At 38.8% G+C, this 57,671-nt stretch carries 40 protein-coding genes (1 of these 40 cut by a window edge); 19 read left to right on the top strand and 21 right to left on the bottom strand.

The annotated features are described in order from the left end of the window. Nucleotides 1-138: 138 nt before the first annotated feature. Both ABFU83_RS16215 and ABFU83_RS16210 read left to right on the top strand, forming a co-directional pair. Nucleotides 139-1,212, top strand: a complete 1,074-nt coding sequence (locus tag ABFU83_RS16215) for an RHS repeat-associated core domain-containing protein (protein WP_347067446.1) — start codon at nucleotides 139-141, stop codon at nucleotides 1,210-1,212. A gap of 9 nt (nucleotides 1,213-1,221) precedes the next feature. Further along, nucleotides 1,222-1,509 (top strand): hypothetical protein, encoded by a 288-nt coding sequence (locus tag ABFU83_RS16210; protein WP_347067435.1) that lies wholly within the window; start codon nucleotides 1,222-1,224, stop codon nucleotides 1,507-1,509. Nucleotides 1,510-1,614: 105 nt separating this feature from the next. On the opposite strand, the gene ABFU83_RS16205 is transcribed toward ABFU83_RS16210, so the two are convergent. Next, nucleotides 1,615-2,094, bottom strand: coding sequence for a hypothetical protein (locus tag ABFU83_RS16205; protein ID WP_347067434.1), 480 nt, complete (start codon nucleotides 2,092-2,094; stop codon nucleotides 1,615-1,617). Nucleotides 2,095-2,152: 58 nt separating this feature from the next. Next, a complete protein-coding gene (locus ABFU83_RS16200; RefSeq protein ID WP_347067445.1) occupies nucleotides 2,153-3,148 on the bottom strand; it encodes an RHS repeat-associated core domain-containing protein in 996 nt (331 codons plus the stop codon). Between the two features lie 123 nt (nucleotides 3,149-3,271). Between ABFU83_RS16200 and ABFU83_RS16195 the strand changes: the two genes are divergently transcribed. Next, the gene (locus ABFU83_RS16195; RefSeq protein WP_347067444.1) at nucleotides 3,272-4,318 is read left to right on the top strand and encodes a tyrosine-type recombinase/integrase; all 1,047 of its coding nucleotides are present in this window, start codon (nucleotides 3,272-3,274) and stop codon (nucleotides 4,316-4,318) included. A 69-nt stretch (nucleotides 4,319-4,387) separates the two neighbouring features. Here the strand turns inward: ABFU83_RS16195 and ABFU83_RS16190 are convergent, their stop codons facing one another. After that, entirely contained in the window at nucleotides 4,388-5,008 is a 621-nt protein-coding gene (locus ABFU83_RS16190) for an OmpH family outer membrane protein (RefSeq protein ID WP_347067442.1), read from the bottom strand. A gap of 123 nt (nucleotides 5,009-5,131) precedes the next feature. On the opposite strand from ABFU83_RS16190, the gene ABFU83_RS16185 reads away from it, so the two are divergent. The 4 genes from ABFU83_RS16185 (at nucleotide 5,132) to ABFU83_RS16170 (ending at nucleotide 8,094) form a co-directional block, all read left to right on the top strand. Further along, nucleotides 5,132-6,079, top strand: a complete 948-nt coding sequence (locus ABFU83_RS16185) for an RHS repeat-associated core domain-containing protein (RefSeq protein WP_347067441.1) — start codon at nucleotides 5,132-5,134, stop codon at nucleotides 6,077-6,079. Beyond that, entirely contained in the window at nucleotides 6,066-6,506 is a 441-nt protein-coding gene (locus tag ABFU83_RS16180; protein WP_347067439.1) for a hypothetical protein, read from the top strand. Before ABFU83_RS16185 ends, ABFU83_RS16180 begins: the two co-directional genes overlap by 14 nt. A gap of 217 nt (nucleotides 6,507-6,723) precedes the next feature. After that, a complete protein-coding gene (locus tag ABFU83_RS16175) occupies nucleotides 6,724-7,797 on the top strand; it encodes an RHS repeat-associated core domain-containing protein (RefSeq protein WP_347067437.1) in 1,074 nt (357 codons plus the stop codon). A 9-nt stretch (nucleotides 7,798-7,806) separates the two neighbouring features. Next, on the top strand, nucleotides 7,807-8,094 hold the full coding sequence (locus tag ABFU83_RS16170) for a hypothetical protein (protein ID WP_347067435.1): 288 nt from the start codon (nucleotides 7,807-7,809) through the stop codon (nucleotides 8,092-8,094). Between the two features lie 105 nt (nucleotides 8,095-8,199). Here ABFU83_RS16170 and ABFU83_RS16165 read toward each other — a convergent pair whose 3' ends face one another. Genes ABFU83_RS16165 through ABFU83_RS16140 form a run of 6 tightly spaced genes read right to left on the bottom strand, consistent with a single transcriptional unit; the run spans nucleotide 8,200 to nucleotide 29,962 of the window. Continuing rightward, nucleotides 8,200-8,679 carry a hypothetical protein gene (locus ABFU83_RS16165; protein ID WP_347067434.1) on the bottom strand — a complete coding sequence of 160 codons (480 nt, stop codon included), beginning with the start codon at nucleotides 8,677-8,679 and terminating at the stop codon, nucleotides 8,200-8,202. A 58-nt stretch (nucleotides 8,680-8,737) separates the two neighbouring features. Beyond that, a complete protein-coding gene (locus tag ABFU83_RS16160; RefSeq protein ID WP_347070236.1) occupies nucleotides 8,738-19,561 on the bottom strand; it encodes a thrombospondin type 3 repeat-containing protein in 10,824 nt (3,607 codons plus the stop codon). A gap of 11 nt (nucleotides 19,562-19,572) precedes the next feature. Beyond that, on the bottom strand, nucleotides 19,573-20,295 hold the full coding sequence (locus ABFU83_RS16155) for a hypothetical protein (protein WP_347067432.1): 723 nt from the start codon (nucleotides 20,293-20,295) through the stop codon (nucleotides 19,573-19,575). Between the two features lie 9 nt (nucleotides 20,296-20,304). Continuing rightward, nucleotides 20,305-23,745 (bottom strand): VWA domain-containing protein, encoded by a 3,441-nt coding sequence (locus ABFU83_RS16150; protein WP_347067431.1) that lies wholly within the window; start codon nucleotides 23,743-23,745, stop codon nucleotides 20,305-20,307. A 23-nt stretch (nucleotides 23,746-23,768) separates the two neighbouring features. Then, nucleotides 23,769-29,360 carry a hypothetical protein gene (locus ABFU83_RS16145; protein ID WP_347067430.1) on the bottom strand — a complete coding sequence of 1,864 codons (5,592 nt, stop codon included), beginning with the start codon at nucleotides 29,358-29,360 and terminating at the stop codon, nucleotides 23,769-23,771. Further along, nucleotides 29,357-29,962, bottom strand: a complete 606-nt coding sequence (locus tag ABFU83_RS16140) for a hypothetical protein (RefSeq protein WP_347067429.1) — start codon at nucleotides 29,960-29,962, stop codon at nucleotides 29,357-29,359. The genes ABFU83_RS16145 and ABFU83_RS16140 overlap by 4 nt, the downstream gene beginning before the upstream one ends. 568 nt (nucleotides 29,963-30,530) lie before the next feature. Here ABFU83_RS16140 and bioB point away from each other — a divergent pair. The 3 genes from bioB (at nucleotide 30,531) to ABFU83_RS16125 (ending at nucleotide 33,119) form a co-directional block, all read left to right on the top strand. After that, complete coding sequence (gene bioB, locus ABFU83_RS16135; RefSeq protein WP_347067427.1) at nucleotides 30,531-31,637, top strand: biotin synthase BioB; 1,107 nt, start codon at nucleotides 30,531-30,533, stop codon at nucleotides 31,635-31,637. A 110-nt stretch (nucleotides 31,638-31,747) separates the two neighbouring features. Then, the gene (locus tag ABFU83_RS16130; protein ID WP_347067425.1) at nucleotides 31,748-32,620 is read left to right on the top strand and encodes a cupin-like domain-containing protein; all 873 of its coding nucleotides are present in this window, start codon (nucleotides 31,748-31,750) and stop codon (nucleotides 32,618-32,620) included. A gap of 19 nt (nucleotides 32,621-32,639) precedes the next feature. Continuing rightward, a complete protein-coding gene (locus tag ABFU83_RS16125; protein WP_347067424.1) occupies nucleotides 32,640-33,119 on the top strand; it encodes a regulatory protein RecX in 480 nt (159 codons plus the stop codon). 1 nt (nucleotide 33,120) lies between these two features. On the opposite strand, the gene ABFU83_RS16120 is transcribed toward ABFU83_RS16125, so the two are convergent. Beyond that, nucleotides 33,121-34,275, bottom strand: coding sequence for a beta-ketoacyl synthase N-terminal-like domain-containing protein (locus ABFU83_RS16120; protein ID WP_347067422.1), 1,155 nt, complete (start codon nucleotides 34,273-34,275; stop codon nucleotides 33,121-33,123). A 25-nt stretch (nucleotides 34,276-34,300) separates the two neighbouring features. Then, nucleotides 34,301-35,581 (bottom strand): adenosylmethionine--8-amino-7-oxononanoate transaminase, encoded by a 1,281-nt coding sequence (gene bioA / locus ABFU83_RS16115; protein ID WP_347067420.1) that lies wholly within the window; start codon nucleotides 35,579-35,581, stop codon nucleotides 34,301-34,303. 141 nt (nucleotides 35,582-35,722) lie between these two features. Here bioA and ABFU83_RS16110 point away from each other — a divergent pair, with 141 nt between their 5' ends. Continuing rightward, on the top strand, nucleotides 35,723-36,544 hold the full coding sequence (locus tag ABFU83_RS16110) for a hypothetical protein (protein WP_347067418.1): 822 nt from the start codon (nucleotides 35,723-35,725) through the stop codon (nucleotides 36,542-36,544). Between the two features lie 73 nt (nucleotides 36,545-36,617). Here the strand turns inward: ABFU83_RS16110 and bioD are convergent, their stop codons facing one another. Genes bioD through ABFU83_RS16095 form a run of 3 tightly spaced genes read right to left on the bottom strand, consistent with a single transcriptional unit; the run spans nucleotide 36,618 to nucleotide 38,795 of the window. Beyond that, nucleotides 36,618-37,235 carry a dethiobiotin synthase gene (gene bioD / locus ABFU83_RS16105; protein WP_347067416.1) on the bottom strand — a complete coding sequence of 206 codons (618 nt, stop codon included), beginning with the start codon at nucleotides 37,233-37,235 and terminating at the stop codon, nucleotides 36,618-36,620. After that, nucleotides 37,232-37,651 (bottom strand): DUF2007 domain-containing protein, encoded by a 420-nt coding sequence (locus ABFU83_RS16100; protein ID WP_347067415.1) that lies wholly within the window; start codon nucleotides 37,649-37,651, stop codon nucleotides 37,232-37,234. Before ABFU83_RS16100 ends, bioD begins: the two co-directional genes overlap by 4 nt. A 1-nt stretch (nucleotide 37,652) precedes the next feature. Beyond that, nucleotides 37,653-38,795, bottom strand: coding sequence for an 8-amino-7-oxononanoate synthase (locus ABFU83_RS16095; RefSeq protein WP_347067413.1), 1,143 nt, complete (start codon nucleotides 38,793-38,795; stop codon nucleotides 37,653-37,655). Between the two features lie 151 nt (nucleotides 38,796-38,946). Between ABFU83_RS16095 and ABFU83_RS16090 the strand changes: the two genes are divergently transcribed. Beyond that, entirely contained in the window at nucleotides 38,947-42,255 is a 3,309-nt protein-coding gene (locus ABFU83_RS16090; RefSeq protein ID WP_347067411.1) for a reprolysin-like metallopeptidase, read from the top strand. A 97-nt stretch (nucleotides 42,256-42,352) separates the two neighbouring features. On the opposite strand, the gene ABFU83_RS16085 is transcribed toward ABFU83_RS16090, so the two are convergent. The 5 genes from ABFU83_RS16085 to ABFU83_RS16065 all read right to left on the bottom strand — a co-directional run bounded on the left by ABFU83_RS16085 (nucleotide 42,353) and on the right by ABFU83_RS16065 (nucleotide 48,657). Further along, entirely contained in the window at nucleotides 42,353-42,634 is a 282-nt protein-coding gene (locus ABFU83_RS16085; protein WP_347067409.1) for a F0F1 ATP synthase subunit epsilon, read from the bottom strand. Nucleotides 42,635-42,682: 48 nt separating this feature from the next. Continuing rightward, nucleotides 42,683-44,194, bottom strand: coding sequence for a F0F1 ATP synthase subunit beta (gene atpD, locus ABFU83_RS16080; protein WP_136404130.1), 1,512 nt, complete (start codon nucleotides 44,192-44,194; stop codon nucleotides 42,683-42,685). Nucleotides 44,195-44,345: 151 nt separating this feature from the next. Continuing rightward, on the bottom strand, nucleotides 44,346-46,193 hold the full coding sequence (gene glmS, locus ABFU83_RS16075) for a glutamine--fructose-6-phosphate transaminase (isomerizing) (RefSeq protein ID WP_347067406.1): 1,848 nt from the start codon (nucleotides 46,191-46,193) through the stop codon (nucleotides 44,346-44,348). Nucleotides 46,194-46,196: 3 nt separating this feature from the next. Continuing rightward, a complete protein-coding gene (locus ABFU83_RS16070) occupies nucleotides 46,197-47,825 on the bottom strand; it encodes a DUF4270 domain-containing protein (protein WP_347067405.1) in 1,629 nt (542 codons plus the stop codon). A gap of 25 nt (nucleotides 47,826-47,850) precedes the next feature. Beyond that, entirely contained in the window at nucleotides 47,851-48,657 is an 807-nt protein-coding gene (locus ABFU83_RS16065; protein WP_347067403.1) for a glycogen/starch synthase, read from the bottom strand. Between the two features lie 106 nt (nucleotides 48,658-48,763). Between ABFU83_RS16065 and panC the strand changes: the two genes are divergently transcribed. The 7 genes from panC to ABFU83_RS16030 all read left to right on the top strand — a co-directional run bounded on the left by panC (nucleotide 48,764) and on the right by ABFU83_RS16030 (nucleotide 56,173). Then, complete coding sequence (gene panC / locus ABFU83_RS16060; protein WP_347067401.1) at nucleotides 48,764-49,612, top strand: pantoate--beta-alanine ligase; 849 nt, start codon at nucleotides 48,764-48,766, stop codon at nucleotides 49,610-49,612. Between the two features lie 13 nt (nucleotides 49,613-49,625). Next, complete coding sequence (gene panD / locus ABFU83_RS16055) at nucleotides 49,626-49,976, top strand: aspartate 1-decarboxylase (RefSeq protein WP_136404125.1); 351 nt, start codon at nucleotides 49,626-49,628, stop codon at nucleotides 49,974-49,976. An 8-nt stretch (nucleotides 49,977-49,984) separates the two neighbouring features. Beyond that, the gene (locus ABFU83_RS16050) at nucleotides 49,985-50,947 is read left to right on the top strand and encodes a lysylphosphatidylglycerol synthase transmembrane domain-containing protein (protein ID WP_347067399.1); all 963 of its coding nucleotides are present in this window, start codon (nucleotides 49,985-49,987) and stop codon (nucleotides 50,945-50,947) included. Between the two features lie 52 nt (nucleotides 50,948-50,999). After that, nucleotides 51,000-52,142 (top strand): alpha/beta hydrolase-fold protein, encoded by a 1,143-nt coding sequence (locus ABFU83_RS16045; RefSeq protein ID WP_347067397.1) that lies wholly within the window; start codon nucleotides 51,000-51,002, stop codon nucleotides 52,140-52,142. A 27-nt stretch (nucleotides 52,143-52,169) separates the two neighbouring features. Continuing rightward, entirely contained in the window at nucleotides 52,170-53,534 is a 1,365-nt protein-coding gene (gene radA / locus ABFU83_RS16040; RefSeq protein WP_347067395.1) for a DNA repair protein RadA, read from the top strand. Continuing rightward, on the top strand, nucleotides 53,509-54,051 hold the full coding sequence (locus ABFU83_RS16035) for a hypothetical protein (RefSeq protein ID WP_347067394.1): 543 nt from the start codon (nucleotides 53,509-53,511) through the stop codon (nucleotides 54,049-54,051). The genes radA and ABFU83_RS16035 overlap by 26 nt, the downstream gene beginning before the upstream one ends. Before the next feature lie 160 nt (nucleotides 54,052-54,211). Beyond that, the gene (locus ABFU83_RS16030; RefSeq protein ID WP_347067393.1) at nucleotides 54,212-56,173 is read left to right on the top strand and encodes a transglycosylase domain-containing protein; all 1,962 of its coding nucleotides are present in this window, start codon (nucleotides 54,212-54,214) and stop codon (nucleotides 56,171-56,173) included. 1 nt (nucleotide 56,174) lies between these two features. Here ABFU83_RS16030 and ABFU83_RS16025 read toward each other — a convergent pair whose 3' ends face one another. Both ABFU83_RS16025 and ABFU83_RS16020 read right to left on the bottom strand, forming a co-directional pair. Further along, a complete protein-coding gene (locus tag ABFU83_RS16025; protein WP_347067391.1) occupies nucleotides 56,175-56,921 on the bottom strand; it encodes a LytTR family DNA-binding domain-containing protein in 747 nt (248 codons plus the stop codon). Between the two features lie 6 nt (nucleotides 56,922-56,927). Continuing rightward, nucleotides 56,928-57,671 carry the 3' end of a histidine kinase gene (locus ABFU83_RS16020; protein WP_347067389.1) on the bottom strand. The gene runs 1,074 nt beyond the window's last position, so the window shows 744 of its 1,818 coding nt (coding positions 1,075-1,818); the start codon falls outside the window, past its right edge; it ends in the stop codon at nucleotides 56,928-56,930.

The following is a 57,671-nucleotide window of genomic DNA, read 5'->3' as shown; positions in this document are numbered from 1 at the left end:
TTGAGTTGTTAAATCCTACTTTTTTAGTTAAAAAAAGAGGCTTTTTTTGCGGGAATTCGTATTTTTATCGAGTTACAATCACAACTCAAATCATTATAAATATGATAGTTACATAAATATAATTACTATCCGTTTGGGATGCTAGTGCCTAACCGCCATGAGTCCTCAGAATCATATCGTTATGGGTTTAATGGAAAGGAAAAAGATGATGAGATAAAAGGTGAAGGTGATAGTTACGATTTTGGCGCAAGGATGTATGATCCGAGAACAGGAAGATGGTTTGCGGTTGATAAAATGAGAATGAAAGCTCCTGATTGGTCTCCATACAGATTTGGTTTTGACAACCCTATGAGATATAAAGATAGCGATGGTAATTGGGAAGAAGATGGGCACTTTTGGACTGTATACGCAATGGGGATTGCAATGGGACTGAATAAGGCTACAGCAAGGTCTTTGGCTATCCATGCGGAGTATTATGATCATCATGTGGCAGGAGCAAATAATACGATGCCATTACATCTTTCACATGATAATGGTGAAGGTTTTAGTCGCCTATTTGGAATCGGAACATGGGCTGACAAATCATTGCAAAAATCGTGGCATGGTTTAACAGGAGGCAAACAAAGTGATGTATTGAAGAAAGCTCAAGAAAATGTCTTAAGTGGGGATTTGAATCAATTGCATACAGTAGGTGATTCTTGGGCACACAGTTATGTAGATGATAATAAGAATAGAACAATGTGGGGGAAAACGAATATTTGGCTACCTGTTCTTGGACGTATAACCCTCGAACACGCTTTCTGGGGAGGTAATGGTAATTTTCATGCTGACGATATTGCAGATAGACCTTATGAATACAAAATGTATCAATACACTTTAATACAGTTATTTAATAATAAAAAATTCAAGTACAATAATCAAATTACGAACTCAAAGCCAGATTTAGCAATTTTTGACTTAGTACAAAAAAATGGAGGAAATAAGAATTCGAACATATTCTTGCTTGAATCTTATATAGGGTTAAAGACCGGGGTTAAAAGTTTTAGCTCAACATCAAAACACAATATCGATAATTTAAAAATATACTTAAATCAAAAAGGAATAAAATACACCGAGAGTTCATCAGCAGAACAAGTTTCAGGAGGGAGTTCAACTGTAGGAACGCCAATATATACTACGATAACTACATATAAAATAAAAATTAAAAAATAATCCGTTAAAATGAAAAACATTGGGTTTCTTTATTTCTTGTCGGAATTACTAATTCTGTTGATTGGCATAATTGATCACAATTTCATCCATAAAGGAAATTCTTTTATGATTCCATATTTAGGAATATTGATTACTTCTTTTTCTTGTATAGGTGTATTTATTGCTATAGCTTTGGTTCTTCTGCTTTTAAAAAAAAGAATGCTAAAAAAAGAATTTTCAAAACAAATTGGATTTGCTTTGTTTGGAATTATACTTCCCTTCTTAATCATGTTTATGATATTGTCGCAATTACATTAATCATATCATAAGGGAGTTTTTATCATCCTAAAAACAAAACCTAGCTTTTAAGAGCTAGGTTTTGTTTTTTAGATATAAAGTTTATTTAATTGCGAAAAAGCTTTTTTAGTTTGGTTCTATTTTGCAATTTGTAGGAAGAGTTGATAAACAATGCTTATGAATTATTAATTCTTCGTTAGTTAATGAATATGTACTCATTTCTTTAACAATATCATCAATGCAAACGTTATCTTTATAAATGTTTAAATAATCTTGAAAACTCACATTATCATCAAATTTTATATTAGAAATAACATTAACAGCAAAATGAATATACTTTTCATCTCCTCCCCAATTTGAAACATTATAAATATAAAACAGATTCTTGGATGTATTGTGGTCAACAAGAAATGAATATTTTTTTTCCAATAAAACTATTAAGGCTTTTCTAAAAATGGTATCATTAATTATTTCATTTTTATTTAAAGTTGAGAACAAACTGTCTAATTTGTCACCTATAGGATAGGTAACATTTCGTTTCATCGCTATTTCCTGTAAATAAGGATCATATAAACGAACCAGCTCATTACATTTTGATCTTTTCAAATTAGTTTTACTCTTAATACAAGCGACCTGTATTAAGAGTAAAACTACTAACAAAATTTTAGCGAATTTTTGTATCCTGATCATTATGTTCTTTCATTAGTTCAGTTGGGTTGATTTTTTTTCCTAAGTCTGTAGTCTTAGTTTGAATTATAGTTGTTTTGTCAATATATTTCCTTGTTTTAAAAGGCCACCAACCTGATTCCTGCACTGTCCGTTCAATTTTATACACTTTCTCTGTTTTAAAGAATCTTCCATCTGTTTTAACAGTTCCATCTTTTAATAAATTAGATAAATCCGTAGCGCCAATAGTTGTTATCTTATAAAATCCTGTATAGTCTCTGGCAGGTAGACTATAATTCTTATTAACATAGTCACCAATGGTTGCAGAAAAAGAAGCATTATCATATGCTGCTTTGCCGCCTCCTACATTATGACCGCCCCAGCCATTTCCTGCTGTCCCGCAACTAGCAAAAATAAACAATGTATGTTTTGAGAATGTAATGTTTCCTGTTTTAGTTTCTCTTAAAAGGCCTTTGAAATTATCTGCTCCTGCTCCAGGAGCAGTATTGTTAGCTCTATAGAATCCATTATCATTTGTTAAGAATAATCCTCTATTCCAGCTATGACCGTAATTTACCCATGCAGAAATAGTTTCATTACTTCCAGAAGATTCATCCTTTAAAACTCTTAAAAGATTTTTACCCGTACTTACCCCTTTTGGCTCAAGACCTAATTTACTAGCACAAGCATCACTACAATCTTTAACATAATTGTCATCATAAGTGTTTTTGACTCCATAAGTCACCACTTTTGCTTCCATTCCATCTAAATCAATAGCCATAATAGGGGTGTTTGATGCAAATTGATATGGTGTAAGTGCAGGGTAGGATTTAGTCAAAGGATCAACACTAAAAAATCTTCCTGATCTTGGATCATTATTTCTCATTCCATAATCATAATGATTTCCTTCACCCTTAATTTCGTCATCTTTTTCCTTTCCATTAAAGCTGTATCGGTACTCATTACTGGCTTCGTGGCGGTTAGGCACTAGCATCCCAAACGGATAGTGATAAAACATAAAACAAATTGAATGCTATCACTTACAAAAATCTGTAATTTTTAACATCATAGCTTTTCATCTTTCATTCTGAACTGATATTTTTGGAGAAATATTACAATGAAAAAGACTACCCCTATACCCTCACTGTTTAAGCAATTCATAAAAGATACCGAAACCGGAAAACGTCTGAAAAAGAATGGCGAACGTATCAAACCGGATTCTATACAAAATTATCATTATGTTTTACAAAACCTGATTCAGTTTTCAAGTGATACCAGTTTTGAATTACGGATTTGTGATGCTTCAAAACTGAATAAAAGAGAATTACAATCGGAAAAAAACTATTGGAAAAAATTCTACCAAAAATTCACGGATTATTTATACAAAAAAGGCTGTCATGACAATTATGTTGGCTCCAACATTAAAGTAATCCGGGTGTTTTTTAACTATCTGAAAAACGACAAAGATTTCTTTACCGGAGATTTTCAACGGTTGTTTTATGTTCGCAAGGAAGAAATCGAAATCCTGGTTTTATCACCGGAACAATTAAAATTTCTGATCCATGATAAAGAATTTGAAAATAGTTTATCCGTGAGTAATCGTCGGATTAAAGATATTTTTGTTTTTGGCTGTACAACAGGATTACGTTACTCCGATATTTTTCTACTGACGAATAAGAATTTTGAACAAGTAGAAAACGACTGGTATTTAAAATTAAAATCCAAAAAGACCAAAACCTTCAGTCATATAAAACTTCCGGCTTATGCAGTGGCAATTTATCAAAAGTACAAGACTAAAAATGTCAAAAATCCGGTATTTGGAAGTACAAGCCTGTTTAACTTTAACAAAAGCCTCAAACAAATAGGTGAATTAGCCAATTTTACGGCTTCTGTTGAAGTTTCACGGGAAAAACAAGGGAAACGTTTACTAAAACAAAACAACAAGGCTCCGAATCGTTTTTGCGATAAAATGAGTTCGCATATGATGCGACGAACCGCAATTACGACATTACTTATTTTGGGTATGCCGGAACATCTGGTTCGAAAAATAAGCGGCCATAGTCATGCGAGTGGTTCGTTTAATCGCTATGTACACTATGCTCAGGTATATATTGACAAGGAAATTGAAAAAGTACATCTGAAATTGGAAAATAGTATGCAGTAGAGTTATACTATGTTTCCAGAATGCTTTAGTAAACAATAAAGAAATCCTAAAAGGGTAATCTAAATAAGCCTATTGATTACCCTCGTATTTTTTATTAATATAGATGATCAATTCGTTAGTGATGTCTACAGTTTCTTTAGCAAAGAGAACAGATCGTTTGTTTTCGGATCCTAAGATAAAGTCGTAGTTTTTTTCTTTTGAAAAATCCGAAGTATAACCATTTATTCTAGACCATATTTTAGCGGATTCTTCAGTCGCAAATTGCTGATTAAATGCTTCGAACTCCTGCTTTTTGGCTATCAATTCTCTGGTGATGGCTTCTTTTTGTATTTCGGAAGCACCTTCCTGTTGTAAGACAGCATACAAACTATCTAAAACTTTTTTTCGGGAATTAAATTCCTGTTCGCCTCTCTTTTTTAGTTCTTTAGTCATATTAAAGCCATCAAAAAGCTTAACATTATCTACAAAAACAATTTTAGGGCTATTATTAGCTATAAAGAAAGTGGCAGCTCCAACGGCGATCAACAAAAACAAAGCAATGTTTGTTATGATTAAAATACGGAATTTATTTTCGAACACGGTTTTACTTGTTATTTTTTTCAAAAGTAAAACTATTTCCGCAATAAAAAATCTTATATTCAAATTAAATTTTAACCAATAATAACGTTCAATTTCAATCTGTAATTTCATTCAAAAACACGGCGATTTTTAAGGCTTTTTTGACTTCTGGATGTCATTTTTTGAGCATATGATTAAGTTCAAACCCTTTATAATTACTACCTATTTCAGCAATTATAGTACTATCCGTTTGGGATGCTGGTGCCAAACCGTCACGAGTCCTCAGAATCATATCGTTATGGGTTTAATGGAAAAGAAAAAGACGATGAGTTAAAAGGTGAAGGAAATAGCTTTGACTTTGGTGATAGAATGTATGATCCGAGAACAGGAAGATGGTTTACTAGGGATCCTTTAGAAGGAAAATATCCACAATGGTCATCTTATTCATCCATGGGAAATAATCCAATGTTTTTTATTGATGCTGATGGTAAAGAACCTGTCCCGTCATATTTAGGATTCGTGATGTCATATCGTCTGCTTAAACTAAGACCAACACAATGGTATCAGACAGGTGGGATCTACCATAAAAAATCGTTTAATGATGCAGCACTTTATAGTACGGAACATTTAAGATACGATGCTTATAGAACGGTTCGTCAAAGAAATGCCTATTATGCATGGGTTCAAAAAGAAGCTGATAAAAAAGGAATTAATTCTCAATGGTTCGGAGCAGCAGAAATTGTTACTGGATATAGAGCAGTGGGAGGTACAGAGATACCAGATAGAGGATATTTTTCAAGTGATGAAGTAGACCGATTCCTTCAAGAAGGAAATCAATTTTTGTTCGAGCGTAATATGAGAAATGCAAAGGACCTATTGGATGACGGAAAACTTACCAAAAGTTTTACTGACGCAAATGGAGTAAGACAATCATTCGAAGGATTAGTTGGAATTGATCTGGATTATAAAATGGTAGAATATGAACAGTCAAAAGTTCAAGAGTTTATTAAAAATTATCGTGGTGATTTAAAAAAAATAATTGCAGGTGTTAATAAATTAATGAGCAGTCCTATTGGTGCATCAGAAGTTAAAAAGGTAATGAAAGAACATTTCGAAGGTGGAAAAACGTTTGATTTTAAGCGTTATAGAGATCGAGTAAAACTAGGTAAAGAATTAATAAAAATGGCACATGATGACAAGTAAGATTGCACGTTTTATTTTGTTTTATACTTCTTTGTTTTTAATAGAAATAGTATTGAGCTTTTTAATGCTTGTCTTGATTGACACTTTTGAATTTGGTTTTGATTCCTTTTATGTCAGTAAAGCATATTATGGAGCAGGAGTATGGAGTTTTTGGAGGTTACTATTTCATGGTTTACCTTTAATCATTATTTTCTCCTTGTGCTTTAAGTATATTTCTATTGTTAAAATAAGATATAAACCTTTATTGTTCTCTTTTTTTAACTTAGGAGTTTATGTCATACTATCTTTATTGTCAGAATTTCTATGGGATAACACTCCGTTGCCAGCAGAAGGATCGATGTTTGTAATAACTTGTATATCCATATTTCTAGCCCCGATTTTTTTGGCACAAATACCTTATTTTAAAAAGCAAATGGAAAATTGGTAAAATAAAACAAGAGGTAGGCTCTATATTGAGACTGCCTCTTGTTTATATAGTATTTGAGATAATCATATACAATAATGTGTTCAAGTTTCATAAAATCAAGAAAACATTAGGAGGAGCTTGCTTTTTACATTAGATAGCCATTTTCTAGGAACAATTTTATTTGTAAAATTCTTGTAATTATTGAAGTTTTGAATTAATTTATTTCTATCCGTTTGGGATGCTAGTACCTAACCGTCACGAAGCTTCAGAATCATATCGTTATGGGTTTAATGGAAAGGAAAAAGATGATGAGATAAAAGGTGAAGGTGATAGTTACGATTTTGGCGCAAGGATGTATGATCCGAGAACAGGAAGATGGTTTGCGGTTGATAAAATGAGAATGAAAGCTCCTGATTGGTCTCCATACAGATTTGGTTTTGACAACCCTATGAGATATAAAGATAGCGATGGTAATTGGGAAGAAGATGGGCACTTTTGGACTGTATACGCAATGGGGATTGCAATGGGACTGAATAAGGCTACAGCAAGGTCTTTGGCTATCCATGCGGAGTATTATGATCATCATGTGGCAGGAGCAAATAATACGATGCCATTACATCTTTCACATGATAATGGTGAAGGTTTTAGTCGCCTATTTGGAATCGGAACATGGGCTGACAAATCATTGCAAAAATCGTGGCATGGTTTAACAGGAGGCAAACAAAGTGATGTATTGAAGAAAGCTCAAGAAAATGTCTTAAGTGGGGATTTGAATCAATTGCATACAGTAGGTGATTCTTGGGCACACAGTTATGTAGATGATAATAAGAATAGAACAATGTGGGGGAAAACGAATATTTGGCTACCTGTTCTTGGACGTATAACCCTCGAACACGCTTTCTGGGGAGGTAATGGTAATTTTCATGCTGACGATATTGCAGATAGACCTTATGAATACAAAATGTATCAATACACTTTAATACAGTTATTTAATAATAAAAAATTCAAGTACAATAATCAAATTACGAACTCAAAGCCAGATTTAGCAATTTTTGACTTAGTACAAAAAAATGGAGGAAATAAGAATTCGAACATATTCTTGCTTGAATCTTATATAGGGTTAAAGACCGGGGTTAAAAGTTTTAGCTCAACATCAAAACACAATATCGATAATTTAAAAATATACTTAAATCAAAAAGGAATAAAATACACCGAGAGTTCATCAGCAGAACAAGTTTCAGGAGGGAGTTCAACTGTAGGAACGCCAATATATACTACGATAACTACATATAAAATAAAAATTAAAAAATAATCCGTTAAAATGAAAAACATTGGGTTTCTTTATTTCTTGTCGGAATTACTAATTCTGTTGATTGGCATAATTGATCACAATTTCATCCATAAAGGAAATTCTTTTATGATTCCATATTTAGGAATATTGATTACTTCTTTTTCTTGTATAGGTGTATTTATTGCTATAGCTTTGGTTCTTCTGCTTTTAAAAAAAAGAATGCTAAAAAAAGAATTTTCAAAACAAATTGGATTTGCTTTGTTTGGAATTATACTTCCCTTCTTAATCATGTTTATGATATTGTCGCAATTACATTAATCATATCATAAGGGAGTTTTTATCATCCTAAAAACAAAACCTAGCTTTTAAGAGCTAGGTTTTGTTTTTTAGATATAAAGTTTATTTAATTGCGAAAAAGCTTTTTTAGTTTGGTTCTATTTTGCAATTTGTAGGAAGAGTTGATAAACAATGCTTATGAATTATTAATTCTTCGTTAGTTAATGAATATGTACTCATTTCTTTAACAATATCATCAATGCAAACGTTATCTTTATAAATGTTTAAATAATCTTGAAAACTCACATTATCATCAAATTTTATATTAGAAATAACATTAACAGCAAAATGAATATACTTTTCATCTCCTCCCCAATTTGAAACATTATAAATATAAAACAGATTCTTGGATGTATTGTGGTCAACAAGAAATGAATATTTTTTTTCCAATAAAACTATTAAGGCTTTTCTAAAAATGGTATCATTAATTATTTCATTTTTATTTAAAGTTGAGAACAAACTGTCTAATTTGTCACCTATAGGATAGGTAACATTTCGTTTCATCGCTATTTCCTGTAAATAAGGATCATATAAACGAACCAGCTCATTACATTTTGATCTTTTCAAATTAGTTTTACTCTTAATACAAGCGACCTGTATTAAGAGTAAAACTACTAACAAAATTTTAGCGAATTTTTGTATCCTGATCATTATGTTCTTTCATTAGTTCAGTTGGGTTGATTTTTTTTCCTAAGTCTGTAGTCTTAGTTTGAATTATAGTTGTTTTGTCAATATATTTCCTTGTTTTAAAAGGCCACCAACCTGATTCCTGCACTGTCCGTTCAATTTTATACACTTTCTCTGTTTTAAAGAATCTTCCATCTGTTTTAACAGTTCCATCTTTTAATAAATTAGATAAATCCGTAGCGCCAATAGTTGTTATCTTATAAAATCCTGTATAGTCTCTGGCAGGTAGACTATAATTCTTATTAACATAGTCACCAATGGTTGCAGAAAAAGAAGCATTATCATATGCTGCTTTGCCGCCTCCTACATTATGACCGCCCCAGCCATTTCCTGCTGTCCCGCAACTAGCAAAAATAAACAATGTATGTTTTGAGAATGTAATGTTTCCTGTTTTAGTTTCTCTTAAAAGGCCTTTGAAATTATCTGCTCCTGCTCCAGGAGCAGTATTGTTAGCTCTATAGAATCCATTATCATTTGTTAAGAATAATCCTCTATTCCAGCTATGACCGTAATTTACCCATGCAGAAATAGTTTCATTACTTCCAGAAGATTCATCCTTTAAAACTCTTAAAAGATTTTTACCCGTACTTACCCCTTTTGGCTCAAGACCTAATTTACTAGCACAAGCATCACTACAATCTTTAACATAATTGTCATCATAAGTGTTTTTGACTCCATAAGTCACCACTTTTGCTTCCATTCCATCTAAATCAATAGCCATAATAGGGGTGTTTGATGCAAATTGATATGGTGTAAGTGCAGGGTAGGATTTAGTCAAAGGATCAACACTAAAAAATCTTCCTGATCTTGGATCATTATTTCTCATTCCATAATCATAATGATTTCCTTCACCCTTAATTTCGTCATCTTTTTCCTTTCCATTAAAGCTGTATCGGTACTCATTACTGGCTTCGTGGCGGTTAGGCACTAGCATCCCAAACGGATAGTAATCATTGTATGAAATTACATCTGGTAAAAACAGATAATTCGTACCATAACGTCCTAATAGTTTACGATCGGTAACTACGGAAAGAACGTTCCCTAAATGGTTCGATAATTCATAGTTTTTATCCCCTACAAAACGATAGGCTGTAACCGGCGTTCCAATTGCTGCAGATGTACCCTGTCCTTGATCCAATCCTTCACAAACATCTCCAATACCATCACCGTCAGCATCCTCCTGACCTGGGTTGTAAATCGTTCTACAGTTGTCACAAGCATCACCTCTTCCGTCACCATCCGTGTCAATCTGATTGTAGTTTGGATTGTTGATACAGTTGTCACAAACATCTCCTCTACCATCACCATCAGCATCGGCCTGGTTTGGATTATACGTGTACATACAGTTGTCACAAACATCTCCAACACCATCACCATCCACATCACTCTGATTCGGGTTAAATTTATTCGGACAGTTATCCACTGCATCCGGAATTCCATCACCATCAGAATCTAATGCTGTTGGTCCACAATACGATTGTGAATACGGAACACCATTATTCGTCATTGTTAACAAGTTGTTTGTTGACGATGGATTTCCAAAGCCTTCATCAAACGGGAAGACATATACCGGGGTATTATCCGATCCCTGACCATTATTTACAGTATAGGTGAAATCACACATTTCAACAGGTGCTCCCTGGAACGAATTCCCAAAATAGTTCCCGTCTACATTCCCATATGTTTTTGAGGTTTTACCTAAAGTATTCCAAACAGGATCTGGCTCCGGGAATTCTCTTGTATCACCGGATTCCGGTCCGTTTAACTCTTGATTTACATTCGCTATAAAATCTCTCGATGTATAAACATTTCCGTTAATCGTAAACTGTGGGCTAAAATTATCACCATTCACCGATACCTTCGCATGGAAATTCCATTCTGTTTCCGGTATCGCATTTCTTAATTCATATGTCCAAACGGTTTTATAGTTTCTATAATTCCAACGTCTGTGGAAAACAAAGAACGGTTTATAACGGTGGAACCTTTTGGTATATTTTTCAACTTCTAATGCCGGCACATAGGCGCCATTGGCATTTCTCTTAATCACAATACGCGCAATACTATTATCCCATTGTTTATATTCCGGTCTTCGGGCACCATCCAAAGTTACTAACGCATGATTTTGATTGACAGTCATCGCTGAGCCTCCAACAATTTTGAAATTCGTTCTGATTTCAAATTCCTGCGTTTTCCCTCCCGATTGATCAAAGAAATTGATACTCTTGTCGCCATCGCCCCAAGTAACATTGTTATTTCCGCTAAACGATAATCCCCAGATAGAAGACGGATTTGTTAATAACGCCTGCGAAACATTATCTGCAATTTGTGCCGTAGCTACAAGCGCATCCATTCGTAAAGCGATTCCTCTTCCGGTATCTGCATTAAGCTCTTTTCTACCTTTTTCAACTCCAAGACGGCTATTTCCGTAAATCTCCTGTTCAACCAGGTAGTATTTGGCCGGTTGCCCCCATGTTTTAACCATCTCATAGGTACTCAATGTATTTCCTTGAGCATCGCGTTGGTAGAACGTAGTGGTCACATCGTTTCCATTGGTAACGATTTTAGCAATTCTTTTTCCTAAACCATCGTATTCAAAATCAATTACCGTTCCGTTTGCTTTGGTTACCGTTTTCACTTTACCATCCACTCTCCAGCTAATATTCAAGCCTTCTTTTTCATCACGGGTTAACTGACCAATCTCATCATACTGGTAGTTGTTTTTATCCTGATCATCGATATCCAAGGTGGTATCATTCGGATTCGACGGATCATTAGTAAACGCTCCGTTAGGAACGGCATCATCAATATGCATCAGCTTATTCGTTCCATCCTGATAATGATATCGCAATTCATCCATTATTTCAGTGTATGCGCTATTTTTATCTCTCGGGGCGGTACGATTTAATGTGAGTATGTTACCATTTCTGTCATACGAATACTCCGATTGATAGGAAGTTTCATTAAAGAAATCACTAACTCTTAAGGAATTCATTGCCTTAATTCTATTTAACTGATCATATCTGTAATAATTATACTGTGAGAATAAATTTCCTTGCGATAAATCCATTAAAGAAGTAACCATCGCTTTTATGTTTCCATTATACAAATCGTTATTACCTCCTAAATTTACTGTATTGGTATAATACAGAAGTGAATTATCAACACTATTTACAATATGATGTCTGGAAGCATAATCGCCATTATAATAATGAAGTGCAAATGCAAATGCATCTTTAGCGGTACCACTCTGAGCAATTCCATCTTGGCCAATATCACTGGTTGAATAGAAACTTTTCCTCACGGCGCCTAATTTTTCCGAGTTTACCCCTTTAAGCCATCCCTGAAGCGTATAGAAATAATCCAATCCCTGAACTTGCTTATCTCCAACTACAAGTCGCGCTAAAGGTCCATGTTCATAATAGTCGTATTTCGCTTCTTTTTCCCATACGATTTTATCCTTACTGGTATACACCTGCGTAATTCGGTTATCGGCATCATACTCATAACGATGAATAAACTGATCCGCTTTTTTAGGCTGGTACGTAACACTATTTACGTTTCCGCTAATCAAATCGTAATCGTAGATCACTTTTTTGACATCCTGGTTTAAACTTTTTAAGACCTCTTTATTCGTATGATAAATAAGTTCTTTTACGTTTCCATGGATATCATAATCGTACAAAATCGCATTATCATATAGCTCATTCGCGATAATTTTTTGTTCATCAAAGTTTACGCCATCTTCCAGGATGCTATACGTTAGTATAGCTGTAACTCTTTTGTGGTTATTATTATCGGAATACGATTCAAACCAGCCGGTACTATTTTCAACCGGGGTATCATAAACCGTTCGCGTTACTTCATAACGTCTATAATTATACGTTTCCAGATCGCCTACAGGAGAACCTCCTATGATAACATTTCCTTCCTCGTTAATATAAGCTTGCTGAGGCTCGTATTCTCCAGCTTCCACAACACGTCCAAGACCATCATAAAGTGTATAACTAAATCTTGGTTTCGGCATCGCGGCCTGTTTTGCATTTTGTGAGGCAATAATACGTCCCAACTGATCGTAAGCAAATCGCGTTTCGCCACCATCCGGTGTTTTTTGCCATACCAACTGATTCAGGGAGTTATAACGGTATACCGTTTTCATCGTGTGACTAGGATCTACCACAATACCGTTTACAACTTGTTGCTCTTCTTCTGGCGTCGTGTTTCGAACAGCATTAATAGTACTGTCGGCTCCAGGTGCTAATCGGGATACCCCTTGCGGTGGAACCGTTTGCACTAAGTTTCCTGCCTGATCATAATAGTATAATGTATATTGGTATTCTTTATCATAAGACACTTTCGTCATCGACTCCTGTAATCCGTTGATAGCGGCCTGAATATATTTTTGTTTAAATTCTTCTCGTTTTGTAGCAAAATATTGCTCCATTAATTCCTGTAAATAAGTCTGTTGTACCGAGTGAACAAAAATCTCACAAGGGGTAGGAATATCATCTACTTGCAGATTAATGGTTGGAACCATAGGTGCTGGTGGACAAATTTTATTTTCCGTCACATATTGATTTACGAATTCACTCCACTCAATAAACGGATGCGACATCAAATACGTACCATAGGCATTAATAACCATTTGGGTACCATTATAACCATAATTCAAATTGGTTGCTCCGAATTCACTTATCGATATAAAGGCCGGCATACTAACATCGTAAGCTCCCGTTATATTCAAATAATGTATATAATCTGTAACCAGATAACCTAAGTTGGCTTCACAGAAATATTTCGCATCTTGAGCCAAATGATCCGGCATTTGATACCCTTGTACGATATCCATTATATCGCGGAACTGGAACCATTTATCCACACAAGCCATCGGAGGAACGGTAGACGGTATACAAGATGTACAAGGCACCTGAATTACGGAATTACATTTTCGTGCAGTAATACATTTACTGGTACCGTTGGCAACAATTTGTGCTCCGGTATTCGTTGTAACCGTAGCTGTAAAATTACCCGATTGTGTATTGGTAAATGACAATCCCGAAATATTCGTAACATTTGCAAACGAAACACCTGGTACTGTAAACACTACTTCACATTCCGATTCTTTGGCAAACGTAAATCCAATTTGAGAACTGGCACTATTTTCTACTTTATAGAAGTTATTGATAGTGGCTGACGGAGCCGCTCCAGATAACTGAACGTACGTATTTAAAGCCGGTAATCCGTTAGCAGTAGAACCATCGGCCACTGTTTGTTGTTGTATAAGATCCTTTAACACGGCTGTCAATGCATTTGTCACTCCGAATTCCTCTTCGCAGAACGCTTGCTGAAGGCAGCTTATCGTACCATAAGCTTCCTGAATTCCGGCCGGAAGAGTCGCTCCAAATCGGTCACCATCCGAAAACGGACCATGATGAACAAAAACACTAAAAGCATACGTATTATTGCCTAAATCCTGAAGTATCTTAAAGTTGGAAAAATGCGTAATACTCTGGACATAAGTATTAAAAGCCCCCCCTCTCTTTGGATGAGTATAAAGCGGAAGCTCAAATTGACATGCCGATGAACCAGCAAAGAAATTAAACTTAATTCCACTTTGGGTTGATAATCCGTTAGACCAGCTGGTTGTATACTGGTTCACCGTTGGATTGTTACCAATTATATACGGTGCTACCGCCTGCATTTGTACCGGGTTATATCCATCTGCTATAATACTTGGTAAAAATGGTCCGGAATTACCTCCTACACTCCAAAGATGATTCGTCAGATTTAAGAAGTTAGCTGCAGCAACTTGCATCGGAGAAACTTCTTCCGTACAGATACAACTATAGTTTAATGGTGTGATACGTCCATTTAAGGTAAACACCTGATCTTTTAGATCCAGATAGCTGATTGCAATTTTGTCATCACCACTTGCAACACCATTCACCATATTTTTTTCAATCTTTATTCCCGTTACTCTATAAAAAGAGCCCGGAAGGAAAGATGGGTTTCCGGATTCGTTCACCAGATTATAAATTGTAAACGGAGTTGGACCGTTAACTGTAAAACTGGTACTCGGACTACACGACCAGGTCGAATTTAATGCTAAGTCGCTTAATATCTCCGGCATAACACTGCTGCCATAGGTATATTTATCATTGGGAGCACCATTTAAGGCTACACCAGATGTAAACAATTGTCCCGGAATATTTGGATTTGTTCCTTTTAAAGCATTCATAACGCGTACCAATGCTTTTTCAAAACGCACTCGTTTGTCGCAATTTTCACCTGTTTCTCCAGCTGAATCGCCAAAACTACATTGTCCGATAGCTGCTTTAACAGTTCCTTCAAGTACGATCTCTTCAAGAGCCGGGCAACTTGTTCCCGTAAGTCTTTTTAGAACCGCAACAATCTGGAATTTATAGGTATTATTGGCCGCATTAAATGATCCCGGCACATAATAAATGTTCTTGAAATCAACAATCTTAAAGTTTGTATTATAAGCCGTCCATGTAGGAGCCGGTAACGTTTCGTTACAGCCATTCATATAGGAACCTATAGATAAAGTCTGTGTTAAAATCTTAAGTTCGATTGGTTGTGAAATAACACCGCTCGCGGTATTAAAAGTAAGATTCAAGCTCGCTCCACCATTAACAATATTTCCATTAATGGTAACATTTTGTGGGTTTGCCGCATAAGCAGCCGGGTCTAACAATACCGAATTAAATAAATCCGGAGTTAACATCGGCATGCTATAGGCATTAAAGCCGTAAAGTAATAATCCCTGGCTCTGGAAAGAAGGATTGATCAATCCTTTTAATAAACTTTCCGTATCCACTAATAAGGGACATTTTCCGGTTTGCTGATAGGTATGTGCATCCGCATCGGCAGTCGCATCGGCGATAGCCTGTGAACCCGGAACACCGGAGTTAAAGCCGTAATCAGCTGATATAAATCGTTTTTCTTTATTTTTATAGTAGGCTACTGTAGTTGTAGAACAAGCCAGTATTGTACCGGCAGGCGTTGTTGGAACCGGAGTTGCAAAAGCCTGGTTGATTCGTTGTAATAGGTTACTATAATTACCTGTTGTATTATATTTTTCAAATAGTGTTACAAAAGTATCAACGTTCTGTACGTCGCCAATACAACCGTTATAACCACTATTTCTCAAAGCAAACATATGGGAATATACCGTTCTCGTTTTTTGTTTAAACGCGATATAGTTATTCACAAAGCTCTTCCAAACACGCTCTTTTTCACTTGGATTCAGCGCATTAAGAATTGGAAGCAACTGGTTAAGCGGAGAGGTAACCAAACTCTGATAGGTAGAAGCTGGCGCAATTCCATTACCGAAAACAGTTGTATAATACGCCATCTGAAGCATATTCAATCGGGCATTATTAGCCAATTTAATACCTTCATAATTGGTATTCATCGCTTCCACCAACAAATTCCTTCTCAGGGTAAAATCAGCAGCCGTTTCTACCTCATACGTAATACCCTGCGCAGGCATTGTTGTAATCTGACTGTCATAGAAAGGGTCATTAGCCGTAATATTGACTAAATTTTGTGCCATTCCATTTGTTGTAAAGACATTGGTATAATCCAAGGCTTTAAGTTTCTCATCAAAGCTATCCGAATTATCTCCGGCTGAATTTGTTTTAGCACAAATTGCTTTATTATATTTCAGATACTGGTATTCCGGGTGGTATGGTAATAACGATTCTGCCCAGCTTGTTTTCCAGTTATTGACAAAATCCGTTACATTTCTTAAATATTGCGGACGTACATATTTATTATTTGAAGTAGGGTCCAGTGGATCATCTTCGACACTAGCCGAAGGCATAATTTCCGGAATATAGGTATTGTAATTGATTCTTTCTACTTTAACCTTTGCAAAGTCACCGTTATCGTCCATATATGGCGTTGCCGGTCTTCTCCAGTTATAGTTCGATACATTTTGTGTAACGGTTAATCCGGTATCCAAATCGACATACGTCTGTGTTGAAGAACCTCCATATAACAATTGGTTGTCTTCATTAAACAAACTCAAGGTATCATCTACACTGGTTGCAGGTGTTGTTGTTCCACCCGGTTGTGCCGTTGGGAAATCGATTCCTGAAATTGATCCGTATTGTCCGTGCGGACTAACATCCGATAACAATATACTGGTATTGATATTACAGGTATCTCCCGGTTGTATACACAATTCTCTACAACCATCTAACATTGCTCTAAGTTCCTTTTTGAAACGAGTCACATATATATTGATGGTATACTGTGAAACAAGTCCATTCTGATCTACATATATTGATCCATTATATGCAAATGAACTTCCTGCGAAATTGGTATTCAAATTGTCGATTACATATTTTCGTTCGGCAAGTAAGACATAATATTCTCTTACATTGATGTCACCCAATACACTTTCGTCTGTACCAGCAGGGAACGTTGTTCTATATGCTGCACATTCCTGTGGTGTCAAATAGGTACAGATCAGCGCTTCTTCACAACTTCTACACGTCACGTGACAGTCTTCTTCGCTAATATCGACCGTAAAGGCTCCTAAATCCGGATAACACACATTGGTCTCTTGTTTTAGTAATGTGATATAATCATCCGCATATTGCTCTAAAGCTGCTTGATTCACCCGGATATCTTTATTCAAAGTATACGACCCGATTTTTAGCACACCCGTCCCAGCGGCATAATTTAACGCAATCGGTGGTGCGTAGGGTGTAAACGAATTTAGATTTACCGATCCTAATTGTATATAGTTAACAGATCCGTCGCCTCGTCTAAGTAATAAATCGTTCCCACAATCGTCCTTAAGTCGGATGACCCAATCAAAGACAAAAGGATAGTGTTTTCCGCCCATACAATAGTCGGTATAACTATTCGTAGTATGCGTTAGTCCATAATTAAATGTTAACGATTCATCCTTAACAACACCTATCTGTTTATTTGATCGTACTCCATCCAACAGGATTCCGTTTAGTCCGGTAGCATAGGCATCGTTATTCGACAACACATTAGCCGTTGTCATCTGGTGTAATGCGTTATTGGTTTCATCTTCCAATGACACCATAGGCTCTTTCTGATTGTCTCCGGCCAATGCGGTAGCAACAGTTCTTCCCTGAGGATCCAGATAACTGATACTAATCTGTTTGTTCGGATCGACAACTACATTCTTTTTATAGCGTTTGAAATCCCCTACTTTATATCCGAAAAGTCGGTTTAATTCTTCCTGATCCGGTTGCAAATAAAAATAACTCATTTCATGACCGGTACCCAATTGAAGATCTTGCCCTACACTTCCTTTTCTTCGGATTCTTCCGGTATTATCTGGTGTATATTCAATCTGAGAAAAAGGATATTTATTGGCATTCGGCACATAATCCTGGTAGTTTCCTACTATTGTATTTTGTTCCGAATAATATTTACTGGCACCCGAGTTTTTTGACATTCCCGGTGGCACTATAGGTTCGCAGATTAATCCATTGAGTCGGTCCCAATCGAAATCATGATGGGTAAAAACTTTCCCGGCATCATTTTTATTTAAGTCCCGGTAATAACGAATACCGGAAGCTTCGATAGGCGTTGGCAATACTTCTACAGCTACACGTCCCTGGTTATCATATACTGATTCCCCAACAATGGTTTTATTATTGGTATTGGTTTTTGTAACCGTTTGACGGTTACGCAAAGTACCGTCGAAATAACTTACAACCTCTTTTTTCTTACCGTCTTCAGCAAAAGAGGCCTGATATTGCCAGTTCTTTTTACCTACTTCGTGATCGGCATCAATTTCGAGGAAAGTACCCCAGTTCCCTACATTCTGAAAAGTACCGGCAAGCCCTGAAGACCAGGTTCCGTAATAACTCTTTTTTGTATCGTCCAGGAAGCGTCCAACCGGTCTTACACGATATACCAGATATCCTTTGGAAAACACCAACGGAATTCTGTACTTTAACTCTTTGGTTTGTACTCTTGTACTATTCAGTTTAAAATCCTGCTCTGTTAAGGCAATCTGGTTGGGCAACAATTTCACACCATTTGGTCCAAAGTTATCTACCCAGGTCCATTCCAGTTCGTATTCTGTTGCTGGTGCTTCATTATAGCGTGTCCAGTTGATTTCTAATTCTTCGGCACCATCACTTACATTGTTAACCACCGTTTCCGACATTCCATTGTACTTAATGAGTCTTTTCGTAACCGGATTAACCGTTGTATTTTTAATATTATAATAGCGATCCGTTTTAAACGTTAGCCTTAAATAAGCCGCAGAATTACTAACCAAAGGGATAGCCTGATCCATTTCGTCCATATAACGTATTTCCTCTACTGCAACATTGGCTTTATGAATACCTGGTAATTTATACACCACATAATCATTCATTTTTACCGTTTCGGTTACATTATCACGTTTGATCTTTAGCGTAATAGTATAGGCATTCAAAGAACCATTCGAATTATTAAATGGCATAATTTTTAGTCGTACCTCACAAGAGTATATGGCTAAATTTGCCCCCATATTAATTAAATCGTCCTGAAACCCAAAATGGACATATACCGCGGGATCTACAGATGTAAAAACATTCTGCTGACTTAAAGAAGCATATTTTGGATCGACGACCTGAAGCATGGGTAAACTATGCAACTGGCTACCAGAGCTATACCCTCCCATAGTTGTTTCCTGTTGTCCAAAAACAAATGCTGTAAATAATGTAAATACTAAAATAAATAAACGCTTAGGGATATACATATATCTGATTTTTATTTTATGTTATTAGAAATAATTCGTTGATCAATTATTTCGTACTTTTTAAACCGTTGAGCTAAAACAATACTATTCTTACCAGAGAAGGAAAGGTAGTTTTGCGTATTAAAAACCGAAGGAGGAATTGCTTTTCTGCTATAATCGCTATGAACCACTTCCAATCTCGGATAATTAATATCTGTTCCTTTATACTCTTTGGAAAAATTAATTCCCGTGTTATAGTAAAAGATCTGTTTTTGTATAAAATAGGTTTTCGATACATTTAAAACGATCTTGGAATAGGTCAATCCGGAATAAGTTTTCGGTTCCAGAACAATTTCCCAATGGGTCTTAAAATCTTTAAACGAAATCAGTTTACACAATTCGAATACTTTATTAAAATCGGCTTCACCGAAATAATTGTCGACTGGATTTGAAACCACAATAGCATTTTCGGGATGGCTGACTTTTATATTGGTTTTCTTCGTATTAATAATCTCCGTATCGTTGATTTTAATATACACTTCGTTCGCCGCATTTTTGTAAAAGACTCCTTTATAATTTTCTTCTACCTTAGTCGACTTATGATCTTTAAACAGCTTATAATCGGTTTTATACTGCAGCGGTTGTGCGATACTATATCCGGCTGTAATTTTTTTCAAAACCTCTCCTACGGTTTGTGCCTGAACGAGACACCCCATAAAAAGGATGGAAACGGATGTGATGATTTTATTTACCATGACTATCCTTTAGTTTTTAATTACACTTCCGGAACGGGTTTCCTGAATCGTTTTCACACCTCTTTCCGTTTCTTTTTTAATACGCACCAGTCCGCCTTCATTGTCATACTCATAAAAAGTAGCGTAGTTGTTGTCGTCTAATTCCGACATCAGTTTAAAGGTTTCCGGATCGTATACAAATGATTTCATACTACCTTTTAAAGGATGCACGCGTATATCATCAAAATAAACCGGAATGCTCGGGCTGTTATTCGTTAGCTCAACTCCAATTGAAATGGTATTATTGATAGCACTTGTTGTCGAATACGGAATCTTAAACTTGGTAAAGATGCGTTGCCATCCGTCGATAATTTCACCGGAAGGTATTGCTGTGATTCTTGATATTTCGTGTTGTGGCAATGCTTGTTTATTGTGATAGAAAATCAGTGTAATTGCAGGATTCACAAATGTTTTAAACTGCTCGTTCGTTTCTTCTTTTGCCCAGGCACTTAAGATATATTCTTTTCCGGGTTCCGGTTGGAACGAATAACAATCCTCACAAAAATCTTTTGTAATGGAGATACCACAAGAAATCTGACTGTCTACCAATTTTTCCGAAAGGTAACGATCGTCCGAACCCAGGATATTAAAGTTATCATGACCATAATAATCGGCCGGTTTAAAATAATCGATACTCGCTACCGGGAATTGATCTGCCGGATAACCCAATAAGAATTTTAATGATTTTCTAAGACGTGATTCGGCTTGTGTTTGAATTACATCGGTATGTTCCACCGGAGCAATTCGGGCGAAATCGTTAGTTCCCAAAGCAGGAGCTACCAAAGCTGGATTTAGATTAGGATCCTGGTTTTGCGCCATTCGCTGACTTACTACCGTTTCCGAATCCACATAGAAACCATTTTCGATTCCCAGTACATATAAATGCGGAGCATTTGGGTTTAATGAAGTTGTTGGATTCGCTGGATTTCTATAATTATCAAATAATTTCATCGTGTTAACCAAATTCGTAACATTGGACGTCTGACAACCATCGGTGATCATAATAACCCCTTTAGGTTTCATCGAGGTGCTTAATGCTTTGTCCAAAGCACTTTTCCAGTAATCGGAACCATGACTGATACCTGTTTGACCGTATCGGGCACCAAAACTGTTAATCCAGTTATTAAATTGATTTAAAGTCGAACCGTTTGTAATTTTAACCTGCATGATGGCATCGGCTCTGTTGTAGGTATCACTGTCGGACATACCGATCAGGGAAATATAGATATTGGTTCCTAAATTATCATTCGTATCGGCTTGTTGCTGTACAAATGCTTTTAGTTGTTTTCTGATTTTTCGGATTTCAGTATCATCAAGCGATCCGGATTCGTCCACTACGATTGCCACGTGCGACACACAGTACAGTTCGTCCGGACATAAATTGATATGCTTAACCTTTCCAACCGTATTATTTACGGAACCGTTACTGAAAGTCGTTTTAAATGTCGCCTGCATATCCGGAGCAACGAAATTATTGAACTCCACATTCGTAATACTCAGGTTACTTAAAAGAGGTACTATCACATCAAATTGTGATCCGTGTGGATTGAAGGAGAATGACATCGATCCTCCCGAATTCATAAAGTTGTAAATTTTAGGATTTGCATCCGAAATATAGGGTGCCAAAGCCGTTAACTCGGTACAGGTATATCCATTAGGCACCCCTCCGATAGGTTGTGTTCTTAATTTATTGATCAAATTAAGAAACAAGGTTTTAATTACCGGAGCATTTGGATTTGTTGTCGTACAATATACTGGTGTTGCCGGACAAAAATCAATATGTTTCACCGTATGATTCGGCTCCATCGCATTTGAATTTAAGAGTACCGGAATCGTCGAGACTAAATTGGGTGATGAATATCCGGACAAATCGATACCGATTACAGTGGTATTTGGCGTGAATCGTAGCGAAACATCATAATCGGATCCATGATTTGCAAATGAAAAACGGAAATACTCGCCGTGATTTGCAAAATGTGCGTTGTAAATTTTCGGATTCGGATCGGAGATATACGGTGCTAATGCACTCAATTGCGGTGGAAAATATCCATCCGGGATCATACCGTCGGTCACCATTTTGGTAACCAAATGGTTTATTAAATTAAGATATAAATATTTTACAATTACGGTATTGGGATTATTGGAAGCACAGAAGCTAGCACAATTTTGAACCGTAAAATTTTGTTCCTCCGAAAAGGTACAGCCACTGTCATAATTCATAACATCCATATACAATGTATAAGAACCTGCTTCCAGCGCATTGATATACACATTGTTGGCCCCACTAAACGTACCGGTATATACAGTAGCACCCGTTGCTGAATTTACAACCGTAAAATTATAATCGGCACTAGCCATAGCAGGATAAAAGGTAGCCATAACAAATTGTCCGGCACATATTGTCGGTAGTCCGGAAGGTCCAGACAGTACCATTCGGTTTTTATCGCCACACACAGGCAATCTATCCGGGCAGAAATTGACGTGCATGATATCAAATCGCTTTAAATGGATTTTATACCCCGGATAAATATCCGAATACTCCCCTTGCAAATCCATATAATGATCGTAATCAGTATAGCTACTTAAATCAATATCAAAGTTAACGTTGGCGATATCCGAAAAAATACCGGAAAGCCACACATCGTGTTCCCCGTGATCCCCGGTAAAAGAGAAACGCATTTCCCTCAGAGTATTATTCGAAGGATCAATATCGGTAACAAAGTGCGTAATCTTAGGATTCGGGTCGGTGATAAACGGTTTTAATGCATTAAACTCCGGCGGGTTACTTCCTTCAATCTGATAATCCGGCACACCACTATTCTTGGCGTTAACCAGGTATTTTATAAACTTCAGGAATATATTTTTCACTATCGGTGAATTGGGATTATCTCTGGTACACGATTCCCAACGTTTTCTTTCGGTTGTTACAGCCGTTGCATTATCTGCAACCACTACTTTTTCCACCTTTGCATCAGCAACACGCTTAACCGCTGTTTCTTTTGCCACCTTTGGAGCTTCGTCCATATATTTAGGCAGCTCTCCCAATGGTTCCAATAGATCCTCGGCTAGTTCGCCGGTTACGTTATTCCCATTGATCAAAAAACGAGTCAACGCCTGAAATGCGTCCGGATCGGCTTTTAATTCTCCAACAAGATTATTATCGCTTAAAACAATATCGGTAACATGGCCGTCTTTAACGGTAATACCATACCACCCTGTTTTCTTTGCAGCATCCCAGGAAGTCACAACGGCTTTAGGATTGGTAACATCCCAGCCTTTATTGTTTTTCCATTGCTTACCATTAGTACTGTTATAGATATCAATCAGTGCCTGTTTTTCTTCCGGAGAAACCTGAGCCAAAACAGTCATGCCAGACAATAGTAAAAACACTATTAAAACTAAATTTTTCAATTTTATACGAATCATCTCTACTATTATTTTTTAATGTCTTTAGCTAATACTTTTACTACTGGTTTCACTTTCGTCACTGTATTACTTGGCACCTCAATACAGGAAACGACTTGTTTTTTAAGCAGGGCACTTTTTCCAGCCTCCACTTTTAAACTCTTTCTACCGGTATGCGATTGTTTCGACGAAACGGTTATCTCATTTGGTTTTAGAAGTCCCTGGAAATTAAAGTGCGCTGAAGTCAGACAGGTAGAGAAATCATAATCTTCAAAACCGTCAAACGCCATTTCTTTATATTTTGAATTGGATGCCACTGCGATTGGGAAACGGTTATTATAGCCAAAGAAGGCCGATGAATAACGGTTTAACGCATCTTTGTTTTCCACTTCCTGACCGTATGGGCTAAACTGTGTTATTTCTGATGCAAAAGTCCATTTACCAAAGTTGGAATACTGCGCATTCTTCTCCCATCTCCCGGTAAAAGCATTATAAACATAGAACGACTCAAAATTGTTAAAGAAACCTATTTTTCGTAGTGTAGGGTTCAGATCATTCGTGTTATCCGTAAAATTTCTTCCTGTTAAATACGCATACGATTTGTTGGCTCTCCAGTTTCCTAAAACATTATACACATATGGATTGTACGAGTTTGCGGCGATATCATCCGGGTCACTGGTATTATTGTCTTTTTCATATTCAAAAACCAGATTTCCGTTTTCGTAGGTCATCTTTGGCAAATCACATTCACATTGCGCTGCCCAGATATTATTGTATTCTACTGCCGATGCATTTACGATTCTGTAATCATTAAATGTTGATGAGAAAAACGGATTGTTTCCGATGTTCGACTTCATCGATACCATCTGATTGTTCCAGTTATAATTATAAAGCGGATTTTTAACAGAGGTTACAGCTGCCATAGAGGCTTCCAGCATATTTCGATATCCGGATCGGATTATCTTCATACTACCATTAATGATATTATCTCTGGTGATACGCAAACCATTACGATCAATCATCATAAATTCATTTCCGATTTCTTTATTTTTAACTACCCAGGCGAAAAATGTTTGATCTTGTTCCGATCGATTGATTCCATCAACCCACACTTCATCACCATCCATTAAATATTTGGCTGCATTATAACCACCATCCATTTTATATTTATCGGTGTTATTTATATTGGAAATCGCACATTCCAATCCGATATTTTTCGCTACCTGTCCCATTCCTTTATACGACCAGTATGCCGGGAAATTAAAGCTGTAGTAATTATCGTTATATTCATTGGTTGTTTCCGTTAGCAATACTTGTCCGGTATCGGCATCCCACGCATTATTTTTGGTGGATACTTTAGAGCCGACATCATACGCAATTTTTTCCGACAGGATACCACTACTATGAATCACTTTTGTCGTTACAGCGGTTCGGATCTGATTTTCGTGTTTCGAATAACTCGGTAGCGGAACCGGTATGATTACGAAAACCATAAACAACGGAATACCGGCAGTATTAAAGTGAATACCGGCCGTTTGTGTTACCGATTTACTTTCTCTAAAGTCGTTGATCACATCGTAATCCACTCCTACCAGTTTTGTACTGATATTTCCGGCACCGTCAATGGTTGTGACCTCATTATTTAGTTTTCCCTGACTTTTAGGGGCATTTGGATTTTCCCGGTATTTATAATCCACTCCGGAAATAAATGCCACTTGTCCTTCGGCATAAATACGTTCGCTTTTGGTTTTACCGTCCATATCATTGGTATGGATCGAGTATCCCTGTGACAGTGTTAAATGATCCCTAACATTAATTTTTAACAAACTCGCCAGAATATCCGATTTATCATATTTTGATGACATAGGCGTATAGTTAACCACAGTTGGGAAATCGTAAGTCGTATAGAATTCAGTTACCACATGTCCTGTAGCGTGTCGTTTTACCACACCCGGATCCCGTGGGCCTAATATTTTCCCTCTTTCAAGGTTTTTAACCACTACCCGACTATAGGTAATTTTCGGTGATGGGAAAAACGATTCTCCAAAAGGTTTTTCGATATAGTTTTCCGTTTCAGGCCCTAACAATAAACTTTTGCTGGTTTTATCATAAAACGGTTCTACAAACGGATTTTCTTTAGAACCAATCGGCTCATAGCTAGCTACTCCCGATGTTTTTCCCTGTTCCGTTTTATAGCTATATATCTGTCCGTAATGTTGTTTGTATAGTTCATCACTTGGGTTATCGGTCATGATCTGCCATTCGTCATGCATTTTTACTTCTTTTACACGACTACCGCCACCGATTTTTTCACGGTTCGGCTGCATTAAACGAATCCATGATTTTCCGGAGATAAATTTGCTGGCAATTCCTTTTTCTTTTAATTTTCCGTTTGGACTTTTGAAAATATCCAATAACGTCGGAAGCCAGCCAATAAGTTCCATCACAACCCCTTCAAGATTGTTGGTATCCTCTTCATTATTCATACTATAAACCACACGGTTTAGGTTTTGTCTTCCGAAATACCAACCCGCTTTTGATATCGGGTTCACTTCCGGATTACCACCGTCTCCCTGGTTTACCATTTCAATTTTAATAGACGCATAACTGTCACCGTTGCCGTCCTGAATAAAGTTATACGTTTGATTTTTGACCACGTTTAGATAACCCGTCACATAATCGTATTTGGCATTATCATTTGGCGCCATATTCACTAAAAACCTAAAATAAATCGGGTCATTTTGTATTGGCTTGATATAACGCTCATGGAAGTCTTGAAAATTAGAGTCGTCTAATTTGATGTACAAATAACGCGAAGGGTTAAATGATTCATATAGTTTTGTATTGTTTAACTGACTTAGGGATGTTAATGGCGCCTGACCGGCTCCCACCACTTTAAACATTTCCATCACATCGCGATCCTGAACATGGCCATAATCGTCGGCTTCATAATTCAACTCTATTCTACCGCCCGATGGCAAACTAACGTTGTTTAATAACCAGGCAGAAGCATATTGATCTGCAGCAGCTCTGTCTTTCTGATCCACATATCCGAATTCGGCATTCGATAAAGCATCGCTTGTTCCGCAACCTACATTCGCCGCAACCGGCTTGTAATTCCCCCATATATCATAGGCCTTCATATCGTAAGAAGGATTATACCCATAATTAAAGGTATATGGTGTGTATTTACCCATATTGGATTTCTTATAGGTGAAATACACTTTTTTAAGTGTTAGTTTTCCTTTTTGACCATCGTAAGCGCCTCCTGACATATTTGCGTTTTCGTGGTTTTCAACTCCCTGACACAAACTATAGTCGTATTCAAAATGGGCTACTTTAATAGGTGTTGCTCCTGTTGGATTGGCAAGGTATTCCGGTTTCGAATACAATGAAATCTTATCCAGTTTATACGATTTGGAATCCAGTCCGATTCCTCCGTTTTCACCTTTTACACCATAGGCGTCTTTACGTGGTGAAATCTCAAAAATTGCAACATGTGTTTTTGTTTCAATTTTTTTGATATAAAGCATTTCTTTTTCACCATACTGATAGTTTCCTTTATTATCCTTTTTACTGGAACGCAACCCTTCGTCATAGTTGGCAACATTCTCTTTAAACGGAATACGCCATTTATACGGTTGTGTATTATTATAGGTAAACTTGGTATAGGTTCCTAAATCGTCATCAGTAGGACCATCGTTATTTAAATCCTGATAATCGGATGATAAAACAGAGGTCAACAAATAGGTGTGTGCATAAGCCGGCGTCGTAATACGGTTAAAATACTGATCACCGTCTTTACTGTTATTGGCCGAGTTATCGCTTCCCGGGTTATAATTTACCAATCCTTTGGAACAGTTTACACCCGGATTACTTCCTACGTCAAACGTTGCTTCTTTTTTTATGGAGTTATACGCGGCACGTCCGAAGATATAGCGATCGCCACCTTCTTTTATAATGCGTACCTCAGAGGTATGATGATCGTGTTTTCCCGCTAATGAGTACGGACTGAATTGCGTTTGAAATCCAAATTTCTTCGCTTCTGCACGGGTTAGTTTTTGGATAACCTGATTTCTGCTCAAACGTCCATCTCTTTTCACATAGCTGGCGTTCTGTATATAACTACCGTTTCTGGAATAATTCAGAATAGTATTTCTTGAAAACTTAGTTCCTCCGATTTCCAATTTGATCGGGTCATAAGCTCCCAATTGCGTATTGAATAAGTTCAATTCTTTATCAACATGGTTTCCACCGATATTTTTGAAAAATACTTTTTCATAATCCACTTTATTACCGCTAACCTTCTCTCTAAATCGTGCCAAAGCCGGATTACTATTCACCCACAATCCTGTTACACTATTTCCTTTTGTGATCGTTGCGTCGAAACCAAAGTGAACACCTCCACCGGCTCCGAACTCAAGACCTAAACTTCCTCCGTTGGTATCGTCTTGTACATAATTATCATACACAAATCCTACCTGCGATTTATACGGACGGAACATTCCTGATACGCCTTGCCCTTGAATACTATACAAATCGTACGTATTGTTCGTTACTGGTAGTGATGTTGTATTTTTATTAAATGTTCTGTCTTTTTCTCTGTTAAAATCTAAAATATCAGTACTTCCGGCACTATAGCTATTTTCAAAACCATAGCCTCTTTCTGTTTTATATTTTTCGGAGCTTTTAATTCCCTGACTGGTTCGGTATCCGGAAAATTTCATTCCCGGTTCCACTCCCCAAAACTCCGCTTCCACATTCATCCCAAACATAAAGTTGGACGACACCATTCCAACGCGTTTTGTTGGTGTAAAAGACACATCTCCAAACGACAAAGAGCCTGACAATACATCACGCTTATCTCTTATATTTTTAAGATTGGTATTATTTTTTGTTGACTTATACGACATCATTGCCGACTCCAGTCCTTTTCGGCTGTTTAAACTTACCCCGACACTTCCGGTTAACGTATAATCCTTTTTATCTTTATCCGTTTTCTTTTTATCGAACGACACACTTGGCGATACGGAAACACCTTCGGAAGACGAAGATTCCATATTCATTCCTACAGAAAGGTTATCACTGATCTGATAACTCAAACCACCGTTGACCGAAAATCCGAATCCATCGTAGTTGTTGTACTTCACCCCAAGTCCGATACTTGGAATGGCCATTTCGCCAATACCAAATCCGGCTAAGAAAAGGTTTGCATTCGACCCGATGGTCACATTGTCTTTCATGCTATTTTCATAGAGCATTTCATCCCCTTTGAAATCATCTGGCAAACCGCGCATTTGTCGATTAATCTGTCCCACGTTCAAATCCCAGCCTAAACCAACCCATGAGGCTTCCTGATCCATGGTAACTCCGGAATTGTATGCCAGGTTTAACGGATAACCGCCAACATCCATAATCGGGATATTGTAGTTAAAATCACCGCTGGCCAGATCGACCATATCCGATGTTCCGATAGGAGTAAACGACTCAAACTCCGGTTGCGAAGGTCCAGAGGTTAAAGCATATACTGCCATTGGCTGAACCATTTCTAAAAACAACATCATTGCTAAATAAATAGCAACGACTTTTGTAACCTTACTCGTTCTGATTTTTTGGATCATAATAATATTTCTGTAAATGTGTCTTTAAACTTAAACTTCAATGTTCCTTTGCGGAATAACTGGTCTTTATAAATCAGTTGGATTTTTTCATTCGGATCAATTCCGGAAAAGAACAATACTATTTTCTGGAAAGGTGCTATTTTATAATTGCGTTCGTAGGAAACGCCATTACACGGTATTGTATCGTTTTTGGAAGTAACCACAACAAAATCTTTATCGATGGCAAACGCCATGTACTTAACCGCATCGGCATAAGGCAATCCGGTAAATTGATCAGACAAAAGATCTTTTTCCTCATCCTGACGGAACGTAAATTCAATAACCCGTTCCTGTTTGTTGGCTTCATATAGGGAATCCACTTTAAACAGATCGGTCGTTCCCTGATCTTTTAAAATGTAATATTGAATGGGCACTTCGGTAGCCGTAAAATCGATATCGTCTACTTTTTGGGAATATTCGCGCGACTTCCAGCCGATTTTCTCTAACTGAAAATAACGGGAACGGATTTCTGAGTCATCCCTACCCGTCGCTGTCTTTTCTTTTTTACAGGAGCATAATGAAAAAACAAAAAATATAAAAAGTAGTTTTCTATACACTCGCATATTTTTTGTTTAGATCAACTGGTGTTTTATTCTCAGCTCTTACCATTTCATATTTTAACGAAACAATTTGTGCTTTTAGAATAGCTTTTTTTGGTAAAATTCGGCGCATGCAATTAAAATGTTGTTCTTTTTCTTTTTTAATCTTAATCTGACAGCATCATCATGGATGAAACTTGTATTTTTTAAATAAAATTCTACTTCTTATCTATTAAACTCGATAAAAATGCACCTTTACATCTTCTCTACTAAGACATTAATTACCAAAAATTAACCCAGCAACCACGTAGTATTACGTAAGTTCAATTGTTAAATTTCACACAAATGTAAAATTTTATTTCAAAGAAAAAAGCGAATGCTGTAAAAATTATAGGACTATTTTACGTTTTCTCGTAAAAAAAATTACAAAAATTATCTTAAAACCCTTGTCAATCCTACAAAAGTTAAGGTTCTCAAAAAAAACCATAAAAAATAAAAAAATGCACCAATTGCATCAAAAACCGAAGTCAAACAAAATTTTTCTACTTAAATTCAAATTCCCTATTTTTGAAACATCAAAAAATGCTTAAGGATGAGTGCAACAAGACACAATTGGACAAAAGAAGAAATCATTGCCATATACAATAAACCGTTAATGGACCTGCTTTATGAAGCAGCCACAATACACCGAACCAATCACGACCAGAATACCGTACAAGTATCCACGTTACTGTCGATTAAAACCGGAGGATGTCCGGAAGATTGTGGATACTGCCCGCAGGCAGCGCGCTACCATACCAATATTGAAGGTAACGACCTGATGTCGGTACAACAGGTAAAAGCGCAGGCGTTACGGGCAAAGTCAAGCGGTTCCTCCCGTGTTTGTATGGGAGCGGCGTGGCGAAACGTTAAAGACGGACCAGAATTTGATCAGGTATTGGAAATGGTTCGTACCATCAACAAACTGGATATGGAAGTTTGTTGTACATTAGGAATGCTTACGGAAAATCAGGCGCAACGTTTGGCCGAAGCAGGACTTTATGCCTACAACCACAACCTTGATACTTCGGAAGAATACTACAAAGAGGTGATTTCTACAAGAGGATACGAAGACCGTTTACAAACGATCGAAAACGTACGAAAAACCAATGTAACCGTTTGTAGCGGTGGTATTATCGGAATGGGAGAAAGTATCGAAGACAGAGCCGGAATGCTGGTAGCCTTATCGACTTTAAACCCACAACCGGAATCGGTACCAATTAACGCATTGGTAGCCGTAGAAGGAACACCAATGGAAGAAGAAAAACCGGTTGAAATCTGGGAAATGATTCGTATGGTTGCCACAACCCGTATCGTTATGCCGGAAACTCAAGTGCGTTTGTCTGCCGGAAGAACTCAAATGTCCAGAGAAGGTCAGGCGATGTGTTTCTTTGCCGGAGCGAATTCGATTTTTGCCGGAGACAAGTTATTAACGACACCAAACCCGGATGTAAACGAAGACATGAAAATGTTTCAGGAACTTGGTTTAACACCACAAAAACCATTTATCAAATTAATGCAACCGGAAACAGTAGAAGCGGAAGACTCTAAATTCCAGGGCCTGGGCGAAAAACCAAAATGGACGCGACCAGGACACACTATCGACCGAAATCTGGAAGCTTCCAATAAAAACAAAAACCAGGAAATTGTTAAAAACTAAGTTGATTTTAGTTTAAAATAATTTCACAAAAAGATAAAGCTTTAGTAACTTAGCTTCTGTTTGTTAAAAACAAAACAGAAGCTTTTTTTTAAGTAATCTCACATTGTATTATGCCTTTACATTTAACCGAAATTGAACGCGTAAAAACCATATCAAAAGAAGATTTTTACAAAAACTACGTAAAAAAGCAGAAACCACTAGTCATCGAACAACTGACAACCGACTGGCCCGCCTACGAAAAATGGAAGCTAAATTATATTAAAGATATTGCCGGCGACAAAACAGTACCACTGTACGACGACAGACCCGTATCCCATAAAGACGGATTCAACGAAGCACATGCCAAGATGAAAATGGCCGATTATATCGATCTGCTACAATCCAAACCTACCAACTACCGTATTTTCCTATACAACCTGATGAAGGAAGTGCCATCCCTGCAAAAGGACTTTAGATGGCCGGATATTGGATTACGACTGGTTAAACAACTTCCGATGCTGTTTTTTGGAGGTGAAAATTCGAGAGTATTTATGCACTTTGATATTGATTATTCCAATATTTTACATTTCCATTTCCACGGAAAAAAACAGTGTATTCTTTTCGAACCAAACCAGACGCCTTATTTATACAAAATCCCACATGCTTTGATTTCGAGAGAAGACATCGATTTCGACAATCCGGATTTTGAAAAATGGCCGGCTTTAAAACAGGCAAAAGGACTTATCTGCGACCTGAATCACGGTGAAATGCTTTATATGCCGGAAGGATACTGGCACTATATGAAATATCTCACTCCAGGATTTTCAATGAGTTTACGGGCATTCCCAAGAAGCATTTCCAATCTGACAAAAGCGGCGTATAACGTATTCATCATGCGTCATTTCGACAACTTTATGCGACGCCGAAAAGGACAACAATGGATTGATCATAAAAATGAGCAAGCCATCATTCAGACACACAAAAAATTAGGCATCAATAAATAATTCCAAAGCATAGTAATTGATGCAACAAAAACACCAATACTTTTCAATTGATGACGCGACAAAAAAACTGGAATATTATTGCAGTTATCAGGAGCGTTGTCATGCGGAAGTAGTTCAGAAACTACAGCAAATGCATATGATTCCGCAAGCAATCGACAGCATAGTAGTACATCTTATCGAAAACAACTTTCTAAATGAAGAACGTTTTGCCCGCAGTTTTGCCCGGGGAAAACACCGCATCAAAAAATGGGGAAAGCTCCGGATTGTTAACGAACTTAAATTCCGGGGTATCTCCAAATACAACATCGACAGCGCGCTAAAAGAGATCACTTCCGAGGAGTATTTCGAAACATTTCACACACTGGCCGACACCAACTGGAATTCCATTAAAGAATCCAATCTGCTTAAAAAGAAAAAAAAGTTTTGTGATTTCCTGATTCGGAAAGGCTATGAATCTCGTTTGATTTTCGAAAAATGCAATGATTTAAGTGCCGAATAATTTATTTCGACAACAACACACTCACAGCATTACCACCAAACCCAACAGCATTGATCAATACTTTTCGAATAGTTGCCGGTTTCGAAACCGGATTATCCCGAAATGGGATTCCTATAAATTGCTGATGTTGCAACATCAATACCGCCAACTCCACGCTTAACATTCCGGAGGAACCAAAAGTATGTCCGATTTTCCATTTATTAGTGGTTAGCATTGGCATATGATTACCGAATACTTTTTCGACAGCATTATACTCCGACACATCGCCTTTTATCGTTCCCGGCGCATGGAGCACAATCGTATCAACTTCTGTCGGATCGATCCCATTTAAAGCCATTCGCATGGACTTCTGAAAACATTCCGCATCGGCAGATATCGAAACATTGTGCTGCAGCATTTCCGTAGCATAACCAATTCCCTCAATCCAGGCAAGCGCATTTACATTTTCGCCGGTTTCCAAACAAGCCATAGCCGCACCTTCACCAAGCACCATCGAATTGCTTTTTTTATCGAGATCAAACGCTTTACAAGGATAAGAATCTTCAAAGGTTGAATAGATTTTCATCGCTTTTAGCTGTGCCAGCGTAAAAGGCGTTAACGGCGCTTCACTTCCTCCAACAAGGAATTTATCAGCCATGCCCGATTGGAGCCAGGCGACACCATTTAAAAGCGCATGCAAAGCCGTCGAACAGGTAATCGAATGCGAAATATCCGGCCCGTCGTTATTCAGGTCATTCGCCACCCATGAAGCGATATTTCCCAACGTAGTCGTAGGGGATGCCAATGTAGCCGTTGATCCGGTTTCTAAGAACTCCCGGTGGTATTTTTCAAACAATTGCGTTGCCCCTCTGGACGAACCAATATTGATTCCAAAACGACCATCATTCCAGCCCGCCTGCGCCACCGCTTTCCGTGAAGCGGCAATAGCATATAAAACAGAATCGTCCAGATTTTTATATTTGACATCTGAAAACCGCAGACTTTCTATGCTTTGTTTCACATCGGCTGCAAGCGCAGCTACCGGAAATACGGCATCACCCACCGATAAAAACCGGATATAACTTTCCGGATTCCCGTAGGCTTCCCAAATTGAATTCGGATGATCACCCAAAGGAGAAACGGATCCCAGGCCTGTTATCGCAATCTTGTTTTTCAACGTAAAAAAGTATTTGGGTGCAAAATTAAAACATATCCAGCGCTTCCCCGACAATCTGGTACACTTTTTCAAGTTCGGCTTCCGAAATAATATACGGTGGCAATATATATACAATATTCCCAACCGGACGTAATATAATTCCTTTTTCGATAAAGAAACGATACAGGGTATTTCTAAAATCTCCGTAATAACTATCCGCTGAATCTCTCTTAAATTCCAGTGCGAAAATCACACCCAAAACCCGGGTTGTTTTAACCCGCGGATGATTTTCCACTCTCGTTTGAAAATTCAGATGTTGCTGATGAATTCTCGCAATTCCTTCCTGAATTTTTGTATCAGAAAGCAATTCCAGACTTGCTAATGCGGCCGCACATCCGGTTGGATTGGCCGTAAAAGTATGCCCGTGAAATAACGCTTTATTCACATCATCGTCGTAAAAACCATCGAATAATTCCTGTGTAAACGTAGTCAACGCCATCGGAATTGTACCACCGGTTAGTGCTTTGGAAAGACACATCATGTCCGGTTGTTGTGTCAGATAGTCACAGGCGAAATTTTTCCCGGTTTTTCCAAATCCGGTCATCACTTCGTCGGCAATGGTAAACACACCGTATTCCTTACAACTTTGAATTAATTTATCAAGTTCTTCCGGCTCGTACATCACCATACCGGCCGCACCCTGCACCAAAGGTTCAAAAATAAATCCGGCATATTCATTGGTTTGCAACAAGGTTTGCAACGCTTCGAAACTGGCCGCTTCATTACCGGGTGTTGGTACCGGAATTCGCGTCACCTGAATCATTGCCCCCTGAAAAGCCTCGGTAAAGAAAGAGATTCCACTGGCCGCCATCGCTGCAAACGTATCGCCGTGAAAAGCATTTTCGAAAGCAATGATTTTGGTTCGTTTTTCCCCTTTATTAAAATAATACTGCAATGCCACTTTTAAAGCCACTTCGACCGCAGTGGATCCGTTATCGGAAAAGAAAATCTTTTGCTGATTATCCGGTAAAATCGGAATCAACTTTTCTGCCAAAGCTACCGCCGGCTCATGGGTAAACCCACCAAACAGCACATGTTCCAATGTAGTCAACTGTTTGTAAATCGCATCGGCAATAACAGGATTCGAATGACCATAAGGATTAACCCACCAGGATGCAATGGCATCGATGTATTCCTTTCCGTTTTCATCCCATAATAAAGCTCCTTTTCCTTTCGTTATAGCAATATGCGGATACGCCGTTTTATGTTGCGTATACGGATGCCATAAATGATTGGCATCGGCTTTTTGCAGTCTGTTATATTCCACTTTATATTTCTTTTTGATACATCAATTTCGTAACACAAAGATAAAACCCCTTTCGGATAACTTTTTGGAAACAAAAAAGTTTAACATTAAACCTTTTATCATTTTATTTGTCTAAAAAAAAGAACCTTATCAGAAAAAATTATGAAAACAACTATTAAATTACTAATGTTCACTGCTTTAATGGCTATCTCCTGCAATAGTGACAGCGATAGTTCCAACAGCGGCAACACTCAGGACACCACCGTTGCAGCGGATGCCAAAGCGCAAGCTTTTGAAGAAGATGTAGAAGGAATTAAAGAGGAAGTATTAGCCGGCGACGGTTATTATGCTTCTAAAAATGCCGACACACAATTACCGCCTTCGAGTTGTCGTGTGATCACTCAGGAAACCCTAACCAACGGAGACAAAAAATTTAAAGTCGATTTTGGAACGGGTTGCGTTGACGCCAACGGGAACAACCGTAGCGGAATTATTTACATCGTAGCCCATAGAAACACGACAAACAACGAAATTACTGCCGCCATTACATTCGACAACTATTACATCAACAGCCATAAAATTGAAGGTACTATTAACGTAAGCCGAGTAGTTGTAAACAGCGTTCCGACCTTTACCCGCGAAACGAACATTACTATTATCCAACCATCCGGTGGTGGGACGATCCATCGCGAAGGAAGCTTTAACATCGAAAAAATCGGTGGTGTATCCACGCCATTGGATTTTACAGATGATGTTTTCAGTATCAGAGGTAACGCGTTAACGACCTTACCTAACGGAACCGTTTTACACATGGAAATCACCGAACCGTTAATCCGAAATATCGGCTGTCCGGTGATCGTAAAAGGTAAAAAAACAATCACTAAAAATTCGCAAACCTTTGTACTGGACTACGGTAACGGAACTTGTGATGATATGGCCACACTAACCCTCCCTGGCGGAACCGTAGTAACCATATACCTATAAAAAAAGGTCACCCGAAAAGGCAACCTTTTAATCAAAACCTGTCGCATTTATAAAACCGGCAGGTTTTGTTTTTTTATAATCCCAATAATGTTTCTGCAAACAAGTCGGCATATTCTTTAATCACGTTTTTGTCGAAATACGGTTCTTCATCGATTCGCCCTAAAAAACGAACTCCGGTACGATTCAAAATGATGGATTCCGAATCCGGGTTTTCTTTTCCGCTAAAAACAATTCCGGCAACCGCCAACCCTCTTGCTTTTAAAACCTCGATCGTCAATAGCGTATGATTGATACTTCCCAGATAATGACGTGACACGACAATCACCTTATAATCCGGCTGAATCAAATCGATAATCGAATCTGAATCGTTTAAAGGCACCAATACACCACCGGCACCTTCGATAACCAGATGATTTTTCGTTTTCGGTTCTTTAATTTTTTTCAGGTCGATCACCACACCGTCGATTTTTGCCGCCACGTGCGGACTCGCCGGTGTATTTAAGGCATACGCGTTATCGAAAATATGCGTTTTGGTATTCGACAACTTTTCTTTGATTTTATGACTATCGGAATAGTCCAGATCGCCCGCCTGAACCGGTTTCCAGTAATCGGCTTCCAAAGCCTCGGTTATAATAGTTGCGGCTACGGTTTTCCCAACATCGGTACCGATACCTGTTACAAATAGTTTCATATTTTTTTAAATTTAAACTCACAATTATCACAGACATAGATATACTTCACATAAAAGGGAAGTACTATCAGAAAAAGCCCGATAATAAAGGAAAATATGGATTTCACATCATTGATAACGGAAAGCATTTGCACTTTATTAGATCTACATCTAGGACATATAATTGGTTCTCCTTCATTCGTTAAAGAATACTTATTAATTTCCTCTAACACCTGTAGCCCTCTTTCATAATCTGTTTCTTTCACATATAATTTCACTCCCCCAATGGCCTGGCTAAACAACGGATCAGCATCAACGGTAAAGTTATCTCGCATAAAAACCGGAATTCCTTCTACCTCCAATCTTCCTTTACAAATAAAAGCTTCTGCGGAATAATTAAAAACAGCTATTTTTTTCAAATTCAAGTCACTCTTCATCTTACATCAACCGATTTAAAAGATGCAACACTTCCGATATTTCTTCTGTTGTATTATAACTATGCAGACAAAATCGCAATCGCTCCTGTCCTTCCGGAACTGTTGGTGCCATTATTGGTCGGACATCAAAACCGAATTCTTCCAGTTGACGGGCGATATTTCTTACCTTTTCATTTCCTGGAATTACAGCCGATTGTATCGCCGATTTACTTCGGATAAACAATGGTTTTAACCCCAACAGATTCTTTTCCCGATTAAAATGAACAATATTTTCTTTTAACCGAATCCGTGCTTCAGCTTCCGTTTCCAAAATCGAGTATCCCGCCAGGATGGTGGCAATCGCATGTGGCGGCAATCCTGTCGTATAAATAAAACTCCGGGCAAAATTGACCAGATACTCCTTCAGTCTTGTATCGCCTAACACCGCAGCTCCATGACACCCCAATCCTTTGCCATAAGTCATGATTCGGGCAAAAACAGCTTCGCGGAGTGCCAACGCATCGATCAAGCCTTCTCCTTTTTCTCCGAATACCCCTAAAGCATGTGCTTCATCGACTACAAAAAAACAACCATAACGTTCGGAAAGTGCTGCCATTTGTTCCAGATCGGGCGAATCGCCATCCATAGAAAAAACCGTTTCCGTAACGATATAAATAGCCCCCTGATCGTTTTGAAAACGCTTGATCTGTCGTTCGAGATCCTCCAAATCGTTATGCAGGAATTTATACGACCGTGCATTCGAAAGGCGAATTCCGTCGCGGATGGAAGCGTGGCTTAATTCATCAAACAGTACCACATCGTTCCGTTGCGGCACACTACTAAAAAAACCCAGATTCGCATCGTAACCCGAATTAAAAATCAAAGCACTTTCCGCTTGGTGAAAAGCCGCAATTTTGATTTCGGTTTCTGCATAAAAGGTATGATTTCCTGATAGTAATCGCGAACCGGTAGCGCCATTATGTGTATTATGCTGCTGCGACAACATAGCCGCTGCTTTTTGAAAAAGCAATTCGGATCGGGCAAAACCCAAATAATCGTTCGACGAAAAATCGACACCCTTTTTTTGTTCTGGCAATTGCCGTAACGCATTGACCGCTGTTCGGGATTGCAATTTAGCAGATAGTGATACTGGAAAGCGTTTCATACTGGCAAAAGTAAGTATCTTTTTTCGTTCCCAACATATCCTAATCCGGTGAATCCCAACGCAAAAAGCGCTAATACTTTAAAATTAAAAACAAAAAGAACAATAAATTTTATTATTTTTAGCAACTATTTAACACTTAACCCAAACAAAAATGAAAAAACAATTACAACTGGCGTTTTTGTTACTTTTTTCATTCTCCACAGGTTTTGCCCAAACGCAAAGACTTTGGAAGCCGATTGACGAAAGCAGCATCACGACGCAAAAGAAAGTAACCCGAAGTTCCTTTCCAAGGAATTACAATCTGTTCACACTAGATTTGAACACTTTAAAAAACAGTCTGTCGAATGCACCCGTACGCGGTCAGTTTGAAGGTAAATCCAATTTAATTATCGAACTTCCCAATGCACAAGGGCAACTGGAACACTTCCGGGTGATGGAAACGCCGATAATGGAACCAGCCTTAGCAGCCAAATACCCAATGATCAAATCGTATGCCGCACAAGGTGTGGAAAACCCGACATCAGTAGCTCGTTTTTCCGTTACCCAACTGGGCTTACACAGCATGACGCTATCGAGTGAAGAAAGCACGGTTTTTATCGATCCGTATACAGAAGACCGTCAAAATTATATTGTTTACAACAAAGCGTCTTTACACCGGGCTTTTTCAGACTTTTCCTGTCTGACAGATGATGGTATCAAATTACCGTCATTAGCAGAAGGTCGCATTGGAAGCTCAGAAACCGCTTTGAATACCGACGACAAAAAGTTACGAACCTATCGACTGGCACAATCGTGTACTGCCGAATATGGTAATATTTTTGCCGGAACCGGAACCGATGCTCAGAAACGAGCCAACATTCAGGCGCAAATGGCTGTTACCATGACCCGTGTGAACGGTGTTTACGAAAGAGACCTTTCGATTACTATGGTATTTGTTGCGAATAACGACCTGTTGATTTATTTTGGAAGTACCACAGCCGATCCGTGGAGTGGCGAATACAACGTTCGTACCGGTATTACCATTGATGCTGCAATTGGCTTTGCAAACTACGATATCGGACACAACTTTAATACTTCCGGTGGTGGAAATGCCGGATGTATCGGATGCGTATGTAGTACCAACAGCAATCCAAATGGAGGCTTCCACAAAGGTACCGGAATGACCGGAATGTCCAATCCTACCGGTGACGCCTTCGACATTGATTATGTAGCACATGAAATGGGACATCAATTTGGTGGTTACCACACGCAAAGTAGCTCGAACTGTCGTTCCGGAAGCGGACAAACCGAAGTAGAGCCCGGCTCTGGCTCATCCATTATGGGATATGCCGGAATTTGCCCTGCCAATGTACAGAACAATAGTGACGATTATTTCACCTATGTAAATATTCGTGATATTCTGGCCAATGTAAAATCCGGAGTAAGTTCCAGTTGTGCCCAGATTACCGCCATCACCAATAATCCACCAACAGCCGATGCCGGTAGGGATTATGTTATTCCAAAATCAACTGCATTTATCTTAACCGGAAGCGGAACCGATCCGGATGGAGATGCCTTAACCTATACCTGGGAACAGAACGACCCGCAAAACCCTAACTCGGCAGCAGCACCCGTAGCCACACGTGTAAACGGCCCAATGTTCCGCAGCATTCGCGGCACCACATCACCAACCCGTTATATGCCGGCGTTGGCAACGGTTTTAGCTGGCAATACAGCCAACACCTGGGAAGTATGCCCATCGGTAGCCCGAACCTTAAACTTTTCGTTAACCACACGAGACAACAAAGCCGGAGGCGGGCAAACGGCTTCCGATCTAATGAAAGTAACTGTTAGCGGAACAGCCGGGCCATTCCTGGTATCGGTTCCGAATACCAATGTAACCTGGCAAGCCGGCACCAATCAGAATGTAACCTGGGATGTGGCCGGAACAACCGCTAATGGCGTTAACACCCCATATGTAGACATCTACCTGTCGACTAATGGTGGCACTTCATTTGACACTTTATTAGCCAGCAAAGTTCCGAATGACGGTTCAGAAGTTGTAACCATTCCGAATACACCGGGAGCGCAAAACCGAATTATGGTACGCGGTTACGACAATATCTTTTACGATGTTTCCAATGCTAATTTCACCATTTCTGCACCGGCGGCAACTTTTGCTTCAGCCTTTAACGGCGTAGCCGGCGAACAGAATAAATCCATCTGCACCGGATCAAGCATCGCTTACACCATTGATTATAAAGTACACAACGGTTTTTCCGGAACCACGACTTTTAGCGCTACCGGAAATCCGGCCGGAACCACTGTTACTTTTTCACCAACAAGTATCAGTGCAAACGGTACGGTTACCATGACCGTTAGCAACACCAATGCCGCTACACCTGGTCTCTACACATTAAACGTTACAGCCACTTCCGGTTCGACGACCAAAAACGCGAATTACTACCTGGATTTACTAAACTCCAACTTCGGAACCATGTCGTTAACCACACCGGCAGATCTTGCCGTAGGTCAGAACACAAGCGTAACCCTAAGCTGGGCAGCAAACAGCAATGCCAACGCTTATGATGTACAGGTAGCCACCGATAATACCTTTACGAATATTATCAGTTCCGGTTCATCGGCGACAAACAGCTATACGGTTTCCGGATTATCACAGGCGACCAACTACTTCTGGCGTGTTCAACCTAAGAATGCCGCTTGTATCGGAACCTATAGCAATCCTTTTAAATTCACAACCGGCCAGATTAGTTGTGCTTCCAGCGCTTCTGCCAACGTTCCTATCACGATCTCCGCATCCGGAACACCAACGATCAACTCGACGTTAAATATTCCATCAGGAGGCGTTATTTCAAGCGTAGCCATCACTATGAATGTCACCCATACGTGGATTAACGATATTACCGCCATTTTAATCAGTCCATCCGGAACACAGGTACAATTATTCGCACAACCTTGTACCAGCGATGATATTCAGAATATTGTTGCTACATTCTCCGATAGCGGTATTCCTGTAATTTGCGGTACGAATCCGGGCATTTCCGGAACAGTTCTACCAACTCAGCCATTATCGGCTTTTAATGGTCAGAATTCAACCGGAAACTGGACGTTACGAATTTCGGATGCCTACAATCAGGATGGTGGTGTTTTAAATAGCTGGAGTTTGAATATCTGTACCGTTAGCGCCGCTTTGGGACTAACCGAAACCAAACTTAACAATTTTATGATCTATCCGAACCCGAACAACGGTTCGTTCCATGTTCAGTTCACACCGGACGCTTCGAATACAACCGAAATCACGGTTTTCGATATTAGCGGACGTCGTATTTACAACAGGAATTTCCAAACGACAACACTTTTCAACGAATCGATTCAGCTAGAAAATACACAATCAGGTATTTATCTGGTAACCGTTAAAAACGGCGATCGTCAGGAAACACAGAAAATTGTAATCCGATAATACAATTACACCTGACAGGTTTTCGAAAACCTGTCAGGTGTAAAAATAAAAAGCCCCACTTTTACAAGTGGGGCTTTTCTTTATGGCTATCATTGTATTAGTCAGCTAAAACAATAATTTTATTGTCATTCATTTCTACTGTTCCGGAATTAATCGGCAACCAGTAGGTTTGCTCGTTAACTTTGTTGAATTTAGATGCAAATTCTTTTGCGATCTTCACTCCAGGGCCAACGATTTTCACATTTCCTTTACCTAATAAAGAAACGATTGGCGCGTGGTTATTCAACATCTGAAACTCACCATTTACACCCGGAACGGCTACCGAAGTAACTTCTCCTTTGAATAAAGTGGCTTCCGGTGAAACTATTTCTACAATCATATTTTCTATTAATTGATATTACGCAATTGAGCTTTTCAATTGAACGAATTATGCTTCTGCCAACATTTTTTGTCCGGCTTCGATAGCATCTTCGATAGTACCTTTCAAGTTGAATGCAGCTTCCGGCAGGTGATCTAATTCACCATCAATAATCATGTTGAAACCTTTGATTGTATCTTTAATATCTACCAATACACCTGGGATACCTGTAAACTGTTCTGCCACGTGGAAAGGTTGTGACAAGAAACGTTGTACACGACGTGCTCTTGATACTGCTAATTTATCTTCTTCAGACAACTCTTCCATACCTAAGATCGCGATGATATCCTGTAATTGTTTGTATTTTTGTAAGATCTCTTTTACTCTTTGAGCACAGTTATAGTGGTCATCACCTAAGATTTGTGGCGTAAGGATACGAGAAGTAGAATCCAATGGATCTACAGCAGGATAAATACCTAACTCCGCAATTTTACGAGACAATACAGTAGTTGCATCTAAGTGGGCAAAGGTTGTAGCCGGAGCCGGATCCGTTAAGTCATCCGCAGGAACGTAAACCGCCTGTACTGAAGTAATGGAACCATTTTTAGTAGATGTAATACGCTCTTGCATCGCACCCATTTCAGTAGCCAATGTTGGTTGGTAACCTACCGCAGATGGCATACGACCTAAAAGTGCAGACACCTCAGAACCAGCCTGTGTAAAACGGAAGATATTATCTACGAAGAATAATACGTCTTTCCCCTGACCTTCACCAGCACCATCACGGAAATATTCAGCGATAGAAAGACCTGATAAAGCTACACGAGCACGAGCTCCTGGTGGCTCATTCATCTGTCCGAATACGAAAGTCGCTTTCGACTCTCTCATACCCGGTTTGTCTACTTTGGATAAATCCCATCCTCCATTTTCCATAGAGTGCATGAAATCGTCACCATATTTAATAATTCCTGACTCCAACATCTCACGAAGTAAGTCATTTCCTTCACGTGTTCTTTCTCCTACTCCAGCGAATACAGAAAGACCACCGTGACCTTTTGCAATATTGTTAATCAACTCCTGGATCAATACGGTTTTACCAACACCGGCACCACCAAACAAACCAATTTTTCCTCCTTTTGCATAAGGCTCGATCAAATCGATTACTTTGATTCCGGTAAATAAAACTTCTGATGACGTTGATAAATCTTCAAATTTTGGAGCCTGACGGTGGATCGGTAATCCGTTTTCACCTTCTTTTGGTAAATCTCCAAGACCGTCAATAGCATCTCCGATTACATTAAATAAACGACCATAAATATCTTTTCCAATTGGCATTTGAATCGGAGCTCCAGAAGCAACAACTTCTTGACCTCTGCTTAATCCATCGGTAGAATCCATGGAGATAGTACGAACAGTATCTTCACCGATGTGAGACTGTACTTCAAGTACTAATTTTGAACCATCATTTTTAGTGATTTCTAATGAATCATAAATCTTTGGAAGTTCGGCATTTTGTGTGTTGAATACTACGTCAACCACAGGTCCGATAATCTGTGCAACTTTTCCTATTCCTTTAGACATTGCTTATGTATTTATTAAACAGCTATTTACGTTTCTTGAAAAAACCTCTTTTTTCAGAGCGCAAAGATAGTTTTTTATATGCTAATTACGCAATTTAATTTTTGAATTTTTATAATAAAAAAGCGAATTCCGAAAAATCCGCTTTTATAATTTACTCTACCGTAACTGATTTTGCCAGATTCCTTGGCTGGTCGACATTACAATTGCGCAATACTGCAATATGATACGACAACAACTGCAACGGAATGGTAGCCAATAGTGGCGTTAATGCCTCAGCGGTATCCGGAACTTCGATAACATGATCGGCTAATTCCTTAACCTGCGTATCTCCTTTCGTTACCACAGCGATGATTTTCCCGCTACGCGCTTTGATTTCCTGGATATTACTCACCACTTTATCATAATGATTTTGTTTTGGTGCAATAACCACCACTGGCATCTGCTCATCGATAAGCGCGATAGGCCCGTGTTTCATTTCGGCAGCCGGATATCCTTCTGCGTGGATATACGATATCTCTTTTAACTTTAACGCACCTTCCAGGGCTACCGGGAAATTATACCCTCTTCCCAGGTACAAACAGTTTGGTGCATCTTTATAGATTTCGGCAATTGTTTTTGCCATATCATTTGTTGTCAAGGCCTCTTCCACTTTTTCCGGGATCAACTCCAACTCCAACAAATAGCGTTGGTAATCGGAATTATTCATCGTCCCTTTTGCTTTTGCCAAGCGCAATGCAATTAATGTCAGAATAGTAATCTGCGTTGTAAAAGCTTTTGTAGAAGCTACTCCGATTTCCGGTCCGGCATGCGTATAGGCTCCGGCGTGCGTTTCACGGGAAATAGACGACCCCACCACATTACACACTCCAAAAACAAAAGCACCTTTTTCTTTCGCCAGTTTGATCGCCGCCAAAGTATCGGCCGTTTCACCGGATTGCGAGATAGCAATTACCACATCGTTCGGATAGATGATTGGATTGCGGTAACGGAACTCCGAAGCATATTCTACTTCTACCGGGATTCGCGCAAACTCTTCCAACACATATTCTGCTACAAGACCGGCATGCCAAGAGGTTCCACAAGCTACGATCAGGATTCTGTTCGCGTTCAGGAATTTTTCAAGATTATCCTCAACACCAGCCATCTGGATAATCCCTTTATTTGCCAATAGACGCCCTCTGTAGGTATCTTTAATTACGCTCGGTTGCTCATAAATCTCCTTTAACATAAAGTGATCATAACCACCTTTTTCAATCTGCTCCAGGTTCATTTGCAACTCCTGAATATACGGATCCACTAATGAATCGTCTTTAATTTTACGAACCTTCATCGGTTTGTCCAGACGAATAATAGCCATTTCCTCATCTTCCAGGTAAATCGCATTACTGGTATATTCGATAAAAGGAGAGGCATCGGAAGCGATAAAATATTCATCTTCTCCAATACCAATTGCCAACGGGCTACCCAAACGGGCTACCACAATTTCATTTGGTTTTTTCTTATCAAAAACAGCAATAGCATAAGCTCCCACTACCTGGTTAAGCGCTTTTTGAACCGCTTTCCCCAATTTCAGGTTTTCCTGTTTTTGCACATCTTCAATCAGATTCACCAACACTTCCGTATCGGTATCCGATTTAAAAACATATCCTCTATTAATTAATTCTTTTTTAAGCGGCTCATAATTCTCAATGATACCATTGTGAATAATCACAAGATCCCCTGAATTAGAAACATGCGGATGCGAGTTTACATCATTCGGCACACCATGAGTCGCCCAACGGGTATGCCCCATTCCGATTGTACCAGTAGTTGTTATTTCTGCCGCTACACGCGCTTCTAAATCCGTAACCTTACCTTTGGTTTTCGACAGTTTTAAATCTTCACCATCCCACAACACCACACCGGCACTGTCATACCCTCTATATTCCAGTCTTTTAAGACCTTTTATAATCACAGGATAAGCTTCTCTGTGACCCACATAACCTACAATACCACACATAAATTATTCTTTCGGTTTAGTATAATAAATTTCTAATTTTAATCTTTTATCCACATCGGCACTATTCGTTCCGTGCAACACTGTCCCCAATGGATTAATTACCGAAGCAACAGGCAGAAACTTCACATTATAAGAAGCTCCGGCAGGCGACATCGGATCGGACATCACGAAAGGATTTTTAAAATAAGCACTTTTCACATTATTGATATCCTCTGTTACTACCAATCCTACCCGTACATTGGAAGAATCCTTCTTGATCAGATTATTAACATACTGCGTCAATCGCAGTTTGTATTTGATTGCTTTTTTATCGCCGCTTGTTTCACGCTCCACGAGCCCACCAATCACCAGTTTACTCATTTTAGGATAATAGGAATTGGTTGTCCCATCGTAGTTATAATCGGCCAACACCTTATTATTCTTCATATCATACAAATAAATACGCTGCGGTTCGTAAGTTACATTTTGCATTGTCGGTTTGTCGACATAAAAAGTAAGATTTGCCTCATTGATCAACCATTTATTCGTTGCAACCTTCGCGCGAAGATCTTCCAACTCGGTTTTATTAAACAAATCGATATACGAAAAAGCCCCCTGACCCCCTTTTAAATACAGGCGATCTTCTCCGGATTCTGTTGGTAGCGCAAAGCTATTTTCCAAAAAGTTAACCGTTGTTCCGGTAAGATTCAACACAATCGATTTTCGCACGCGCGAAGTCGATCCGGTAGACGCATCGGCTTTATAACGGATATTAATTTTTGCTTTCGAAAAATCAAGCATTGCCATACAGGTTTGATCCGAAATACCTTCCACCTGAAAATACAACCCTCTGAAATACTCTTTAAATGCATTATTATTCAACAACTTATCGGAAGAAGCATTTAAAATTTTATTTTGGAAAAATGTTTTATTTAAATCCAGCCACATACCCGGAGTATACCGTTCCAGAATCACCCGATTACCAATATCGCTATTATCAATAATCTGTCCGGCTGAATTCAAATAATTCCCGGCAGCATCCATTTTATACAGAATTGTTTCCAGATTATTCAAGTAAAACGCTTCATTCTGATTTGGTGGCCCATCATTCAACTGTAAAGTACCTCTGTTATTCTCCACCAGATTTTTCTCATCGGAAAAATACTTTTGAGCATCTCCGCCGTTAGACGGATCAAACGTTCGCAATTGGTATTTTGACTCGTAAACTTTTAATTTAAACTTATTATCCTTTCCGTAAACCGAATCCAACTCGTACAAACGCACGCCATTATCATCCGTTCCGGTTTGTGTGGCAAAATACGGCACATATACCCAAACCGAATCGATCACAGGATTATCTCCGATAGTTGGAGCTGCAGAAGCCAATTGTACTTCGGACACGAAATGCGCTTTGGTTTCTCCGAAAGTGGTATTATTCATTACCCCCAAAAGATTTACCGGCAGGTTGTTGGTCTGCACACCACCCGTAGCTTTATTATAAGCTTCCAGCGTTTGCCCCACATACTTCTCCAAAGTATAGTTTTCCTCTCCAACCAGATCGGAACCGACAGTATTAAAATCCTTATCGCAGGAGAACAACAAAACCGCTGTAAAAGACAGGAGTATTTTTTGTAATAATGAAATCCTATTCATATTTTTTATCAGATCAAAGTAATGATTATATAACTTGATTTTTATAGAAATTAGTATATGCTTCTGCAAAAGCATCTTTCGGCACGAAAGGTAAAAAAGGTTTACCCGATGTTTCTATAAATTTTGTTAAACTTGGAGACAGCTCCTCAGAGGCAATAATCACGGCATCCGAATGCAGAATACTGGCTTTCATAATATTTTCGTAGTTCGGAATTTCCAGGTCGGTAATCGACGCATCCGGAATTTCGTCAAACGCTACTTTTTTCATCATTTCCGGATCCAGTGTTCCGTCGAACGACTGCGCATAAACAGATGTTACGATCTTAGTATCGGCAAAAAGCGCCTCATCTTTATAGTAGTGCTTCATATAAACCGGAAGCATACCTGCTAACCAGCCGTGCACATGGATAATATCCGGCACCCAGTTTAATTTTTTAACGGTTTCCACTACTCCTTTTGCAAAAAAGATGGAACGTTCGTCATTATCCGGATACAACACACCATCCTCATCCGAGAAAGTTGCTTTGCGTTTAAAGTATTCATCGTTATCGATAAAATAAACCTGAATACGCTCTTTTGGTATAGAAGCGACTTTAATAATTAGCGGCATATCCATATCATTCACCACCAAATTCATCCCTGACAAGCGGATAACCTCATGCAATTGGTGCCTGCGCTCATTGATATTCCCATATCGAGGCATAAAAATTCTGATTTGTCCTCCTTGATCATTGATCATTTTTGGCACGTCGTACGACATTAAAGAAACCTCATTTTCAGCTAAATAAGGCACCACTTCAGATGATACATACAATATCCTCTTATCATTCATTGCATTAAATTTTATTTATTGGATATAAAAAACATGCAAAATTACAAAATTTTATGCAGTTGTTTGACAAAATAGTAATTTTGCACCCAATTTAAATCCAAAGCAAATGTTTGTTTTTGCCAAAAAAGCAGATTTAGCGCAACATTTAGCGCAAATCGGCATATCCAAAAAAACGATTGGGCTTGTTCCTACCATGGGTGCATTACATCAGGGCCATCTTTCCCTGCTGCAAAAATCCTGTTCCGAAAATCAGATTACGGTTATCAGCATATTTGTAAACCCAACACAATTCAACAATTCGGAAGATCTTGAAAAATACCCACGCCATGTAGACCGCGACATCGAAAAAATTCGTACGGTATCGGACGACATTATTGTTTTTGCTCCAACCGTAGACGATATTTACGAAGGGAACACCACTGCTTCCACATTTGAATATGATGGTTTGGAATTTCAGATGGAAGGCGCACACCGCCCAGGTCATTTTGACGGCGTTGGAACGATTGTAAAAAAACTGTTTGAAATTGTACAGCCAACGAATGCTTATTTTGGCGAAAAAGACTTCCAACAACTTCAGATTGTAAAGAAACTGGTCGAAAAACACCATATTCCGGTAAACGTAATCGGCTGCCCGATACACCGTGAAGCAAACGGACTGGCGATGAGTTCCCGAAATGAGCGTTTGAGTAGCGAAGCCAGAGAAGAAGCCTCCCTGATTTACAAAACGCTATTGGAAGCCAAACAAAAATTCAGCACCCAATCAACCCAGGATATTATTGATTATGTTACCCATACCTTTGCCCAATATCCTGCCTTTGAGTTGGAATATTTTGAGATTGCAGACGAAGCGACCTTATTATCGGCCACACACAAAAACAGCACTAAAAAATACCGCGGCTTTATTGCGGTTTACATAAACAATATCCGATTGATTGACAATATTGCACTAAATTAATTACCTTTGCACCATGCAAATTCAAGTTGTTAAATCCAAAATTCACCGTGTAAAGGTGACTGGAGCCGATCTAAACTACATCGGAAGCATTACGATTGACGTCGCTTTGATGGAAGCTTCCAATATTTTCGAAGGAGAAAAAGTCTCCATTGTAAACATCAACAACGGGGAACGTCTGGAAACTTACGCCATTCCCGGACCACGTAACAGTGGTGAAATAACCCTAAACGGCCCTGCAGCACGAAAGGTTCACAAAGGCGATATTATCATTATCATTTCATACGGAATTATTGACATGGAAAAAGCCAAAGACTTCAAACCGTCTATTATTTTCCCGAATGAAAATGACAATACCCTAACATAATCATCCTTTTGAAAGAGAAATTAAAAAAAACCACAGGCATTCTACTCCCACTTTTGTTGGGAGTTTTTTTAGTGTATTATGCCTATAATAAATTTACACCCGAACAGCTGGACGAAATGAAAAGCTATTTCCGGAATGCGAATTACAACTACATTCTGATTTCAACGTTTTTCTCATTGGTAAGCCTTTTAGCAAGGGGCTACCGTTGGCGCTACAGTTTGGAGCACATGGGATATTTCTCTCCTTTTAAAACCAATTTGGCCGCGGTTTGCATCGGTTACCTGATGAACCTTACCATTCCGAGATCGGGAGAAGTATCCCGCGCACTGATTGTTAAAAAATACAAAGATGTCCCTTTCGACAAGGCCTTCGGATCCATTATTGCCGAACGGGTAATCGACCTGGTTATACTGTTAGCCCTAATGTTCACGGCACTTTTATTACAATTTGACAACCTAAAAACCTTTCTGGAGCAAAAAATCCCGGTTCATAAACTAATCCTGATCGGTGCTTCCGGTGTCGGTATTCTTATTGCTTTAACACTGGTATTTTTGTATTCCAAATGGCGACCGGTTGTGCTTGTCAAACAAAAAATATCCGGATTAATCGAAGGTGTTCTAAGTGTATTCCAAATGCCGCACAAATGGGCTTTTCTATTCTATACGGCTGTGATCTGGATCGGTTACGTACTCACCTTTTACTTTGCTGTTTTTGCTATTAAAGAAACCAGCACGATCAGTTTTGGCGTAGTCGTTACCGCTTTTGTAGTAGGAAGCCTTGCTATCAGCTTTACCAATGGTGGTTTTGGTGCTTTTCCATTATTGATTTCCGAGATTTTACTACTGTATTCGGTACCCGAAACGGCCGGTACGACTTTTGGCTGGATCTTATGGACATCACAAACCGGGCTGATCATTTTGATGGGATTGCTTTCCTTTTTGTTATTACCGCTTTTACATCGAAATAAATAATTTTTGTTATCTTGCTTCTCTATTCCAAAACTACGAGAAACTACTAACAAACATGAAACAAACGCTATTCCTCCTGGCAACATTTTTGCTGAGTCACACCCTGTTTTCCCAAAGAACCGTTGAAGCTTTCAACTCCGAAAAACTGAAGGAAATCCGGGAAATTACCATTATTACACCCGACAATTACGAGAGCAATAAAGACAAAAAATACCCCTTACTACTCGTATTGGACGGCGAGTATCTAACCAACCCTTTTTACGGTGTTTTTTCCTACGGTGCTTATTGGGACGACCTACCCGAAGTAATCATTGTTGCCATTAATCAGAATAAAAACAACGAAAGAGAACACGACAGTTCTTATGATGAAGGCGGATTACCGAATGAACAAGGAGCCAAATTTTTCGAATTTATCGGTGCGGAATTACTTCCCTATGTTGAAAAAAAATACCGTGTCGCACCATTTCGGATGATTGCCGGATTGGACACAACAGCCGGTTTTTTAAACTTTTTCTTATATAAAGACAACCCGATTTTCAACGCTTATATTTCGTTAAGTCCGGAATTTGCACCGGAGATGGAAAACCGAATTCCGGAGCGTCTTGCTGCGATTCAAAAACCGCTTTTCTATTATCAGGCGACTTCCGATGGTGATCTGAAAAAAATTCAGACCAAAATGAAAGCATTAGACGAAAAAGCAAAAGCCGTTACCAACAGCAATCTAAAATACCGTTTTGATGAATTTAAAGGGCTATCCCACTATTCGCTTGTAACCTTTGCTATTCCGAATGCAGCCTATCATATTTTTGACGGCTACCAACCGATTTCGACGATTGAATTTCAGGAAAAAATCGCCAAATTACCAACCGGTCATACGCAATATTTGATTGACAAATACAACAACCTGGAAAAAAAATTAGGATACAAGCCAACAATCCGTTTAAACGATTTTAAAGCCATTGAAGCGGCGATCCTTAAAAATAAAAACTACGAAGAACTATTAACGCTTTCGGAAGTGGCCAAAAAGAACTACCCGAAAAGCATGATCAGCGAATACGAAAAAGGCTTGTATTACGAAAACACCAACGATAACAAAAAAGCCTACAAAGCCTATATGAGTGCCTTTAATCAGGAACCTATTGGCGACCTTACCAAAGACGGTATGCTGGAAAGAGCCGATGCCGTAAAATCGAGATAACAATTACAAAAAGAGCATACATCCGAAATGGCGATCAAATTAAAAACAACCTTCTTCTGTCAGAGCTGCGGCACACAATATTCTAAATGGCAAGGCCAATGTAATGCCTGTAAAGAATGGAATACCATAGTCGAAGAAGTCATCCAGAAAGAAGAAAAGGTTGCCTGGAAAGCCAGTTCCACTGAAGTTAAAAAAGCGGCTAAGCCTTTAAAAATAAATGAAATCGATTCAGCCGAGGAAATCCGAATGGACACTACCGACGGTGAACTCAACCGTGTATTGGGCGGCGGACTGGTTCCCGGTTCGCTTACCCTTTTAGGTGGTGAACCCGGCATTGGAAAGAGTACGCTATTATTACAAATTTCCCTAAAACTTCCCTACAAAACCTTATATGTTTCGGGCGAGGAAAGTCAGAAGCAGATAAAAATGCGTGCCGAACGGATTACGACCAATAGCGACAATTGTTATATCCTGACGGAAACCAAAACGCAAAACATTTTCAGGCAAATCGAAACCATCGAACCCGAAATTGTGATCATCGATTCTATTCAAACGCTTCATACCGATTATATCGAATCATCGGCCGGAAGTATTTCCCAGATCCGGGAATGCACCGCCGAATTGATCAAATATGCAAAAGAAACCAATGTTCCGGTCATCCTTATCGGACACATCACCAAAGACGGAAACATCGCCGGCCCAAAGATTTTGGAACACATGGTCGATACCGTTTTACAATTTGAAGGCGACCGAAATCACGTATACCGTATTCTGCGATCGCTAAAAAACCGTTTTGGCTCTACGGCCGAATTGGGTATTTACGAAATGCAAGGCAGCGGACTACGCGAAGTTGCGAATCCCTCGGAAATCCTGATTTCGCACAAGGAAGAAGAATTATCCGGAACTGCTATTGCCACCACACTCGAAGGAATGCGCCCGTTGATGATCGAAATCCAGGCCTTGGTCAGCACGGCCGTATACGGAACACCACAACGCAGCACGACCGGGTATAACGCCAAACGATTAAATATGATCTTAGCCGTACTGGAAAAACGTGCCGGATTCCGATTGGGCGCCAAAGACGTTTTCCTAAATGTAACCGGTGGTATTTCGGTAGACGATCCTGCGATCGATTTAGCGGTTGTAGCGGCCATATTATCTTCAAACGAAGATATTCCGGTGGGCAAAGATTATTGTTTCGCGGGAGAAGTCGGACTTTCCGGAGAAATCCGTCCCGTAAACCGTGTGGAACAACGGATACAGGAAGCCGAGAAATTAGGTTTCGGAACAATATTCGTTTCCAAATACAATAAAGTAGCGGTTAAGAACACCGTAATTAACGTTAAAATGGTCTCAAAAATTGAAGATGTGGTTAGTGAATTGTTTGGGTAAAAAGTATTATTACGGACTTATTGTCTGTCTGTTTGTGCTTGTTGGTTGTCAGAACGAAAAGCACCAAACCACCTATGGAAAAATACGGATTACAGACGCTTCCCATTTTGAAATGGCTAAAACCAGTCCGTTTTTCACCATACAGGAAAACAGCAACAACAACATCACTGGTTTTGGAAATATACTGATCCTAAAAAAAATAAATCCCAATTGCATTCAAATTGAAAACGTATTAAACGATGGCTATTCCGGGCAAAGTATCACATTTACTATTGATTCGACCCTAACGATTGTTACAGCCAAATACAGTAGTTGGACGGATACACAGGATGGCTCAAAAGAGTATTACACCATAGACCAACTTAGCACCAAACTCAGTAAAAACCCATTTCTGGAAGGCTATGAAAAACTGGAAGGCGAATTTGAAGTCAAAGTAACAGCCACGCGCTATCCATCGGAATTTTACAAATTCCCGTTGCAACACAGAAAAGTTTTTTTCGGACGTTTCCGATCCTAGTCAAGACGATTCGCACTTTTGTTTTTTCCACGAAAAAAACACGAATCGAAACATCGCAAGCGTAAAATGCTTTTTGTACCGGCAAAACCTTGCATATTAACATTTTCTTCTACTTTATTTTTAGCGATAATACCCTATTTTTGTACAAACCAGAAGAAGTATGAGAACCAGAAAGCAAAAAATCATCCGCTTTTCAATAGCGCTGCTAGTCCTGTTTGCGCTTACGTTTACCGGGCTTTTTATCTTCCGGGATTCCCTACTTCAAAAAGTGATTACCAAAGCCGAAAACCGTTTCGATGCCGATTACAACTGTACCCTTTCGATCAAAAAAGCACAATTTGACGGGCTGAATGGCGTAAGTCTGCACGATATTGTTTTGGTTCCCAAACAAGCCGACACGCTATTAGCTGTAGAAAAAATAACCACCACCGTAAACCTGTTTCAATTATTTACCGGCGATATCCAATTGCAGGAACTGGAAATGAAAAACGGCTTTATTCAACTGGTAAAAAACGAAAAAGGCCGAAACTTTGATGCTTTTCTAAAGCGGGAAAAAGAAGACAATCCCGAAAGCGAGAAAAGGAATTATGCCAAACTCGCCTATCGCCTATTAACGAAAGCTTTAAATTTGGTACCAACCAATATGACACTTCAAAACCTGTCGCTCCGAATGGACGACATGGGCCGAAAAGTCACAATGCATCTAAACGAGCTTGATCTGAAAGGAAAACAACTCCAAACCACGATTAACGTCCGCACCAATACCTTTGCTCAAAACTGGAAAATCCGGGGCATGGCCGATCCGAGGAATAAAACTGCCGATCTTCGTTTTTTTAACAGCGATACCTCCAAAATCAAAGTTCCGTATATCGACGAACGTTTTCATCTGTTGTCCAGTTTTGACAGTATACATGTGAACGTAGCCAAAATCAAAATGGAAGGCAACGAATTGCATGTTGACGGCTATACCGCTATCAGTAACTTTACGATTAACCATCCGAGGATTGCTAAAAAAGATGTGATCATCGAAAAAGCCCGTTTTGATTACCGTTTCCTTTTTGGCGAACATTTTGTAGCCATAGACAGTAGTTCCAAAGCACAGCTCAATGCTATAAAAGTACAACCCTTTGCCGAATACAACACCGAAAAAGACACTTTGTATACCCTTCGTGTTGCGATTCCTAACATGAAAGCACAGGACTTTATCACGTCGCTGCCAAAAGGATTATTCACCCATTTCGAAGGCATGGAAGCGGAAGGCACTTTCGATTATAAACTCGATTTTCAATTTAATAAAAACAACCCGAATGCCCTTATTTTTGAGAGTAAACTCCGAAAAGAAGGTCTAAGAATACTTAAATACGGGGAAGCCGATCTGGATAAACTAAACACCGCATTCACCTATCGTGCGATCGAAAACGGAGTGCCACAACGCCCGATAGTGGTGGGTCCGTCCAATCCGAATTTCACACCGTTGGATCAGATAGCGCCTTATCTGCAAAAAAGCGTTTTAACGTCGGAAGATCCGTCGTTTATGTCACACCGTGGTTTTATCAACGAAGCCTTTAAACAGTCGATCGTTAAAAACATCCGAACCAAAAAATTTGCCCGTGGTGCCAGTACAATCAGTATGCAATTGGTCAAAAATGTATTCCTGACCCGTGAAAAAACATTGTCCCGCAAACTGGAAGAAATCCTATTGGTGTATATACTCGAAAACAACCGTATCGCCAGTAAGCAACGGATGCTTGAGGTTTACTTTAACGTGATCGAATGGGGACCAAATGTATATGGAATCGGAGAAGCCGCACAATTTTATTTTCAGAAAAAACCCGCCGATCTGACGTTAAAAGAATGTCTTTTCTTAGCGACTATTGTACCAAAGCCAAAAAAATTCATGTGGCAGTTCGACAGTACCGGAAGTCTAAAAGGTTATGCCAACGAGCAACAAAACTTCCTGACAAAACTAATGTTGCGCAGAGGCGTCTTAACTCCGGAAGATACGATTGGTTATAAATTACCGTTTACAATCACCGGTCGTTCGCGATCCTTACTAAAATTAAAGGCTGTTCCGGATAGCATTGCCATCGATTCTCTTTTTATAAAAGAAATGGTGTATTAACCTATTTAAAATTCTTTAGAAACTCTTCTTTATAGGTGGGTGAAATTTCCACTTCCGAACCATCGAAAAGCGTTACATAACCTCCGGCTCCTTTATGATAGGATTTTACAAAATTCACATTGATAATATGGGATTTATGAACCCGTAAAAACGGAAACGGAAGGATTTCCGAAAAATGCTTTAAAAAACGACATACCATTTTTTTACTGCCATCCTGTAAATAGATATCCGTAAAATTACCGTTTCCACGAAGACGAACGATTTCTTCCATTTTGGCGACTTCAAAACCTTCGAGTGTTGGCAAAATAACTTTCTGACGCTCCGGATTTGGCTCCCGGAAGTTTTCCACTATGATCCGATTCCGGTTAAAAATTTCCTGATTCAACAATTGCAATTGCACTTTATTGACCGCCAAAATCAGCTCTTCAATACTGATGGGTTTCAACAAATAATAGGCCGCACTCTGATTTAAGGCTTTTAGTGAATATTCCGAAAAAGCGGTGACAAAAATGGTTTCAAACTGCAAATCCTTACAGGCTTCCAATACATCGAAAGCATTTCCAAAAGGCATTTCCACATCGAGAAAAACCAGTTGCGGTTCCAGTTCATGCAACAACGGTACGGCTTCTTTGATATGTTGCGCTTCGCCAATTACCTCAACCTGCGGACAATATTTGGAGAGGTAATTTTTAAGCACTTCTCTTGCCACCGATTCATCTTCTACAATTACACTTCTTATTTTTTGCATGGCATTTTATTTTTCAATCCGGGAAAAACGCAGGGTTACAATAGTCCCGGTTTCCGGTTCTGTTTTTTCAACAATCTGTAAGGCGATTTCCTTTTTATACAATTCATTTAACAAACCAATCCGTTCTTTCGTATTGGTAAGTCCTCTCGACTGGTGAACTTTCTGATTTTTAGTTTTCAACTCCCGACTTTTGGTTAATCCAATACCATTGTCCTCGATCACAACCACAACACTTCCATTTTCAAGGAGAAAACGCAATTGTAACAAGCCTTTTCCTTCCTTATACCGAAGTCCGTGCCAAATGGCATTTTCCAGATGAGGTTGAATGATCATATTTGGAATCTGAATGGTTTCCGTATCGAGCTTTTCATCCACCGTAATGGTATACTCAAACTGATCTTCGAAACGCATATGTTCGAGGTCGAGGTATTTCCGCAATTGTTCAATTTCACTTCCCAACGCAATAAAATCCTTATTGGAATTCTCCATCATATTCCGCATTAACTTTGAATAGGACGTCAGATACTTATTGGCTTCCAATTCGCGGTTTTGCGATATAAACTGATTGACGCTATTCAGACTGTTAAAAATAAAATGCGGATTCATTTCCCGGCGCAACGACTGTAAGGCTATTTCTTTATTCTTAGTTTTGATCGAATACAAAGCTTTTATGATCAATCCTAAAAGCAATAACAGTAATCCCATAGAACCAATCAGAAAATAATTAAAGGTATTTTTTTTGGCGATCAA

It is taken from the genome of Flavobacterium sp. WV_118_3, assembly GCF_039778605.1.
Classification (GTDB): domain Bacteria; phylum Bacteroidota; class Bacteroidia; order Flavobacteriales; family Flavobacteriaceae; genus Flavobacterium.
This window is presented reverse-complemented; position numbering and strand designations above follow the sequence as displayed.

What these genes read in the sequence shown, in the direction of transcription:
- ABFU83_RS16215 (WP_347067446.1), top strand. Translation starts at nt 139, where the DNA reads ATGCTAGTGCCTAACCGCCATGAGTCCTCAGAATCATATCGTTATGGG.
- ABFU83_RS16210 (WP_347067435.1), top strand. Translation starts at nt 1,222, where the DNA reads ATGAAAAACATTGGGTTTCTTTATTTCTTGTCGGAATTACTAATTCTG.
- ABFU83_RS16200 (WP_347067445.1), bottom strand. Translation starts at nt 3,148, where the DNA reads ATGCTAGTGCCTAACCGCCACGAAGCCAGTAATGAGTACCGATACAGC.
- ABFU83_RS16195 (WP_347067444.1), top strand. Translation starts at nt 3,272, where the DNA reads ATGAAAAAGACTACCCCTATACCCTCACTGTTTAAGCAATTCATAAAA.
- ABFU83_RS16190 (WP_347067442.1), bottom strand. Translation starts at nt 5,008, where the DNA reads ATGAAATTACAGATTGAAATTGAACGTTATTATTGGTTAAAATTTAAT.
- ABFU83_RS16185 (WP_347067441.1), top strand. Translation starts at nt 5,132, where the DNA reads ATGCTGGTGCCAAACCGTCACGAGTCCTCAGAATCATATCGTTATGGG.
- ABFU83_RS16180 (WP_347067439.1), top strand. Translation starts at nt 6,066, where the DNA reads ATGATGACAAGTAAGATTGCACGTTTTATTTTGTTTTATACTTCTTTG.
- ABFU83_RS16175 (WP_347067437.1), top strand. Translation starts at nt 6,724, where the DNA reads ATGCTAGTACCTAACCGTCACGAAGCTTCAGAATCATATCGTTATGGG.
- ABFU83_RS16170 (WP_347067435.1), top strand. Translation starts at nt 7,807, where the DNA reads ATGAAAAACATTGGGTTTCTTTATTTCTTGTCGGAATTACTAATTCTG.
- ABFU83_RS16160 (WP_347070236.1), bottom strand. Translation starts at nt 19,561, where the DNA reads ATGTATATCCCTAAGCGTTTATTTATTTTAGTATTTACATTATTTACA.
- ABFU83_RS16155 (WP_347067432.1), bottom strand. Translation starts at nt 20,295, where the DNA reads ATGGTAAATAAAATCATCACATCCGTTTCCATCCTTTTTATGGGGTGT.
- ABFU83_RS16145 (WP_347067430.1), bottom strand. Translation starts at nt 29,360, where the DNA reads ATGATCCAAAAAATCAGAACGAGTAAGGTTACAAAAGTCGTTGCTATT.
- ABFU83_RS16140 (WP_347067429.1), bottom strand. Translation starts at nt 29,962, where the DNA reads ATGCGAGTGTATAGAAAACTACTTTTTATATTTTTTGTTTTTTCATTA.
- bioB (WP_347067427.1), top strand. Translation starts at nt 30,531, where the DNA reads ATGAGTGCAACAAGACACAATTGGACAAAAGAAGAAATCATTGCCATA.
- ABFU83_RS16130 (WP_347067425.1), top strand. Translation starts at nt 31,748, where the DNA reads ATGCCTTTACATTTAACCGAAATTGAACGCGTAAAAACCATATCAAAA.
- ABFU83_RS16125 (WP_347067424.1), top strand. Translation starts at nt 32,640, where the DNA reads ATGCAACAAAAACACCAATACTTTTCAATTGATGACGCGACAAAAAAA.
- ABFU83_RS16110 (WP_347067418.1), top strand. Translation starts at nt 35,723, where the DNA reads ATGAAAACAACTATTAAATTACTAATGTTCACTGCTTTAATGGCTATC.
- bioD (WP_347067416.1), bottom strand. Translation starts at nt 37,235, where the DNA reads ATGAAACTATTTGTAACAGGTATCGGTACCGATGTTGGGAAAACCGTA.
- ABFU83_RS16100 (WP_347067415.1), bottom strand. Translation starts at nt 37,651, where the DNA reads ATGAAGAGTGACTTGAATTTGAAAAAAATAGCTGTTTTTAATTATTCC.
- ABFU83_RS16095 (WP_347067413.1), bottom strand. Translation starts at nt 38,795, where the DNA reads ATGAAACGCTTTCCAGTATCACTATCTGCTAAATTGCAATCCCGAACA.
- ABFU83_RS16090 (WP_347067411.1), top strand. Translation starts at nt 38,947, where the DNA reads ATGAAAAAACAATTACAACTGGCGTTTTTGTTACTTTTTTCATTCTCC.
- ABFU83_RS16085 (WP_347067409.1), bottom strand. Translation starts at nt 42,634, where the DNA reads ATGATTGTAGAAATAGTTTCACCGGAAGCCACTTTATTCAAAGGAGAA.
- atpD (WP_136404130.1), bottom strand. Translation starts at nt 44,194, where the DNA reads ATGTCTAAAGGAATAGGAAAAGTTGCACAGATTATCGGACCTGTGGTT.
- glmS (WP_347067406.1), bottom strand. Translation starts at nt 46,193, where the DNA reads ATGTGTGGTATTGTAGGTTATGTGGGTCACAGAGAAGCTTATCCTGTG.
- ABFU83_RS16070 (WP_347067405.1), bottom strand. Translation starts at nt 47,825, where the DNA reads ATGAATAGGATTTCATTATTACAAAAAATACTCCTGTCTTTTACAGCG.
- ABFU83_RS16065 (WP_347067403.1), bottom strand. Translation starts at nt 48,657, where the DNA reads ATGAATGATAAGAGGATATTGTATGTATCATCTGAAGTGGTGCCTTAT.
- panC (WP_347067401.1), top strand. Translation starts at nt 48,764, where the DNA reads ATGTTTGTTTTTGCCAAAAAAGCAGATTTAGCGCAACATTTAGCGCAA.
- panD (WP_136404125.1), top strand. Translation starts at nt 49,626, where the DNA reads ATGCAAATTCAAGTTGTTAAATCCAAAATTCACCGTGTAAAGGTGACT.
- ABFU83_RS16045 (WP_347067397.1), top strand. Translation starts at nt 51,000, where the DNA reads ATGAAACAAACGCTATTCCTCCTGGCAACATTTTTGCTGAGTCACACC.
- radA (WP_347067395.1), top strand. Translation starts at nt 52,170, where the DNA reads ATGGCGATCAAATTAAAAACAACCTTCTTCTGTCAGAGCTGCGGCACA.
- ABFU83_RS16035 (WP_347067394.1), top strand. Translation starts at nt 53,509, where the DNA reads ATGTGGTTAGTGAATTGTTTGGGTAAAAAGTATTATTACGGACTTATT.
- ABFU83_RS16030 (WP_347067393.1), top strand. Translation starts at nt 54,212, where the DNA reads ATGAGAACCAGAAAGCAAAAAATCATCCGCTTTTCAATAGCGCTGCTA.
- ABFU83_RS16025 (WP_347067391.1), bottom strand. Translation starts at nt 56,921, where the DNA reads ATGCAAAAAATAAGAAGTGTAATTGTAGAAGATGAATCGGTGGCAAGA.